Below are 55,882 nucleotides of genomic sequence, written 5' to 3'. Positions count from 1 at the left end.
GTCGGGCCCCAGTCCGAGGGGCGGACGGGACGTGAGGGATCGGCGCGGCCACGCACCGGGAGTAGGGCGGATGGGACTTGAACCCATGACCGACGGATTATGAGTCCGCTGCTCTGACCAGCTGAGCTACCGCCCCGAGGCGGGAGCTAGGCGGCGCTCGAGCCGTCCGTGAGTCCGCGTGCCTCGTCCGTGACCGGGGAGGCCACGGACTCGCCACGATACAGGCTCTCGAACGTCGAGATCGTGCGCTCGATGTCGTGCGACGCGACCACCGTGAGGCTCTCCCGCTTCATGCGCTGGAGCTCCTCCTCCGGCAGCTCCAGCACGCGGCGGAGCTTCGCGGCGAGGTCGTCGACGTCGCCCGGACGGAACAGGTAGCCGTTCTCGCCGTCGTGCACGAGGTGCGGGAGCGCCATGGCGTCGGCGGCGACGACGGGCAGCGCGGAGGCCATCGCCTCCATGGTGACGATGGACTGGAGCTCCGCGATGCTCGGCATGGCGAGGACCGTGGCGCGCGTGTAGGCGCGCCGCAGCTCCTCGTCGGAGACGTAGCCGGTGAAGGTGGTGCGGTCGGCGATGCCCAGGTCGACCGCGAGCTTCTCGAGCGCGGTCTTCTGGTCGCCGCCGCCGACGATCTCGAGCTCGGCGTGCAGCGACTGCGGCAGGATCGCGAACGCGCGGAGGAGCACGTCGATCTGCTTCTCCCCCGTCACCCGTCCGACGAAGACGATGCGGTTGCGGGTGCGCGGGGAGAAGTCGGGCGTGTAGTTGCCGGCGTCGATGCCGCACGAGATGGCGATGACCCCGCTGAGGCCCGTGTAGCGCTCGAGGAACTGCGCGGCTCGGCGCGTCGGGGTCGTGACGGCCTCGGCGCGCCCGAAGGTGCGGCGCGCGGCCTTCCACGCCATCTGGATGGCCTTGTCCTGCCACGCCACCGGCAGCAGCGTGTGCTGGAGCATGTTCTCCGGCATGAAGTGGTTGGTGCCGATGATGCGGATGCCGCGCTTCTCGGCCTCGATGCTGAGCCCGCGGCCGGTGATGATGTGCGACTGGAAGTGCACGACGTCCGGCTGCACGGCGTCGAGGATCCGGGCGCTGTTCTGGTTGATGCTCCACGGGAGCGCGAACCGCAGCCAGTCGTGCGGGTACCAGCGCCAGCTGCGCAGGCGGTGGGCGGTGACCTCCTGGCCGTCGTGCACCTCGGTCCACGTGCCGTGCCGGCGGTCGGCGGCCGGGGCGACGATGTGCACCTCGTGGCCGCGTCGCACGAGGCCTCCCGCGAGCCGCTCGGCGAACCGGGCGGCCCCGTTCACGTCCGGGGGGAACGTGTCCGCCCCGATGAGGATGCGCAGCGGTCGTCCGGAGGTCGAGGGCTCGCGCGGTGTCGTGTCCGAGGTGTTCGGCAAGAGGTGTCTCTCCAGTGGGTCGGCGTCCGGTGCGCGCCACGGATGTCCGGGTGGCGCGGGCCGGGTGTCGCTCAGCAACGTATCGCACGGTCCCGCGGACGGCCCGGAGGCGCACCGGCGTCCGGCGGGCCGCTCCCGGGGACACGGACGATGCGCGGCGCGGGAAGGTCAGGAGGCGTGCGGGTGGTGCTTGGCGAGCTGGAACACCCCGGCGACGGCGACGCCGCCCGCGACGAGGAAGGCCACCCCGGCGTACAGGGGGGCGTCCGCGGCCTCCCCGAGCACGGTCACGCCGATGCACACGGCGACGAGCGGGTCGACGACCGTGAGGCCCGCGATGACGAGGTCCGGTGGCCCCGAGGAGTAGGCGGTCTGCACGAAGTACGCGCCGAGGAGGGTCGCCGCGACGAGGGCGACGATGCAGACGGCCGTGAGCCCGTCGAAGTCGCCCGTCGTGAGGCGGTTGATGACGACCTTGGCGAGGGTCGCGACGAAGCCGTAGAGCACGCCGGCGCTGATGATGTAGAAGATCGCGCGCACGTGGCGGCGGAAGTAGAGGAACAGCCCCCCGAGGACGACGAGGACGATGCCGAGGATCACGAGGATCGTGATGAGCTCGGGCGTGCGGATCGGGGTCTCCTTCGCGAAGACCGCCGCGAACACCACGAACAGCCCCACCCCGCCGATGCACAGCGCGACCGCGCGCTTGGCCTTCAGGTCGAGGCGCTTGCCGGTCGCGCGGGAGTTGAGGATCGCCGTCACCACGAGCGCCACGGCGCCGAGCGGCTGGACGACGATGAGCGGCGCGAGCCGGAGGCTGGCGAGCTGCAGGACGATGGCGAGCCCGAGCATGACCGTGCCCGCAACCCAGGAGGGCCGGCCGAGCAGGGCGCCGAGCTGGCGGAGGCTGAGGCCCGCCGTGCTCTTCGTGCCGCGCGCCTCCACCTTCGCCACGCCCTGCGACTGAAGCTGCGCGCCGAGGCTGAGGAACACGGCGCCGACCAGCGCGATCGGGATGCCGAGGGCCTGGTAGGGGGTCAACGAGGCGGCCTGGATCACGGGGCTGGCATCGAATGGCACGCCCCGACCCTACCCGGCGGCCCGCCTATCATCGGCAGCATGGCCGTCCTCCCGATCCGGATCACCGGAGACCCCGTCCTGCACGCTCCGGCGCTCCCCGTGGAGGTGTTCGACGACGACCTCCGCGGCCTCGTGGAGGACATGTACGACACGATGGACGAGGCCCCGGGCGTCGGCCTCGCCGCGCCGCAGGTGGGTGTCGCGCTCCGCGTCTTCGTCTACTCGTACGAGACGGACGAGGGCGAGCCGCTGCGCGGCGTGGCCGTGAACCCCGACCTGCTCATCACGCCGGTGCCGGTCCGCGAGGCGGACGAGGACACCGAGGAGGAGGGCTGCCTCTCCTTCCCCGGCGAGCGCTTCCCCCTGGTGCGGGCCGACCGCGCGATCCTCCGGGCGGTAGACCTCGACGGCCGGCCGTTCGAGATCGAGGCGGCCGGTTGGTTCGCCCGCATCCTGCAGCACGAGTTCGACCACCTGGACGGGCTGCTCTACACGGACCGCCTCGCCCACGAGCACCGGAAGCCCGTGGCGAAGGTCATCCGGAAGAGCGGCTGGGGTGTGCCCGGGAGCTCCTGGCTGCCGGGGCGCGACCACCTCGAGGACTGAGGCCGGCCGGGGAGCGTGCGCCGCAGGAAAAGGAAAAAGGCCCCGCGGGTGGAGCCGCGAGGCCTTCGCTCCCCGAGTTGGACTCGAACCAACAACCTGCCGGTTAACAGCCGGCTGCTCTGCCAATTGAGCTATCGAGGATCACGTGGAGCAACCTGGAAAGCGTAGCAAAGAATCCGGGCGCCTCCGATCACCTACCGCCGTCCGGGCGCGTCCGCGGGATCCGGCACGGGCAGGTCGGCCAGGAGCGGAGCACGTCGGAGGCCGGACGCGAGTGCCCCGACGAGCGACGCGAGCACCCCGAGGCCGGCGACCAGGATCGCGACGCGGATACCGCAGGCGGCCGCGAGCAGCCCGCCGAGGCCGGCGCCGACGGGCTGGCCGCCCCAGGCGACCATCCGCGCCGTCGTGTTGACGCGGCCCTGCAGGTGCGCGGGCGTGACGGTCTGGCGGACGACGATGCCGGACAGCGCCACCGTCGAGGCCGCCGCCTGCCAGGCCGCGAGGACGAGCACGGCCAGCGCGAGGGAGTCGACCAGGGCCCAGGCGGCCGTGAGCGCCGTCTGCGCGACCAGGGCGCCGATCACCACGACGCCGACGCCCAGCCGCCGCTGGACCGGACCGAGCGCACGCGAGGCCGCGAGGGTGCCCACGGCCGCGGCGGCGGCCAGCACGCCGAGGGCGGGGCCGTCCGCGGGCTCGTGCAGGCCGCGCGCGATCATCACGACCATCGTCCCGGTCACCGCTCCCCCGGTCAGGCTGCTGCCGAAGCCGAGGAGCGTGAGGTCGCGGACGAGCGGTGAGCGCCGGATGTGGCGCAGCCCCTCGAGCACCTCGGCACCGAGGCGGCGCCCGGTCGGCAGCGCGGGTCGCGGGACCGGCGTCCACCGCAGCCGCGCGAGCAGCAGTGCCGAGACGGCGTAGCTGAGGGCGTCGAGCGCGAGGACCGCGGGCGCGCCGAGCCCGGAGACGGCGCCGGCGCCCGTGAGCGGCCCGGCGATGCCGATCACCGTGTAGACGGTCGTCATGGTGGTGGTCGCGGCCCCGACGCGGTCGCGGCCCGCCAGCGCGGGGACGGCCGAGAAGCTGGCCGCGTCGAAGAAGACGAAGAGCGACGACACGACCGCCGCGACGCCGACGAGGAGCGCCGGGTGCGGGGTCCCGCCGAGGGCGGCGAGCGGGACCGCGGCGGTCGCCGCGGCGCTCAGCCAGGTGGTGGCGAGCATCGTCCGGCGCGCGTCCCAGCCGTCGACGAGCGCGCCGACCGGCAGGGCGAGCACGAGGTACGGGAGCGCCTCCATCATCGCGACGAGGCCGAGCAGGGCCGCGTCCCCCGTGGTCGTGTAGGCGAGCACGGGGAGGGCCACGGCCGTGAGCGCGTTGCCCGCCCAGGAGACGCCGCGCGAGAGCACGAAGGTGCGCATGGCGCCGGCTGCGCGTCCGGCGGCCGCACCGCCCGGGGCCGCCGCGTCAGCCATGCAGCAGCGACTCCAGGGCGACGACCCCGTCGACCGCGCGGGATCCGATGAAGTCGGTGGAGGGCAGCGCCAGCATGCGCCCGTCGCGCACCGCCGCCACGCCCGGGAGCCGGGCCTCGAGGTCGGCGCGCACGGTGTCCCGCTCGGCGTCGGTGGAGTACAGGTAGACGATCGTCCCCGGGTCCCGGCGGGCGACGTCCTCCACGCTCACCTCCGCGTAGTACTGGTCGGCCGGGAGCGCGTCCTCGTAGACGTCGCGGCCCCCCGCGCGGGCGACGACGTCGCTGTAGAGGCCGCGGGCGTCGGCGTAGACCGCGCCGTCGAAGACCTGCAGGACCGCGAGGTCGACGGGGTCCACGCCGCGCACCCGCTCGTCGACCGCGGCGAGACGGGCGCGCTGGTCGGCGACGGCGTCCGCGGCGGCGCGCTCCGCGCCGAGGAGCGTGCCCAGGGCCGTGAGGTCGTCGGCGGCGTCGTCCACGTGCCCGGTGGTGACCTGGCCGTGGCAGAACGAGCTGATGACGTAGACGCGGATCCCGAGGGCCGCCAGGTCGTCGATGGTGGGCAGCTCCGTGCCGTCGAAGTGGTACTCGCCGTCCGCGACGATGAGGTCGGGGTGGGCGGCGAGCAGGGTCTCGCGGTCGACGGCGCCCGTGGCGAGGACGGGCACGCGGTCGAAGGCGTCGCGGTACGCGTCGAGCGGCGGCGACTGGTCCGTGAAGGCCTGCCCGACGAGGCGGTCGTCCGCGCCGAGCTGCAGCAGCATCTCGGTCACGGCCGGCCAGAGCGACACGATGCGCTCGGGCCCCTTCGGGAAGGAGAGGGTCCGGTCGCAGCTCTCCACGGAGACGGGGCCGGAGGAGGCGGCCGCGGTGAGCGCGCCCGCGTCGGCGCCGTCGGCCGCGCAGCCCGCGAGGAGCAGGGCGGCGGCGGTGGCGAGGGCGGTGGCGGTCGCCCGGCGCGGGGACCGGCGGCGGCGCCCGGCGGGTGCGGGTGCGGGCCGCGGGGGCGAGGCGGGGGCGAGGGGGCTCATGGGCGTCCGTCCGGGTTCGAGGTGGGCTGGGGCGAGCTGAAGAACAGGTGGCGGCGACCGGAGACGGGGTGCTCCCCGAGGTGCGCGTCGACGCCGAACACGTCGCGGATGAGGCGCGGCTGCAGCACCTCGTCGGGCGTGCCGCCGGCGACGATGCGGCCGCCCTGCACGACGTGGATCCGGTCGCAGTACGCGGCCGCGAGGTTGAGGTCGTGCAGGGCGACGACCACCGTGACGCCGAGGCCCGCGACGAGGTCGAGGAGCTCGAGCTGGGTCGCCACGTCGAGGTGGTTGGTGGGCTCGTCGAGCACGAGGATGCGGGGGCGCTGCGCGAGCGCCGCCGCGAGCATCACCCGCTGGCGCTCACCGCCGGAGAGGGAGCGGACGGACCGCTCCGCGAGGGCCGTCGCGCCCGTCCGCGCGAGGCAGGCGTCGACCAGGTCGCGATCCTCGGCCGTGTCGCGATCGAGCGCCCCCTTGTGCGGGGTGAGCCCGGTGGCGACGACCTCGCGGACGTCGAGCGCGCCGTCGTCGCCGTGGTCCTGCGTGAGCGCGGCGACGATGCGCGCGGAGTCCCGGGGCCGCATGCCGCGGAGGTCCCGCTCGCCGAGCAGCACCCGGCCGTGCGTGACGGGCAACGCGCGGTACAGGGCCTTGAGGAGCGTCGACTTCCCGCTGCCGTTGGGTCCGACGAGCCCCACGAGCTCGCCGTCGCGTGCCTCGAGCGTCGCCTGGGCGACCGGGGTGGCACGGCCGATGCGGACGGAGACGTCCTCGATCGCGAGCCTCATCGCGCGCGCCCGCCGTCGGCCCGGAGGAGCACCGCGAGGAACACGGGCACGCCCACGAGCGCGGTGACGATGGACAGCGGCAGCTCGCGGGGCGCCGTCAGGGTACGGCCCGCGAGGTCGGCGAGCACGAGGAACAGACCGCCGACGAGCGCGGCGAGCGGGAGGAGCCGCCGGTGCGCGGGCCCGACGACGAGCCGCACCAGGTGCGGGGCGATGAGGCCGACGAACCCGACGCCGCCCGCGACGGAGACCGCGGCGGCGGTGAGGAGCGCCGAGACGACGAACAGGATCGTCCGGGCCCGCGAGAGGTCGACCCCGAGGGAGGCGGCGCGGTCGTCGCCGAGCAGCAGCGCGTCCAGGGTCCGGCCCGCGGCGAGGAGGCCCACGAGACCCGCGGCCAGGGCGGCCGCGGGCAGGGCGAGCGAGGACCAGGAGGCGCCGGAGACGCTGCCGAGGAGCCAGAACAGCACGCCCGCGATCTGGTCGGGCGAGGCCTGCAGCTGCAGCCAGCTGGTGAGCGCCTGGAGCAGCGAGGAGATCGAGACGCCCACGAGGACGAGGCGCGCCGGATCCACCCGGCCGCCGCGCCGCCCGAGCGCCAGCACGAGGGCGAGGGTCCCGATCGCGCCGGCGAAGGCTGCTCCCGTCACCCCGAGGGTCGCGAGGAGGCCCGCGGCGGACGCGCCCACGACGAGCGCGGCGACGGCCCCGAGCGAGGCGCCCGAGGCGATCCCGAGCACGAAGGGATCCGCGAGCGGGTTCCGGATGAGCGTCTGCAGGACGGTGCCGGCGAGCGCGAGCGCCGCTCCCGTCACGAGCGCCAGCAGCACGCGCGGCGCCCGGTACTCCCAGACGATCTGGTCGTCGATCGGATCGACGCCGGTGTCAGCGAGCGGCGTGCCGAGCACGTGGTGGAGCACGACCTGGAGCACGTGCGGCGGCGACACGGAGACGGCGCCGACGCCCATCGCGACGGCGAGCACGAGCGGCGCCGAGAGTACGAGGGCGGGCACGAGGATGCGCCGCACCCGGCGGGCGCGGCGCACCGGGCCGCTGGTCCGGACGGCGGACGGCTCCGGGGCGGCAGGCGGCGCGGCGGCGAAGGCCCGGTCGGCGGCGGACGGGTCCGGAATCGGGGTCGGGCTCGGGCTCGGGGGCGGGGCGGAGGTGGCGGGCATGGCTGCTCTCTGTCGGGTGCGGGAGGTGGTGGCGGGCGGTGGTTGCGGTGGTGGGCGGTGGGCGCCGGCGGGTGCCGGACGCGCCGGGTCAGTGGGGCAGCGGGACGGGTCGCGGCGGGCGGAGCGGGGCGGGCGCCGGCCCGCCGAGGAACGGCAGCGCGTGGGGCGCGTTCGAGCGGAGCCCCGGGACCACGACGCGCGTGACGTGCAGCCCCGCGCGCCGGACCTCCGGCAGGGTCACGTCGACCGCGAGCACCTCGCGCCCCGCGGCGCGCAGGGTCGCGACGAGCTCGGGCAGGCGCGCGGGCCCGTCCCAGCGGTCGGTCACGTCCGCGAGCTCCCGGCGGCCCGTGATGGACCGGTCGAGCTCGTCGAGGAACGCCGCCTGGAGCACGGGGTCGAGGTGCAGCTGCAGGTGGCAGCCGTAGTCGACGACGTCCGCCAGGTCCGGCCGGTAGGAGAGCCGGTAGGCGCGGTCGGCGCGCCAGGGCTTCAGCGGGCTCCCCGGGAGCCGGGCCGCGGCCATGTACGGACCCGCGGGATCGTCGAGGTCGGCCTGGAAGAGCTGCAGCTGGAGCGCCTCCCCCAGCGCCTTGCGGGCGGCGCGCACCGGCCGGCCGCCGCCGGCCATGCCCAGGGTGAGGTACCCGGTGCGGGCGTCGCGGAGGAGCGCGCCGATCACGGGTGGTCCCGCCTCGGACGGGAGCAGGAGCCACCGGCAGGACAGGGCGTCGGCGGGCCCGCGGGCGAGGTCGTGCAGCGTCCGGGGGACGACGAGCTCCTCGAAGCCCGCGCCGTCCGTCCACGCGCGGGTCATGGCCTCCCGCTCGAGCACCTCGCAGAGGCCGCCCCAGCGCGCCTCCGCGACCGAGCGGCCGGTCGCGAGGCCGGCCTGCATGATCGGGTGGACGGCGGGCGGCACGAGGAGCGCGTGCGCGACCCACACGAGCGACGCCGGCACGAGCACGGGATCCCCGCTCCCCGCCCGACCGGGCTGCGTGCCGAGGCGCTCCCCCTCGGCCCAGTCGACGACGGTGCTCGCGTCGAGCGGCACGACCGGCAGTCGGCCGCCCGCGTGCTGCGCGGCGGAGTAGAGCGCGAGCGCGGCGGGATCCAGCACCGGACGGCCCTCCGCGCGGAGGTCGTCCGCTGAGGCCCGGGCGAGGCCCGCCGGCACGAGGTTGCCGCAGTACCGCTCGACGGCCTCGCCGACGGCCGCGCCGAGGACCGCGTCCGGGTCGGCGAACGCGTGCCCCGCGCCCGAGGCGTCGGACGCCCAGCCGCAGGAGGCGGCGGAGTCGGCGAGCACGGCGTGGGCGAGCGCGAAGGCGGGCGGGAAGTGCGCGGGCGTCGCGCGCGGCTCGATGCGGCGGACGATCCCGGTGCGGGCGTCGACGAGGGCGGCGTGCGTCACCGGGGCGGCGGGGTGGGGGTGCATCGGGCCTCTCATGCCAGGGGGATCGGGTCGGGGACGAGGTCGTCGGCGGAGGCGGGGACGCGGTCGAACCCGAGCCGTCGCGGCACGTCGAGGTAGCGGTCGGACCCGCGCAGCGGGTACGCGGGCGGCCCGTTCCCCACGAGCCCCGGCACCACGACGCGCACGACCTCGAGCCCGGTGAGCCGGACGTCGGGCGTCGTGAGGTCGACCGAGACGGCGCGCAGGCCGAGCCGGGCGAGCGCCTCGAGGTGCACGGGCATCGCCCCGTCGGCGTCGATGCGCGGCAGGCGGTCGAGCGATGCGGTGGCCGTCGCGCGGAGCCGGTCGAGGTGCCCGCCGTTCATCCGCGGATCGAGGTGCAGCTGCGCGACCGGCGGCAGGTCGGTGAGGCGCGAGTACCCGGGACCGACGTCGTCGAGGTAGCGCCGATCCGCCCGGTACGGCAGGAAGACGTGCTCCTCGATGCCGCCCGCGCGGACCGCCCGCCATACCTCGCTCGCGGGGTCGACGAGCTGGCGCGTGAGCTGGAGCAGCCCGAGCGCCTCCACGAGCGCCTTCGTCGCGGCGTGCTCGGGGGTGCTCCGGCAGGCGCTCCCGAAGGCCACCAGCCGGGACCCGTCGGGATGCTCCTCCTCGAGGAACGCGGCGACCACGGGTGCGGGCGACTCGGACGGCACCTCGAGGAGCCGGATCCGCACGGGCGGCGTCGCGGGGTCCTCCGCCCAGCCGAGCGCTCCCGTGATCCGGCCGCCGTCGTCGAGCGCGCGCGTGGATGCGCCGCTCGCCCACCAGACGGCGCACGCGTCGCGCTCCCACAGCTCCTCGAGCGCGTTCCGCTCGGCCATGTGCCGGTCCGTGCCGGCCGCGATGCCCGAGTAGGCCAGCGAGTGGCGCGGGACCTCGTGGGCGCGGGGGCCGTGCACGAAGTCGAGCCAGGCGAGCGACGCGGGCACGAGGACGGGGCCGCCGTCGTGCAGGTCGGTGCCGTCCGCCCAGAGCACATCGTCGTGGCGCGTGAAGGGGCGGAACGGGAAGCCGGGAGCCGCGTGCTGTCCGGGCGAGTACAGCGCGAGGTCGTCGGGGTCCACGGCGCGCAGGCCGCGGGCGGTGAGCGAGGCGTGGGATCCGCGCGTCAGCCGCTCGGGCACCGCGTTGCCGCAGTACCGCTCGACGGCCTCGCCGCACGCCGCCAGCCGTGCCGGGACCGGGTCCCCCGCCGACGCCCCGAAGCCGAAGCCGTCGGCCCGCCACGGCGCGAACCTGTCGGCGCGGGACACGGTGGCGCCGTGCCCCACCCAGGCGAACGGCAGCCGGGGGTCGGCCGGCTGGCGCGCGAGGGAGGTGACGAGGCCCGTGCGGGCGTCGACGAGGTCGTGGACGCTCACGACGCCGCTCCCTCGGCGGGCGGCGCGTCCTCGTGCTCCGTCGCCGGGTGGGTCCCGCCGGTGCTGACGTCGTCGGCGTGGGGCGCGGCCCCCGCTCCGATCGGCAGCACGAGCACGAGCGGCGTCGCCGCCTCGACGCGCACGGCCTGCCGCACCGGCGCCTGCCGTGGGGAGGCGTACCGGTCGTGGGGAGGTCCGCCGAGGTTGCGCGCGAGCCGCGGGGCGTCGGCGCCCGCGAGCTCCACGACGAGCCGGGTGCCGGGCGCGAGGAGCGCGGCCACGGAACCCAGGGGGATGGTGAGCCGGAGACCGGCGTGCGGGCCGGTCGCGGTCGTCTCCCCCACCGCGAGCTCCTGCTCGGCGCCGTCGGGCTCCTGGGCGATCAGGCGCGCGACCCAGTCCACGCCGGGTGCGTCCGACGCGGACGTCAGCTCCACCGACGCGTCCCCGGTGAGCCGCAGCGGCGCGGCGAGCGGGAGCGTGCGGGCCCGGACGGCGTCGGGCCGCAGGGCGAGGGCGCGCCGATCGACGCCCGGGTGGCGGGAGGGGCGCGGGTCGCGCGGGTCGTGGACGAAGTCGAGCACCCCGCCCGCGCTCCACGCCACGCGCGTCGCCGCGTGCGGGGGCGGCCAGTCGACGTGCCGCTCCCAGCCGGCGTGGCGCACGTGCACGTCGGCGCGACGGGGCGGGAGGGAGTCGGCCAGGGCGTCGCCGATCCACTCGACGAGCATCCGGCCCCAGGTGACGACGGCATCGTCGCCGTGGTCGAGGTCGCCGACGCGGCCGGAGGAGCTCGCGACGAGGTCGTGCTCCCACGGCCCCACGAGGAGGTGCGACGGCGTGCCGGGCACGGCGGATCCCGCGACGCGGTGGTGCTCGAGGGTCTCGGCCAGCAGCAGGTCGTGCCAGCCGCCCACGTGCAGCGTCGCGGCGGGGAGGCCGGCCAGCTCGGCGGGCGTGATCTCCTCCCCCGTGCGGGCGGCCGCCCCGTCCTCCACGATCCCGGCCCAGGACGGCAGGTGCGCGCCCATCTCGCGCGGCAGGTCGAGGACGGGGAGGTGGCGGAGGAGGCCGGGCCGCTCGCGGAAGACGCGCGCGGCGAGTCCGTCGCGGCTCGTGCGGGCGTCGCCGCGTTCGAGCCACCAGGACGCGTGCTCGGCCAGGCGGAGGATCCCGCCGCCGCCGAACTTCGTGCGCGCGAGCGACATCGACGGCCCGAGCGACACGACCGCGCACACGGCATCGGGGCGCTCCACCGCCATCGCCCAGGCGGTGGACCCGGCGTAGGAACCGCCGTACGCGATGACGCGGCCGTCGCTCCAGGGCTGGGCGGTGATCCAGTCGACGAGGGCGGCGCCGTCCTCGCGCTCCCCGCGATACGGGGCCCAGCTGCCGTCGGAGTCGTGGCGTCCGCGGACGTCCTGCACCACGTAGGCGAGGCCGCGCTCGCGCCAGCCGCGTCCCTCGGCCAGGTGCGCGGACCGCCCGTAGGGGGTGCGCGTCACCACGCACGGCACGCGGCCGATCCCGTCGGGATCGCCCGCGCCCTCGGGCACGTGCGCGTCGAGCACGAGCGCGCAGCCGTCGGACGCGATCAGCGGCAGCCCGGCGACGGTGCCGCGGCTCACCGCGCGCCCTCGACGGGCGCGGGCGCGGCGGAGCCGGGTGCCGGAGCGGGCGGCTCGGCCAGGTCCACCGGCAGGGGGAGGACGGGGTGGCGCTCGACGAGCCCGGTGGCCAGCTCGATGGTGTGCTCGTGGCGGATGCCCGGATGCGCGCCGCCCGCGAGGTGCGCCGCCAGCTCGTCGAGGACGATCCCCGCGGCGATGGCGGCCGCTCCCGTCCCGACGCCGTGCCACGCGTGGGCGGGTGCACGGCCCGTGGCCGCGCGAGCGTCCGCCTCGGCCCACAGCCGGTCGAGCTCCTCCACCACCCGGTGCGCGGCGCGACGGCGCCCGCGGTAGTCGGCGTAGGTCACGGCGCCGTCCCCGCCCGCCGCCTGCAGCGGGCCGACGACGAGGAGGGAGCCCTCCTGGTGCACCCGGTGCCAGGGCAGCGCGGTGCGGGCGAGCGCCCGGCCGGCGGCGCTCCACGCTGCGTCGGGCTGCTCGGGGGCGATGGACACGAGGCCGCAGGCGCCGACGCGGGCGCACGCCTCCGCGAGGTGGGGTGCGGCGGGGACGCCGTCGCGGCCGACCGCGACGGCGCGACCGCCGAGCAGGGCGTGCAGGGCGTCCGCCACGGGACCGTCCCCGTGGACCGCGACGGGTGCCGTGCCGGGCAGGGGCCGCGCCGCCTCGACCACCGCGGGGACGACCGCGCCCCGCTCCCGCAGCAGGCGCACGAGCGGCTCGGCGGGGTCCGGGGCGGAGCCCGGATCGGCGGCCTCGCGCACCCCATCCCCGTCGAGACGGGCGACGACCGCCGCGATGAGGTCGTCGGGTCCGCTCACGCGGTGGAACTCGCGGTCGGGGGTGACGTGCCGCCAGTCGTCGGCGGCGACGCGGTACAGCAGGTGGTGCGGGGCGAGGCGGAGCATCGGGTCTCACGTTCGGGTGGGCGGCCGTCGGGCCGGGCGGCGGATGCGGGAGGTCGTCCCGGCCGGCGCGCGGTGCGCGCCGGCCGGCTTCCCTCTCCTAGTGCTGGAGAGCGAAGGGGTTGTGGACGAGGGCGTTCGTGCCCGGTCCCTGCGGCGCGCTCAGCACGTCGTCGCCCGCGATGGCCTCGACGGCGAACGGGTTGTGGACGAGGGCGTTCGTGCCCGGTCCCTGCGGCGCGCTCAGCACGTCGTCGCCGGCAATCCTGGTGATGGAGACGTCGATCATGTCGGCATCCTTCCTCTCATTGTCGAGAACGGTTCTCAACACGGAGGACTCTAGGCGGCGAGCAGCGGAGACGGATCGCCTGTCCACAGGTACCGTCGGCGCATGGGGATGTTCGAGGTCGTGCAGGCGCGGCCCCACGACGTGGACCGGCTATGGGCGCTGCTCGACGAGGACCACCGCGAGCGCGCCTCGACGCCCCGGCCGCCCGCCGCGTCGCGCCCTGGGCCCGGCCGCGCGACGGATCCCGATCCCGTCGACGCCGTCGTCGTCGGACCGCCGCCCGGCCTTCCCTCGCCCGGCGACGCCCTGCCGCTGCTCGAGGCCCGGCGCGACCGCATCGTGGCGCTGGTGACCGACCCCGGGCGGCCCGTGCTGCTCGCCTACTCCGGGATCCGCGCGGTCGGCTTCGCGCTCATGGACCGCAACGGCGTCCGCGGTCGCGTGTTCACCGCGGCGGGCTGGCGCGGGCTGGGAGTCGAGGAGGAGATCCGGGAGGCCGCGGCGATGCTGCTGCGGTGAGCCGCTGCCCCGTCGCCTGGCCAGCCGGTCGCCGCGCTGAGCGCTGAGCGACGACCTCCCTGATCCGCGACGTGGGACGCGGCGCCGTGCGGGGCCTAGGCGACCGGCAGCAGGTAGGTCGGGCTCGGCACGGCGATGACGTCCGGCGCTCCGGTCGGCAGACCGGACGCGGGATCGAGCCGGAACGAGGCGACCGTGCCGGACCCCTGGTTCGCCACGTGCAGGCGGTCGTCGACGAGCACGTGGTGCCGGGGCACGGCGCCGCCGCAGTCGAAGTCGGCGAGGGGGGCCAGCGCACCGTCCGGCGAGATGGCGACCACGGCGATCCGCTCGGACCCGCGGAGGCCGACGTAGGCGCGGAGCCCGTCGGCGGACACCTGCACCTCGGCCGCGGAGTCGCGCGCGTCCGGCACCGCGGCGCACGGGGTGGAGGCGGCGATGCGCCAGCTGCGGCCCGCGCCCTCCAGCGCGTGCAGCGTGCCGTCGAGCTCGCCCACGACGAGCACGCGGCCGGAGGCGAGCAGCGCCAGGTGGCGCGGGCCCGTGCCGGGCGGCATGACGACGGCGGCGACCCGGTCGAGGCGGCCGTCGCGCAGGGCGTGCACGTGCACGGTGTCGGTGCCGAGGTCGGCGCTGAGGACGGTGCCGTCGCCCACGTGGAGGGTGCTGTGGGCATGCGCGCCGTCCTGCTGCGGACGGGGCCCCGACCCCTCCGCGGTGAGGAGCTGGACCGCGTCGCCGATGGCGCCGTCCGGCTGGATCGGGTGGACGGCGACCGTGCCGTCGCCGTAGTGCGAGGTGAGGAGCAGGCCGTCGACGAGGTGGAGGTGGCAGGGCCCCGAGCCGCCGCTCGGCTGCCCGCCCGCCCACTGCAGCGAACCGCCAGGCGCGCGCCGGAAGGCCTCCACGCGGCCCGCGGCCTCGCCCACCGCGTAGACCATGTCGTCGTGCGCGAGGAGGAAGGAGGGCGACGGCGTCTCGACCGCGGTGCCCACGACCGCGAGCGCTCCGGTGATGGCGTCGAGCGCGAGGCCGGTGATGCCGATGCCCGATCCCCCGCTGTCGGCGGTGTAGCCGCCCGCCCAGATCGAGACCTCGGGTACGGCGGCTTCCTCGGGCGTCATCACGTCGCTCACCCTACGGGGCGCGTGCGACATGCCGGGCGGCGGCGGGCGAGGGTCAGTACCCCGAGGACGGCTCCACGATGCCGACGAAGTCGCCGGTGCGCACGAACGCCTCCGTGTTGAGGCGGATCCGCTCGGCCAGCAGCGGACGCACCATGTCGGGGGTGTCCGCGGTGTGCGGCGTCACGATGCACCGCGGCTCGGAGAACAGCGGGTGGCCGTCGGGGAGCGGCTCGGGCGAGGTGACGTCGAGGCCGGCGCCGTGGATGCCGCCCGTCCGGAGCGCCTCCAGCAGCGCGTCGGAGTCGACGAGCGCTCCGCGGGCGATGTTCACGAGCACGGCCGTGTCCTTCATCCGCTCCAGCTGGGCGGCGCCGATGAGGCGCGCGGTGTCGTCGGTGCTGGCCGCGGCGAGCATGACCACGTCGGCGTCCGCGAGCACCTCGTCGAGCCGGTCGGCGGTGACCGTGCGGTCGGCGCCCTCGACCGGGTCGCCGCTGCGCCGGACGACCGTGACCGTGCAGTCGAACGGCGCCAGCAGCCGGATGTACTCCAGCGCGATGCCGCCCGCCCCGACCACCACGACCTCGGAGCCGTACAGCGACAGGCCGCTCGAGGAGCCCCAGGAGGTGGCTCGGGCGCGCTCCGGGAGCTGCCGCAGGGTCGCGAGCGTCAGCGCGAGCGCGTGCTCGGCGACGGGCTCGGAGTACGCGCCCTTCGCGCTCGTCCACACGAGGTCGGGTCGGTCGCACTCGCGGAGCGTGTCCGCGAACGCGTCGACGCCGGCGAAGGGCAGCTGCACCCACTGCACCTGCGGATTCGCGGCGAGCGTGTCGGTGAGCTCGGCGGCGCGCCGGATGGAGAGCCAGACGATGCCGCGCGTGTCGGGCGAGAGCTCGGCCACCTCCCCGCCGCCCGCGCGCACGGCCTCGACGTACGCCTCCTCCGTGCGGGGCAGCATCGCCACGGGGCCGGGCGTCGGCCGCGCGTCGCCCTCCAGGCGGTGCGGGGTGGCGCCGTCGACCGCGCGGTGGACGCGGCGGGGGGCGGGAGCGGATGCGGCGGTGTCGGTCATGTGCGGGGCCTCCGGGGGTGCGGGATGCGGGCGGGCGGTTCGGGGAGCCGGACGGCGGGGACGCGCTCTTCCGTGGCGAGCACGGCGGCGCGGATCCACGCGGCGGCGGATGAGGTGGAGCCCGCTTCGTCGGCGTCGGCGTCGGCGCCGGCGTCGCGGGCGGGGTCGGACGTCGCGGGCGCCAGGGAGCCCGGCGCCACGCGCAGGTGCGGCTGCGCTCCGGACCAGGGGCGGACGGTCTCGACGTCCATGCCCGCGGGCGGCGGCGGGATCATGGCCCCGGACGGGGCGAGGAGCAGCGCGCCGTCGAGCACCCGTGCCACGACCCGGTCCCCGATCCGCACCGCCGGCACGCCGAGCAGGGTCTCGGCGCGCGCTCCGGTGCCGGCGAGGGCCGTCGCCGCGATGAGGGACGCGAGCGCGAGGTCGGACGAGACCGCGAGGTCGGGATCGTCGGGCGCGGGGCCCGTCGCCGTCATCGGGCGTCCGTCCCCGGGTCGCCCGGGCCCGCGCCCACGGGACCGCCGCGGTCGGCGGCAGTGCGGGACTCCGCGAGGTCGCGGACGTACGGGTGCGTCGGATCCCGGAGCACGTCGTCGACGGCGCCGTACCCCACGAGCGTGCCGCGGTGCATGACGGCGAGGCGGTCGGTGAGCCGCTCCACGACGGCGAGGTCGTGGCTGACCACGAGGGCGGAGAAGCCGCCGCGGGACTGCAGGTCGCGCAGGAGGTCGAGGACCGCGACCCGGCTCATGACGTCGACGCCCGAGGTGGGCTCGTCGGCGATCAGCAGCCGCGGCCCCAGCACGAGGGCGCGCGCGAGCGCCACGCGCTGCCGCTGCCCGCTCGACAGCTCGTGCGGATAGCGGTCCTGCGTGCCCGGAGGGAGGTCGAGCGCCGTCAGCAGCGTCACGACCCGGCGTGCCGCGACCTGGCTGTCGAAGCGGCGGTCGCGGGAGAAGATCGGCTCGGCGATGGCCTCGCTCGCCGTCAGCTGCGGGTGCAGCGTCGTGCCCGCGTCCTGCGGCACGTAGCCGATGCCGTACGTCGTGCGGGTCCGGGCGCGGCGGCCCATGCGACGGAGGCCCTGGCCCAGCACCGCGGCGTCGCCGCCCGTGATGCGCGGGACCGCGGCGCCCTCGTCGCCGGACGGGACGAGGCCCGCGAGCACGCGGGCGAGGGACGACTTGCCGGATCCGCTCGCCCCGACCACGCCGAGCACCTCGCCGGGCTCGAGGCGCAGCGTGACGCCGTCGACCGCCGGGGGCGCCTCCGCGCCCCGCCGGGCGGGGTAGGCGAGCCGCAGGTCGCGCACGTCCAGGACCGGCTCCGTCGGCGCACCCGCGGCGTCGTCTCGGGGGGTGTGCGTCATGCGCTGCTCCGTCCTCGGCGTCGTCGTCCGGCCGGCGGGGTTCGGCCGGACGACGGATGCGGGTTCCGTCCCATCATGCCCGGCGTCGGCCGGACGGCGCTCCCCGCGCCTAGCCGGCGGGCCGCTCGGCGGCGCGGAGGGCGTGCAGGCGCGCGCGCCGCTCGGCCTGCTCGGCGGGATCCGGCACGGGCAGCGAGGCGAGCAGCCGCTGCGTGTACGGGTGCTGCGGGTCGCCGAGCACCTGGGCGCCCGTGCCCTCCTCGACCAGCTCGCCGCGGTAGAGCACGGCGATCCGGTCGGCGAGGAGGTCGACGACCGCGAGGTCGTGGCTGATGAACAGCGCCGCGAACCCGAGCTCGCGCTGCAGCTCCGCGAAGAGCTCCAGGACGCGCGCCTGCACCGACACGTCGAGCGCGCTCGTCGGCTCGTCGGCCACGAGCAGGGACGGCTCGAGCGCGAGGCCGCGGGCGAGGCTGGCGCGCTGGCGCTGGCCGCCCGAGAGCTCGTGCGGGTAGCGGTCGCCGAACGCCCTCGGCAGCTGCACGGCCTCGAGCAGTTCGTCGACGCGACCGCGCGCGGCCTGCGGCGACCGCGCGCGTCCGTGGACGATGAGCGGCTCGGCGACGCACTCCGCGATGGTGAGCCGCGGGTTGAAGCTCGTGGCGGGGTCCTGGAACACGAACCCGATGTCGCTGCGCAGCTTCCGGAAGTCGCGCTCCCGCACGCCCAGCATCTCCGTGCCGAGGACCTCCAGGGATCCGCCGGTCACGTTCGTGAGGCCGGCGATGGCGCGGCCGATGGTGGTCTTGCCGGATCCCGACTCCCCCACGAGCCCGAGGACCTCGCCCGCCTCTATGTGCAGGTCGACGCCCTTGACGGCGCGGAACGCGGGCGCCCCGAGCCGCCCCGGGTACTCGATCTGCAGACCCCGGGCGACGACGACGGGCGCCGTCTCCGTGCCCGACGCCTCCCGGGCCCGCGTGCGCACCACGGCGCGCTCCACGGTCGCCGCCACGCCCTCGCCGAGCTTCGGGACGGAGGCGAGGAGGTTCCGCGTGTACTCCTCGCGCGGCGCCGAGAACAGCGTCGCCACGTCGGCCTGCTCGACGAGCCGGGAGCGGTACATGACCGCGACGCGGTCCGCGAGGTCCGCCACGACGCCCATGTTGTGCGTGATGAGGATCACGGCCGCGCCGAACTCGTCCCGGCAGCGGCGCAGCAGGTCGAGGATCTCGGCCTGGACGGTCACGTCGAGGGCCGTCGTCGGCTCGTCCGCCACGATGAGGCCCGGGTCCAGCACGAGCGCCATCGCGATGACGACGCGCTGCTTCTGCCCGCCGGAGAACTGGTGCGGGTAGTGGTCGACGCGGGTCTCGGGGTCGGGGATGCCGACGCGGCGGAGGATGTCGATCGCCTTCGCGCGCGCCTCCTTCCGGGAGACGCGCCCGTGGGCGCGGAGGCCCTCGATGATCTGCCAGCCCACCGTGTGCACCGGGTTCAGGGCCGTGGACGGCTCCTGGAACACCATCGCGACGTCCCGGCCGCGCACCTGGCGCAGCTTGTCGGCCGAGAGGGACAGCACGTCGACCGCGCCCTGGCCCTTCCGGTCGCTGAGGAGGACCGCGCCGTCGGTGACCGCGGTGTCGGGCAGGAGGCCGAGCACGGTGCGGGCGGTGACGGACTTGCCCGACCCCGACTCCCCCACGATGGCCAGGATCTCGCCGGGCGACACCCGGAGGGAGACGCCGTCGACCGCGCGGACGTCGCCGCCGTCGGTCGCGAACGTCACCCCGAGGTCGCGGATCTCGACGACGTCGCTCATGCGGTCACCTTCTTCTTCTCCGCGCGCTTGCGGGCGCGCAGCTTGGGGTCGGAGATGTCGTTGACGCTCTCGCCGACGAGGGTCAGGCCGAGCACGAGCAGGACGATCGCGACGCCGGGGAACACGCCCGTCCACCAGACGCCGCTCGCGGTGTCGGCGAGGGCCCGGTTGAGGTCGTAGCCCCACTCCGCGGCGGACGTGGGCGAGATGCCGAAGCCGAGGAACCCGAGGCCCGCGAGGGTGAGGATCGCCTCGGACGCGTTGAGCGTGAGGATCAACGGCAGCGTGCGGGTGGAGTTCCGCAGGACGTGCACGAACATGATCCGCGGCGTCGAGGTGCCGATGACCTTCGCCGACTCGACGAACGCCTCGGCCTTCAACCGCACCACCTCGGCGCGGATGACGCGGAAGTACTGCGGGATGTAGACGACCGTGATGCTCACGGCCGCCGACAGGATGCCGCCCCAGAGGCTCGACTGCCCGCCGTTCAGCACGATGCTCACCACGATCGCGAGCAGGAGCGTCGGGAACGGGTAGATGGCGTCGGCGATGACGACGAGGATCCGGTCGAGCCAGCCGCCCAGGTAGCCCGACACGACGCCGAGCAGCACGCCGACGAACAGCGACAGGACGACGGCGATCACGACGACCGAGAGCGCGGTCTGCGTGCCCCAGACGACCCGGGAGAACACGTCGTAGCCGCCGACCGTGGTGCCCCAGAGGTGCGTCGCGTCGGGCGCCGACTGACGCGGGAACGAGCCGCCGTCGTCGCGTCCCTGCGCGAAGCCGAACGGGGCGATGAGCGGGGCGAACGCGGCCAGCAGGATGAAGACGCCCGTGATGACCATTCCGGCGACGAGCATGCCGCGCTGGAGCCCGACGCTCTGCCGCACGTGCGAGACGAGCGGCAGGCGCTGGAACAGGGTGCGGCGCGCGGGGACGGGCGCGGGTGCGGTGGTGGTGTCGGTCATGTCAGTACCTCACTCGCGGGTCGATGAGCGCCGCGACGACGTCGACGATGAAGTTCGTCACGGCCACGATCACGGCCAGCAGCGCGACGATGCCCTGCACGGCCACGAAGTCGCGGGCCGCGAGGTACTGCGCGAGCTGGAAGCCGAGGCCCCGCCACTCGAACGTGGTCTCGGTGAGCACCGCGCCGCCGAGCATGACGGCGATCTGCAGGCCCACCACGGTGATGATGGGGATGAGCGCGGGCTTCAGCGCGTGCCGCGTGGTGAGCCGGAACTCGCCGACCCCGCGGGAGCGGGCGGCGTCCACGTACTCGGTGCCGAGCGTCGAGATGACGTTGGTGCGCACGAGGCGGAGGAAGATGCCGGCGGTGAGGAGGCCGAGCGCCAGCGCCGGGAGCACCGCGTGCTCGAGCACGTCGCTCACGGCGGTGGGGCTCCCGAGGCGGAGGGCGTCGATGAGGTAGATGCCGGTCGGGTTCTCCAGCCGGCCGAGCGCCACCTCGACGCGGGTGTCCGCGCGCCCGGACAGCGGCAGGATCCCGAGCCAGACCGAGAAGACGAGCTTGAGGAGGAGGCCGGCGAAGAACACGGGCGTGGCGTAGGCGAGGATCGCGAGGATGCGCAGCACGGCGTCGGGCGTGCGGTCCTTGAAGTAGGCGGCGACGAGGCCGAGCGGGATCCCGATGAGGAACGCGACGATGAGCGAGTAGACGACGAGCTCGAGCGTGGCCGAGCCGTACTGCAGCAGCACCTCGCTGATGAGCCGGTTGTCGGTGAGCGAGCGGCCGAAGTTGCCCGTGGCGATCTGGCCGAGGTACTCGAGGTACTGCACGATGATCGGCCGGTCGAAGCCGGCGGTCGCGAGGCGCTCCTGGAGCTGCTCCGGGGTGAGGCGGTCGCCGACGGCGGCGGAGATGGGGTCGCCCACGATCCGCATGAGGAAGAACACCAGCGTCACGAGGATGAACACGGTCGGGATGATCAGCACGGCGCGGATGAGGATGTACTGGCCGAGCCCGATCCCCTGCTTCCGGGCCTTGGGCTGCTGCGCCCCGGGGGGCGCGGACGCGGGGATGGCGTCCGGGATGACGGTCACGGCGGGTGGGCCTTTCGGGTCGGGGGGATCGCCGCGGGCAGGTCGTGCCGCGGACGATGACACAGGAGTGGGGCGTCCCGCCGAAGCGGGACGCCCCATCCGAGGCGGGGAGGGACGTCAGCGCGACGTCCCTCCCCCGTCGGCTCAGCCCTTGGTGATGGGCGCGTAGCGGAACTTGAACGACGCGTCGAGGGTGACGCCGTCCACGCCCTCGCCGGCGACGGCGACCTGCGAGCCCTGGAGCAGCGGGATGGTCGGCAGGTCGGCCGCGACCGCGTCCTGGATCTGGCCGATGAGGTCGGCGCGCTTCGTGGCGTCGGCCTCCGACAGCTGCTGCGTGATGAGGTCGGCCACGGCGGCGTCGTCGTAGTGGTTCTTGACGAACGACTGCGGGGAGAAGAACGGCGTCAGGTAGTTGTCCGCATCCGAGTAGTCGGGGAACCAGCCGAGCTGGTACGCCGGGTACTCGTCGTTGACGCGGGCCTTGCTGTACTGGTCCCAGATGGTGGACTGCAGGTTGACCTGAAACAGGCCGGTCGCCTCGAGCTGCTGCTTGATGAGCGCGTACTCGTCGTCCGAGCCCGCACCGTAGTGGTCCGGGTTGAACTGCAGCTGCAGCGCGACGGGCGTCGCGACGCCCGCGTCGGAGAGGGCCTTGGCGGCCTTGTCCGCGTCGGGTCCGCCGTCGCCGTCGCCGTACAGGCCCTTGAGCGCCTCGTTCGCGCCCGACAGGCCGTCGGCCACGTAGGAGTAGAGCGGCGTGTAGGTGCCGTTGTAGACCTCGGTCGACAGCTCGTCGCGGTCGATGAGGTCGGCGGCCGCCTGGCGCACCGCGAGGGCCTTGGCCTCGTCGGCCTCGCCCGTGGTCTTGCCGAACGGCTGCGTGTTCAGGTTGAACGTGATGTAGCGGATCTCGCCGCCGGGGCCGTCGATGACCTGGACCGAGTCGTCCTCCTTGAGGTCGGCGATGTCGGTGGCGCCGAGCGAGCGGCCGGCGACGTCGATCTCGCCGTTCTGCACGGCGAGCTTCATCGTGGTCTCGTCCGCGTAGTAGCGCGCGGTCACGCCGCTGTTCGCGGCCTTCGGGAGGACGCCCTGGTAGTCCGGGTTCGGCGCGTACGCGACGAGCTGGTTCAGGTCGAAGTCGGTGATGACGTACTGGCCCGCGAAGGCGTTCGCCGAGACGATGTCGGCGGGGTCCGCGAGCGCGTCGGCGGGGAACACGTCCTCGTCCACGATGGGGCCGGCGGGGCTCGACAGCACCTGCTCGAAGGTCTGGTCGTTGGCGGTCTTCAGCGTGAAGACGACCGTGGTGTCGTCGGGAGCGGCCACGCTCTCGACGTTCGCGAGGAGCGACGACGGTCCGTTGCCGTTGTCGGCGCCGTTGGCGGCGATGGTCGCGACGCGGTCGAACGTGAACTTCACGTCGCTCGCGGTGAGGGCGTTGCCGTTGGCGAACTTCAGGTCCGGCTTCAGCGTCACGGTGAACTCGTTGGGCGAGGTGTACTCGCCGGACTCGGCGAGGTCGGGCTCGACGTCGGGGCTGCCGTAGGGGCTGTTGAACAGGAACGGGTAGACCTGGTTCTGCACCGCGAAGGAGCCGTTGTCGTAGGAGCCCGCGGGGTCGAGCGACAGGACCTTGTCGGTCGTGCCGACGACGACGGAGCCGCCGCCGGCCGCGTCGTCCTCGGCGAGCGGGTCGCCGGAGCCGCCGGAGCAGCCGGCGAGGACGAGGGCCGCGGCGGAGAACCCGGCCGTGGCGAGCAGGACGCGGGAGCGCCGGGAGAATGCGGACGTCATGTTCCGAATGCCTCTTTCGTGGAGGGGATCGCGCCCGTGCATCGAGGAGACACGGACGCTGTGCTGTGAATGATTTCTAACACACGGGAAACAGCAGCCCGGACCCCGGGGACGCGTCGGCGCGCTTCTTCACATGATCGCAACATGGCCGTCCGCGGGCGCCCGCTCGGCCGACGACGTCACTCGCGGAGGGCGCGGCGCTCGGCCTCGACCTGCATCAGCTCGCGCTGGATCCCCTGGTAGCGCTCGCGCTCGTGCGTGGCGTCCGTGCGCTGCAGCCGCCCGATGAGGTCGGCCTTCCGGCGCAGGAGGTCGCGGCCGACGAGCTCCGCCGTGACGCCCTTCACGTAGATCGCGAGCTTGTCGGCGTCGCCCCGGTTCGGCAGCGGCGCGACGCCCAGCTGCTTGACGAGCGTGGCGAAGGACTCCGGGACCTCGAGCGCGACGCGCGAGAGCCAGTCGGCGCCGCCGAGGGCCTCCATGCTCGCGATGACCCCGTCGCGCACGACCGCCAGGCTCTCGTTGACGAACGCCACCTGGGCCGCGCGCATCACGAGGTCGTTCCCCACCAGCTCGGGGTGCTGCAGCATCGCCATCAGCGCGTCCCGCTCGAGGCGGGTGGCGAGGTCCGTGGGCAGGTCCATGAGCGACATCGACCGGGCGCTCTCGACCGTCGCGCCCTCGTCGTACCCGCCGCCGCGACCGTGTCCGCCGCCATCCGGGCCACCCGATCCGCCGCGACCGGCGGAGGTGCCGCCCGAGCGGTCGGCCCCGTCGGCGGGCGTGCTGCGGCCCGCGGTCTGGACGGCGCGGCCGACCTCGCTGAGGTCCATGCCGAGCCAGCCGGCGAGCTCCCGCGCGTACCCGGGCCGGAGGGAGGGGTCGCGGATGTCCGCCACCACGGGCGCGGCGGCGCGCAGCGCGGCCACCCGGCCCTCGACGGTCTCGAGGTCGTGGTCCGCGAGGATCTGCTTGATGGCGAACTCGAACATGGGCTTCTTGCCCTGGATCATGCGGCGCACGGCGTCGTCGCCGCGCGTGAGGCGGAGGTCGCAGGGGTCGAGGCCCTCCGGACCCACGGCGACGTAGGTCTGGGCGGCGAAGCGCCGCTCCTCGGAGAAGGCGCGCATGGCGGCCTTCTGCCCGGCCGCGTCCGGGTCGAACGTGAAGACGACCTCGCCGAGCCCGCTGTCGTCGCCGAGCACGCGACGGAGGACCTTGATGTGGTCGACCCCGAACGACGTGCCGCAGGTGGCGACCGCGGTGGTGACGCCGGCGAGGTGGCAGGCCATGACGTCGGTGTAGCCCTCCACGACGACGACCTGGCGCCCGCGGCTCACGTCGCGCTTCGCGAGGTCGAGCCCGTAGAGCACGGAGCTCTTGTGGTAGACGGGCGTCTCCGGGGTGTTGAGGTACTTCGGGCCCTTGTCGTCCTCCCGCAGGCGCCGCGCCCCGAAGCCGACGGTCGCGCCCGTGAGGTCGCGGATGGGCCACACGAGCCGGCCGCGGAAGCGGTCGTAGGCGCCGCGGTCGCCCTGGCTGAGGAGCCCGGCGGTGACGAGCTCGGCCTCCGTGTAGCCCTTGCCCTTCAGGTGCGAGGACAGCGCGTCCCAGCTCTGCGGGGCGAAGCCGACGCCGAAGCGCTGGGCCGCGCCCTGGTCGAACCCGCGCTCCCCGAGGAACGTGCGGCCGATCTCCGCCTCCTCGGATCCGAGCTGCTCGACGAAGAACGCCGCGGCCGCCTCGTTCGCGCCGAGGAGGCGCGAGCGGTTCCCCTGGTCGGTGGCGGCCTGGCCGTCCTCGTAGTGCAGCTGGTAGCCGATGCGCTGCGCCATGCGCTCGACGGCGTCCGCGAAGGTCACGTGGTCCATGCGCTGCAGGAACGTGTAGACGTCGCCGCCCTCGCCGCAGCCGAAGCAGTGGTAGAAGCCGACCTGGGGGCGCACGTGGAAGCTCGGCGTGCGCTCGTCGTGGAAGGGGCAGAGCCCCTTGAGCGACCCGACGCCGGCCGACTTCAGGGTGACGTACTCCCCCACCACGTCGCCGAGGTTCACCCGGGAGCGCACCTCGTCGATGTCGCTCTTCCGGATCAGGGCCATTGGCTCATCCTACGTCCGGGCCGAGGGGCGTCCGAGGGCGTCGCGGGCGTCAGAAGACGGGCCGCGCGCACAGGCGCTCGTACCAGGCGATGGCCGACTGGTCGGTGAGGCTGGCGACCTGGTCGACGATGACGCGCTTGCGCGCGCCGTCGTCCGCGGCCTCCCGCCAGTCGCCCGCGAAGCCGGGGTCGAGCTCGTCGGCGCCGCGCGCGTGCAGGGCGTCGGCGAGGCCCGCGAGGACCTCGCGCTGACGCGCGTAGATGGGCTGGCGGGTGTTCTTCGACATGACGAACGCGGCGACGATGCCCTTGAGCACCGCGATCTCGGCCTGGATGGCCCGCGGCACCACCACGTGCGCGCCGAACCGGATGAGGCTGCGGTCGGTGTGGGTCGCGCGCGTCAGCTGCGTCGCCGCGCCGGCGAACCGGCCGATGAGCTGGCTGGTCAGGTCCTTCAGCGCCGCCTGGGCTCCGCGGCCGCCGTCGTACTCGTCCACCCAGACGTCGAGGGAGTCGAGCCGGTCGAACGCCTGGATGAGCTCCTCGTGGGAGTGCGCCCCGCCGATCCACGCCACCATCGAGTCCACGAGCTCCTCGTGGTCGACGCGGGCGCCGAGCGCGCGCACGTCGACGTAGCCGCCGACGATGGCGTCCTCGAAGTCGTGGACCGAGTACGCAATGTCGTCGCTGAGGTCCATGACCTCGGCCTCGATGCAGCGACGGCCCGCGGGAGCGCCCTCGCGCAGCCATGCGAACGCCGCGACGTCGTCGTCGTAGAAGCCGAACTTGCCGCGACCCGAGGGGTCGGGCACCGACTGGGAGCTCGGCCACGGGTACTTGCAGCTGGCGTCGAGGCTCGCGCGGGTGAGGTTCAGGCCGTAGGGCCGGCCCTCCGGCCCGATGACCTTGGGCTCCAGCCGGGTGAGGAGGCGCAGGGTCTGCGCGTTGCCCTCGAAGCCGCCGATGTCGGCCGCCCAGTCGTTGAGCGCCCGCTCGCCGTTGTGGCCGAAGGGCGGGTGCCCGATGTCGTGCGCCAGGCACGCCGTGTCGACGACGTCCGGGTCGAGGTCGAGACTCGAGGCGAGCTCGCGGCCGACCTGTGCGACCTCCAGGGAGTGGGTGAGGCGGTTCCTCGCGAAGTCGAGGCCCGCCATGGGGCTCAGCACCTGCGTCTTCGCGGCGAGGCGCCGGAGCGCGCTCGAGTGCAGCAGCCGGGCGCGGTCGCGCGCGAAGTCGCTGCGCCGGGAGGAGTGCTGCTCCGGGTACCAGCGCTCGGCGTCGGTCTCGCTGTACGTGGACCGCTCCGTCATGCCCTCACCCGCCACTGTTGTGGATCTCCCCGTCCGCGATGTCCATCGCTCCCTGCGCATCGATGTCGCGGCTCTCGAGCCACCGGTCCGGCAGCGCCGTGCGCTTCATGCTGCCCTGGCGGCCGCGCGCGCCCTCGGCGCCCGCGCCCGGGTAGGGCTGGTCGCGGTCGAGGGTCGCCAGCAGCCCGTCGAGCTCCGCGAGCGAGGAGACGGACGCGAGCGCGGCCCGCAGGTCGCCGCCGACGGGGTAGCCCTTGAAGTACCACGCGACGTGCTTGCGCGCGTCCCGGCAGCCGCGCTCCTCGCTCTCGAAGAACTCGGCGAGGAGCTCGACGTGGCGGCGGAAGGTGTCGGCGACGGCGCCCTGCGAGGGGTGCGCCCGCGGCGTGTCCGCCGGGTCGAGGCCCGCGGCGCGCGCGTGGAAGGCGGCCGCGAGGTCGCCGAAGAGCCAGGGTCGCCCGAGGCAGCCGCGGCCGACGACCACGCCGTCGGCGCCGGTCTCGTCTATCATGCGGATGGCGTCCTCGGCGGCCCAGATGTCGCCGTTGCCGAGGACGGGCACGTTCGTGACGGCCTGCTTCAGCTTCGCGATGGCCGACCAGTCGGCGTGGCCGCTGTAGTAGTCGCTCGCGGTGCGCGCGTGCAGGGCGATGGACGCGACGCCGGCGGCCTCGGCGGCGCGTCCGGCCTCGAGGTAGGTGAGGTGGTCGGCGTCGATGCCCTTGCGCATCTTGACGGTGAGGGGCACGTGCCCCGCCGCCTTCACGGCGCCCTCGACGATGTCGGTGAACAGCCCGAGCTTCCACGGCAGCGCGGCGCCGCCGCCCTTCCGCGTGACCTTGGGCACCGGGCAGCCGAAGTTCAGGTCGATGTGGTCGGCGCGGTCCTCCGCGACGAGCATGGTGACGGCCTCGCGCACCGTCTTCGGGTCGACCCCGTAGAGCTGGATGGAGCGCACCTTCTCCGACGGGTGGTGCGTGATGAGCCGCATGGACTCGGGCGTGCGCTCGACGAGGGCGCGGCTCGTGATCATCTCGCTGACGTAGAGGCCGGCGCCGAACTCGCGGCAGAGCCGTCGGAACGCCGTGTTGGTGATGCCCGCCATGGGCGCGAGGACGACGGGCACGTCGAGCGGGATGCCGCCGATGCGGAGCGCGGGCTCGGAGGCGGGTGCGGGAGCGGCGGGGGCGAGGGTCGGAGAGGACATGGCGGTTCGATTCTCCCATCCGGGACGGCGGGCGGCGGACGCGGGGCGGATCCCCGCGCGGATGCCAGGCGGAGGCCGCCTGGGAGGGGTGGGTCAGATGGCCCGGCCGGCGTCGATCGCGTCGCGGACGCGGGCGAGGTCGGCGGCGGGAGACCCGTCGTCGGGCGCCGCGGTGCCGGGCGCCACGGCGTCGGATGCGGCGACGGCCGAGGCGGTGCCGCTCGCGGACGGCGGGGCCGTGGGCACGAGGCAGGCGTCCCCCTCGCACGCGGCGGCGTCGGCGGATCCGAGCATGGCGAGGCCGGGCACCGCGGTCGGCGGGGTCCCGGTGGTCGGGACGGCGCTCATCGGCCGGCCCCGTCGGCTGCGACGACCCGCACGGTGTCGCCGTCCCGGGCCGCCAGCGCCTCGCCCAGGGCGGAGGCGAACACCGACGGGTCCTGCGCGCCGGAGATGCCGAAGCGCTCGTCGATCACGAAGAAGGGCACGCCGCTGATCCCGTACGCCACCGCCTGCGCCTGGTCGGCGCGCACGTCGGCCAGGTGACGGTGGGACTCCAGGGACTCGCGCGCCTCGTCGGCGTCGAGGCCGGCCTCGACCGCGAGCGCGACGAGGTCGGGGACGCGGCCCACGTGCCGGCCCTCCGTGAAGTAGGCCGCGAGGAGCCGCTCCACCATCTCGAGCTGCCGGCCGCGGGTGCGGGCGTGGTGCAGCAGCTCGTGGGCGAGCACGGTGTTCGTGTGCTGGAGCGCGCCGTAGTCGTAGGCGAGGCCCTCGGCGGCCGCGAGCTGCGTCATGTCGGCCAGCATCGTGCGGACCCGCTCGGCCGGGATGCCCTTGTGGCCCGCGAGGAAGTCGACCTCGGTGCCCTGGAAGTCCACCGGGGTGTCGGGGGCCAGCTCGAACGAGCGGTACGTCACCTCGACGTCGGGGGCGCCGGGGGTCCGGGCCTGGAAGTCGCGCAAGCCGCTCTCGAAGCGCCGCTTGCCGACGTAGCACCACGGGCACGCGATGTCCGACCAGACGTCGACGCGGAGGGCGGGCAGGGCGGGGGCGGCGGAGTCGGTCACGGCGGTGGAACGCATCGGGAAGCCCGGGCATTCCCGCGGTGTTGCCCGAGCATGGCCGACACCTCCCCCTCCTCCGTCCCCTCCGCGTCCGACGCCGCCCCGGGCGGGCGCGACCGCGTCCTCGCGCACGCCGCGCGCCTCGGCCTCGACGTCGAGGTGGTGGATCGCCCGGACGCCGGCTCCCTCGTCGAGGCCGCGGCCGGGCTCGGGATCGACCCGTCGCACCTCGTGAAGTCGCTCGTGGTGAAGCGCCACGACGGCGACCTGCTCATCGCCCTCGTGCCCGGCGACCGACAGATCAGCTGGCCGAAGCTCCGCGCGCTCGTCGGCGTCAACAAGCTGTCCATGCCGGCGCCCGAGATCGCGCTCGCGGCGACGGGCTACGCGCGCGGGACCATCACGCCGCTCGGCGCCGACGGCGACCTGCCCGTCTACGCCGACGAGCGGATGGCCGGCCGGCGCATCGGCATGGGCGGCGGCGAGCACGGCGTCTCGGCGCTGGTGGACGCGGACGCGCTCGTCGCCGCGCTCGGCGCGACCGTCGGCGACCTCACCGACCCGCTCACGATCAGGTGACCGGTCCGCCGCTCCGGACCCCCTCGCGCGGGTCGGGACGGCGGACCGGTCGTGCCGTGCGGTCAGGCCCCGACGAGCTGCCCCGCGAGGTAGCCGACGAGGTCGTCGAGCGGGATGCGCTCCTGGCCCATCGTGTCGCGCTCGCGCACGGTGACGGCGCGGTCGTCGAGGGTGTCGAAGTCCACGGTCACGCAGAACGGCGTGCCGATCTCGTCCTGCCGGCGGTAGCGGCGGCCGATGGCGCCGGCGTCGTCGAACTCGATGTTCCAGTTCCGGCGCAGCTCCGCGGCGAGCTCGCGAGCCACGGGCGACAGCCTCTCGTTCCGCGACAGCGGCAGCACGGCGACCTTCACGGGCGCGAGCCGGCGGTCGAGGCGGAGCACGGTGCGCTTGTCGACGCCGCCCTTCGCGTTGGGCGCCTCGTCCTCGTGGTACGCGTCGACGAGGAACGCCATCATCGAGCGCGTGAGTCCCGCCGCGGGCTCGATGACGTACGGGATCCACCGCTCGTTCTTCGTCTGGTCGAAGTAGGAGAGGTCGGTGCCCGAGGCCTCGGAGTGGGTGCGGAGGTCGTAGTCGGTGCGGTTCGCGATGCCCTCGAGCTCGCCCCACGCGCCGCCCGCGAATCCGAAGCGGTACTCGATGTCGACGGTGCGGGTGGAGTAGTGCGAGAGCTTCTCGGCGGGGTGCTCGAAGAGGCGCAGGTTCTCCGGGTCGATGCCGAGGTCGGTGTACCAGGCGAACCGCTGGTCGATCCAGTACTGGTGCCACTCGGCGTCCGTGCCGGGCTCGACGAAGAACTCCATCTCCATCTGCTCGAACTCGCGGGTGCGGAAGATCCAGTTCTGCGGCGTGATCTCGTTGCGGAAGCTCTTGCCGATCTGGCCGATGCCGAACGGCGGCTTCTGGCGCGCCGCGCTCAGCACGTTGGCGAAGTTGACGAAGATGCCCTGCGCCGTCTCCGGGCGGAGGTAGTGCATGCCCTCCTGGTTGTCGACGGGCCCGAGGTACGTCTTGAGGAGCCCCGAGAAGTTCTGCGGCTCGGTCCAGGAGCCGGGCTGGCCGGTGTCCGGGTCGTTGACGTCGGCGAGGCCGTTGACGGGCGGGTGGCCGTGCTTCGCCTCGTACGCCTCGAGGAGGTGGTCGGCGCGGAAGCGCTTGTGCGTGTGCAGCGACTCGACCAGCGGGTCGCTGAAGACCTCGACGTGGCCGGACGCCTCCCACACCCGTCGGGGCAGGATGACCGAGGAGTCCAGCCCGACGACGTCGTCGCGGCCGTTGACCATGGTCTGCCACCACTGGCGCTTGATGTTCTCCTTGAGCGCCACGCCGAGCGGCCCGTAGTCCCACGCGGAGCGCGAGCCGCCGTAGATCTCACCCGCCTGGAAGACGAACCCGCGCCGCTTGGCGAGGTTGATGACCGGGTCGAGACGCGAGGGGGTTGCCACGATGACTCCAAGGTGTGGGCCGGACTGGGTGCCCGGTCGGCGGACGGCGGGACCCGGCGGATGCCGCGGTCGCCGGGGAAAGGCGGGCCCCAGTCTACGGCGGGGCCGCTCAGTCCTCGTCGTCGCCCGCGGTGCGGCGGTGCGCGAGCTCCACGATGCGCACCGTCTCGAGCGAGTCGCGCGGCTCCACCGGGACCGGCCCGCGGCCGCGGACGGCGTCGGCCATCATGCGGTAGAAGTCGGCGTAGCGGCCGCGCTCGGTGGGGATCCGCTCCCCCGCCGGATCGCCGGCCGCCTCCACGAGCGTGCCCCACTCGGACTCGGGCGCCTCGCCGAAGCCGGGGTCGGCGGGCGACGCGCCCTGCTTCAGCAGCGGCTCCTGCGGGTCCAGCCCGTGCACGGCGTACGCGCCCGCGGTGCCGAGGACGCGGAAGCGGGGGCCCGCCAGCGCGGCCACCCGGCTGACCGTGATGTGCGACTGCACGCCGGACTCGTGCAGCAGCGAGTAGAAGGCGTCGTCGTCGCTGGCGGAGCCGTCGCGGACGGTCGCGAGCTCGGCCGCGAAGTCGACGACGGGGCCGAACAGCTCCAGCGCCTGGTCGATGAGGTGGCTGCCGAGGTCGTAGGAGATGCCGGCGGCGTCGGCCGGGGTCTCGCGGTCCTGCCAGCGGTCGCGCACGGGCCCGCCCCAGCGCTCGAAGGTCGACTCGAACCGGTGCACCTCGCCGAGGCGGCCGGACTCGATGAGGGCGCGCACCGTGAGGAAGTCGCCGTCGAGGCGCCGGTTCTGGAAGACGGAGAACGGGAGCCCCAGCGCCTCCGCGCGCTCGATGAGCATGAGCGCCTCGTCGACGGTGGCGACGAACGGCTTGTCCATCACCACGGCCAGGTGCGCGTCGAGCGCCTGCAGGCCCTGGCGGAGGTGCGCCGAGGCGGGCGACGCGATGACGACCATGTCGAGCTCGGCGGATCGGGCGAACAGCTCGTCGGCGGACGCCACCACGTCGGCGCCGGGGTGGCGCTCGCGCACCTGGGCGGCCCGGTCGGGATCCGAGGTGCTGACGAGGGCGATGCGGTAGTCGGGGCTCGCCGCGAGGAAGGGCGCGTGGAACACGCGGCCGGCCAGGCCGTAGCCCACGATCCCCACGCGGATGGGGGCGTCGGCGCCCTCGGGCGCGACGGCGGCGGACGGGGACGCGGTGTCGGGAGTGGTCACGCCCCCGATGCTACTGAGCGGCCGTGCTCCGCTCGTCCCCCGGCAGCGCGTCCGGGTCCTCCGCGGAGCCCTCGTCGGCGTCGCCCGCGTGGGCGTCGACCGCGCCCCCGAACCGTCGGTCGCGGTGCACGTAGCTCTCCACGGCGTCCCACAGGTCCTTGCGGCGGAAGTCCGGCCACAGGCGGTCGAGGAAGACCATCTCCGCGTACGCCGACTGCCAGAGCAGGAAGTTGCTGGTGCGCTGCTCCCCGGAGCTGCGGATGAAGAGGTCGACGTCGGGCACGTCGGGCAGGTAGAGGTAGCGCTGGATGGTGCGCTCGTCGACGCGCGCGGCCTTGAGGCGTCCCGCGTCCACGTCCTCGGCGATGCGGCGGACGGCGTCGCCGATCTCGGTGCGGCCGCCGTAGTTGATGCACATCGTCAGCGTCATCCCCGTGTTGTCCTTCGTCATCTCCTCGGCGACCCGCAGGTCGTCGATGACGCTGCGCCAGAGGCGGGGGCGGCGGCCGGCCCAGCGGATCCGCACGTTCCACGCGTTCAGCTGGTCGCGACGGCGGTGGATCACGTCGCGGTTGAACCCCATGAGGAAGCGCACCTCGGCGGGGGACCGCTTCCAGTTCTCCGTCGAGAACGCGTACACGGACAGGTGGGTGGCGCCGAGCTGCACCGCTCCCGCGACCGTGTCGAACCAGGCCTCCTCGCCCGCCTGGTGCCCGGCCGTGCGGGGCAGGCCGCGCTGGTTCGCCCAGCGCCCGTTGCCGTCCATCACGACCGCGATGTGCTTCGGCACGAGGTCGGCGGGGATGCGCGGGGGCTGCTCCCCCGTCCAGTCGAGCGGCAGGTCGGTGCGGCCGGGGACCTCGGGGCGTCGGCTCATGGGGTGGTCTCCTGTGCTCGGGGGCGGTCGGCGGGGGTGGTCGGCGCGTCATCGTGCCCGGGGTCCGCGTCGCGGGGGGTCGCGCGCACCACGGAGGCGGTCGCGGCGGCGAGGGCCGCGGCGGGATCCGGCTCGCGCGCGTCGAGGTCCGGCTCCTCGAGCGGCACGGGCTGCTCCGTCGGCGGCAGGAGCTGGCGGGCGTCGCTCCGGTCGACGAGCCCGAGCGAGCGGATGCCCCGGTCGAGGTGCCACTGCGCGTACGCCGCGACGACGCCGCTCGCCCGGGCCTGGGATCGGAGCGTCGCGGCCTCCGCGTGCCGCCAGTCGCCCGTCAGCAGGGCGGACAGCAGGGCGAGGGTGTCGGGGTCGAGCCGCGGCGACCCCGGCGGGGCGGCGGCGTCCGCCACCACGCCGCCGAGCTGCACGACGAACGCGCTGTGGGGCCCCGGGGCGCCCGTCACGGCGCAGTCCTGGAAGCTCGGCGCCCAGCCGGCCATGGACAGGCTCCGCAGCAGGTACGAGTCGAGCGTGAGGCTCGCGCCGTGCTCGCGGCGGCTGAGCGAGCGGAGCGCGCCGACGAGGAGCAGGTACTGCTGCAGCGAGCCCTCGTCCTCGGTGACCCTGTCGGCCGTCTCCACCATGGCGCTGGCGGCCGTGTAGCTGCCGTAGTCGCTCGCGATGAGGGCGCCGTAGGAGGCTATGGACTCGGCCTGCGTGATGATGTCGAGGGTCCGGCCCTCGAAGAACTGGGCGTCGGCGACCATGAACGGCTCGAGCCGGGCGCCGAACTTCGACTGCGTGCGGCGCACGCCCTTCGCGACGGCGCGGATCTTCCCGTGCTGGCGCGAGAGCATCGTGACGATCCGGTCCGCCTCGCCCAGCTTGTGGGTGCGCAGGACGACGATCTCGTCACGGTAGAGGGGCACCCCTCGATTATCCGCCCCGCGTCCGACCTCCCCCTGCGCCGCCGCGCGGGGCGGGGCTGCCCGGACGCGGCACGGGGGGCCCGGGCGGCGGTCGCCGCTGTGCTATCAAGGGGAGGCCATGGATCCCGTCCCGCTCACCATCCCGCTCTGGGCGGACCTCCTGGCCGTCAGCATCGGCAGCCTGCAGGGCGCCATGTTCGCGGCGGGCTTCCGCGACCGGCGGCTCGACCTGCTGGGCGTGGCCATCATCGGCACGGCGACCGGCCTCGGCGGCGGCCTCCTCCGCGACGTGTTCCTCAACGTCACCCCCGCGGCCCTCGCCAGCAACTGGCTCATGCTCGTCGCCGTGGCGGCGGCCCTCGGCGGCATGCTCCTCGAGCGGATCTTCACGCGCCTCGACATCGTCATCACGGTGCTCGACGCCCTCACCATCGGCCTGTTCTGCGCCATCGGCACGTCGAAGGCCCTGGCGGCCGGCGTGCCCGAGGTGCCGGCCGTGTTCATCGGCGTCGTGTCCGCGGTCGGCGGGTCCTTCGTGCGCGACCTGCTCCTGAACCTGCCGATCGCGATGATGCACGTGGGCTCGCTGTACGCGGTCGCGGCGCTCGTCGGCGCCGTCATCGTCGTCGCGCTGGCGGCCTTCGGGGTGCCGATGTGGGTCGCCGCCATCGTGTGCGTCGCCGTCACGGCCACCACGCGCCTGCTCGCCGTGCGCTTCGGCTGGAGCCTCCCGGAGCAGCGGGCGCTCAGCCGGCTGCGCTTCACGGCGCTCCGCCGCCCGCGCCCGCGCCGCTGACGGCGCCGCTGACCGCGGCCGGCCGGGGCCGGACGCCGTCCCCGCCCTGGGCGGCGGCATCGCCCCGGACGCGACGACGGCCGGGCGTCGCCGCCCGGCCGTCGTCCACGTGGTGCCGCGGGATCAGACCCCGGCGAGCTCCGGCGCGCGCACGCCGCGGCGGATCGCCCGGTTGACGCCGGAGACGATCGCCTCGAGCGACGCCGTGGAGCTGTCCTCGTCGATGCCGACGCCCCACAGCCGCACGCCCTCGACCTCGAGCTCGACGTAGGAGGCCGCCCGGGCGTCGCCGCTCGCGCTCAGCGCGTGCTCCACGTAGTCGAGGAGCCGGACGTCGACGCCCTGGTCGGCGAGCACCTGCAGGAACGCGGCGATGGGCCCGTTGCCGGACGCCTCCGCGCCGCGCACCTCGTCGCCGTCGCGGAGCTCCACCTGTAGGGACACCGAGCCGCCCATGTCGCTGGACGTGCGGGTGGACGTGAGCTCGAACCGGCCCCACTTCTCCTCGGAGCGCTCGACCGGCGCGGGGAGGTACTCGTCCTGGAAGATCGACCAGATCTGCGCGCTCGTGACCTCGCCGCCCTCGGCGTCGGTCTTCGCCTGGACCACGCCCGAGAACTCGATCTGGAGGCGGCGGGGCAGGTCGAGCGAGTGGTCGGCCTTCAGCAGGTACGCCACGCCGCCCTTGCCGGACTGCGAGTTGACGCGGATCACGGCCTCGTAGGAGCGGCCGAGGTCCTGCGGGTCGACGGGCAGGTACGGGACCGCCCAGGGGATGTCGTCGACCGTCACGCCCTGGGCCGCCGCGGTGGCCGCCATGGCCTCGAACCCCTTCTTGATGGCGTCCTGGTGGGATCCGCTGAACGCCGTGTACACGAGGTCGCCCGCCCACGGGCTCCGCTCCGGCACCGCCAGCTGGTTGCAGTGCTCGGCGGTGCGCTTGATGGCGTCGAGGTCGCTGAAGTCGATCTGCGGGTCGATGCCCTGCGTGAAGAGGTTGATGCCGAGCGCGACGAGGTCGACGTTGCCGGTCCGCTCGCCGTTGCCGAACAGGCACCCCTCGATGCGGTCGGCGCCGGCCAGGTAGCCGAGCTCGGCCGCCGCGACGGCCGTGCCGCGGTCGTTGTGCGGGTGCAGCGACACGATGATCTCGTCGCGGCGGTCCAGGTGCCGGCACATCCACTCGATCGAGTCGGCGTAGACGTTCGGGGTCGCCATCTCGACGGTGGCGGGCAGGTTCAGGATGACCTTCCGCTCGGGCGTCGGGTCGAGGACCTCGACGACGCGATTGCAGATCTCGGCCGCGAACTCGAGCTCCGTGCCGGTGTAGCTCTCCGGCGAGTACTCGTAGAAGACGTCGACGTCCGGGATCGTCCTCTCGTACTCGCGGCAGAGGCGCGCGCCCTCGAGCGCGATGTCGATGATGCCCTGGCGGTCGGTGCGGAACACGACCTCGCGCTGCAGGACGCTCGTGGAGTTGTACAGGTGGACGATGGCCTGACGGGCCCCGCGGATGGACTCGTAGGTGCGGGCGATGAGGTGCTCGCGCGCCTGCGTGAGGACCTGGATGGTCACGTCCTCGGGGATCGCGTCCTCCTCGATGAGGCTGCGGACGAAGTCGAAGTCGGTCTGGCTGGCCGACGGGAACCCGACCTCGATCTCCTTGTAGCCCATGCGCACCAGCAGGTCGAACATGATGCGCTTGCGCTCGGGGCTCATCGGGTCGATGAGCGCCTGGTTGCCGTCGCGGAGGTCGACCGCGCACCAGCGCGGGGCCTCGGTGATGCGTCGGGTGGGCCACGTGCGGTCGGGCAGGTCCACCCGGATCTGCTCGTGGAACGGGCGATACTTGTGGATCGGCATCCCGCTGGGGGTCTGCGTGTTCTTCATGGTCGTCTCCTCGTGCGTGTCGGGGTCAGCCGTGACGGGACTCCGCGACGAGGAGGGCCGGTTCAGGCCTCGCCGCGGCGACTAAGGAGGAGGCGGCCGGACTGCATGCGACCACGGTACACCGCGTCCGCGCGGCTCCGCACCCGGGGGCGCGCCCCGAGCACCCGACTGCGCCGGACGGCCGCACCGGGACCGCGGCCGGCCCCGCGCCCGGGCGGCCGGCCGCATCGGCCCGGCTCAGCGCGCCGAGCGGAGCACGCGCGTGAGGTCGCGGACGGACGTGGACGGCAGGTACGCGCGGGTCAGCGCGAGGCCCACCGCGGGCAGGAGCGTCGCGTCCGGGTAGGCCATGATCAGCGGCACGAGCTCCGGCTGGAACTTGCGCTTGAACTCCAGCAGCGAGCGGAAGCCGTACACGGGCTCGAGCGAGTCGGCGAGGAACTCCAGGATCCGCTCGACCGCGCCCTCCTGCCGCTCCCCGCCCTCCTCGGCGGCCGTGCCGCCCCGCGGCGCGGTCGCGCGGGTCTGCGCGAGCGGCGCCGCGGAGAGGCTCATGAACTCGATGCCGTCCTCCTTCATCCGGACGGCCGAGCGCGCGATGAGGAACTCCATCACGCCGTTGATCCCGTCCGGCCGGCGGCGCATGAAGTCCAGGGTCCAGCCGACCACGACGTCGTCGCGCCAGGTGGGCAGCCAGCTCGTGGCGGCCTGCACGCGGTCGTCGGCGTCGACGGCGAGCATGAGCCGGACGGCGGGATCCCGCAGCTCCTCCACGCCGCCCAGGGTGAAGCCCATCTCGGGCAGCTCCTTCTCGGCCACCCACTCCTCGGACATCTGCTCGATCTGGCTCGCCCAGGCGATCGGCAGCTCCGCCCACGTGGTCCACTCGGCCCGGATCCCCGCCCGGTCGGCGCGGTTGATGGACGTGCGCACGTCCTGCCACCTCTTGCCCGTGGTCTGCCACGTGCCCGGGCGCACCACCGTCTCCTCCGCCACGACGAGGGTCTCCCAGCCCATGTCGCGGAACAGCGGCGACATCGACGCGGGCACGCTGTAGAACACGGGCGTCCAGCCGTTGTCGTCGGCGAAGCGCGCGAACTGGCCGAGCACGTCGCGGAGCGCGGCGTCGTCGTCGGGCGGCCCGAGCGGCGCGGCCGTGGTGATCGCCACGCTGCCGACCACGCGGTACGCGACCACCGTCCGGCCGTCCGCGGCGATCCAGTACGAGTTGCCCGGCCAGGTCGCCATGTGGGACAGCGACCCGACGGCTCCCCGGCGGAGCGCCGGGCGCACGAGCGCCTGCGCCCGCGGGACCGACGCGATCCGCACGTCCGCGATGGCGCGGAGGCCGGCGACGACGAGGATGACCCAGAACGCCGGCCCGACGCCGCGGTAGACGAGGTCGGTGAGGGGGTCGGTCGGCAGGAAGTCGAGCGACTCGCCCCGGAGGAACGACGCCGGGATGAAGCGGTCGGGGGCCTCGGCCAGGAGGTCCCGGAGGTCGACCGTGCGCGTGAAGCCGTCCGAGAGCGCCAGCCCGACGGCCACGAAGAGCGCCATGAGCCCGGCGAGGGCCGCCCCCGTCGTCACGAGGAAGCGGCGGATGGCGGGGGCCGTGGACAGGATCGTGAAGTGCCGCCGGAGGAGCACCAGCACGATCGCGCTCCCCAGCGGCAGCAGGACGGACGCGACGAGCGCGGCCACCGCCTCGGGGTGCGCGGAGGGCGAGGCCGACAGCCGCGGCGACACCATGTCGCGGTGCACGAGCATCCCGAACGCGTAGGCCGCGAGGACCGCGAGGAGCAGGTTGACGCTCACGGCGAGCCACACCGCGAAGCGGCGGCCCCGCGCGAGCCCGTAGGCCGCCACGAGGAGGGCGAGCAGCGGCGCCACCGACAGCAGGACGGGGCCGATGCCCCCGCCGATGCGCGCCAGCATGATCTCCTGCAGGCAGTCGTGCGTGAAGTCGCTCGAGAGGCACCGGGTGGAGATCGCGTCGCCGGGATCGCGGTCGTCGACGAACAGCAGCGCGATGGGCGCGAGCGGGCCGTAGCGGCTGCGCGACAGGAGCGCGATGACCGGGCCGGTGCCGAGGATCGCCACGACGGCGGCGAGCATGACGCGCACCTCATGGTGCGAGCTGCGCTGCCAGAGCGCGCCGCCCGCCGGACGGTGCACGACCGCCCCGAGGACCCCGCCGACGAGGATGGCGAGGAGGCGGTAGAGGTCCGACGGCTGCCCCGAGTAGAGCAGGAAGACGAGCACGACGACGACGAGCACCACGCGGATCCGCCGACGCCAGAGGACGCCGGCCCACGCGCTCGAGAGGGCGAGGACGCCCGCGACCGCGGTGAGGGGATCCGCCGTGGCGATGCCGCGGACGCCGTGGGACCAGAGCTCGCCGTCGACGAGGCCCAGAGCCTGCACGGCGATGCCGAGGAGCGAGCCCACGGTGCCCGTGAGGACGAAGCCGAGGAGGGTCCGCCACGCGCCCATGAGCCGCTCGGCGACGCCCACGAGCACGAGGATCGCGACGAGCGAGACGACCAGCTCGACGGGGCCGTCGGTGAGGAAGGCGGCGGTCGCCGTGGTCCACCAGTGGCCCCGCTCGACGACGGGGACGTAGCCGGTGGCGAGCTGGTGGTGCACCGTCCGCCGCCAGTCGTCGGACACCGCGGGCAGCACCGCGAGGGCCAGCACGACGCCGGCCAGCGCGAGCGCGACGGGCTGCGCGAGCAGCCGCGAGCCGAGCGCCCGGGCGGCGCCGGTCACCGTGGGTCCGCCGCGACGCGCGCTCATCGGGCGATCCCGAGCCGCTGGCCGAGCTCGGGCAGCGCGTCCTGGGCGCACCACTGCACGGTGCCCCAGTCGTGCGCGGTCCCCGGCGACGTGGTGAGGCGCGTGGTCATGCCCGCCGCGCGCGCCGCGGCCTCGACCTGCTCCACCTGGGGGCGGTACTGCTCGTCGTCCTCGCCGACGCAGAAGTAGCCGGCCATGTCGGAGTACGGGGCCCGGGACGCCATGATCGCCGCGGGCGCCGCCGCCGCGTACTGCGCCTCCGACCCCCCGAACGCGACCGCGACGGTGTCGTCGCCGATGGTCGGGGCCGTCTCCCCCGACACGTCCACGATCGAGCCGAACAGCTCGGGATGCGCGGAGCCGAGCTGGGTCGAGCACGTGCCGCCCTGCGAGAAGCCCATGATCGACCACGCGCTCCGGTCGGGCAGCACGCGCAGGTGCGTCCGGATCCACTCCGGCACGTCCACCGTGAGGTAGGTGGCGGAGTCCCCGAGCGGCGAGTCGACGCACATGGGGTTCTGGTCGGGGGCGCCGAGCTGGTCCGGCACCACCACGATGGGCGCGAGGCCGTGGTGCACCGCGGCGTAGGCGTCCATGATCCGGTCGAGCCGGCCGGAGGCGAAGAGGTCGATCGGGGATCCCGGCTGGCCGGACATGGCGATCACGACGGGCAGGGCGGGAGCGTCGTCCACGAGTGCGGCGGGCGGCAGGTACACGAGCGCGTCGCGCGCGGCGAAGCCCGACCGCGTGGCGGGGATCGTCGTCAACCCCAGGCGACCGCGCGCCGGCAGCGTGCCCGCCGCCGTCCAGGCGTCCTCGATCGGTCCGTCCGCAGCCGGGGCGGCGCCGCCCGGGCTGGGCAGGGCCGCGAGGTCGAGCGGCAGCACGCGCGTCAGGCCGAACGCGGCGGCCACGTTGGGGTACTGCTCGATGTCGGCGTTGATGCCCACGGCCGCGGCGAGGACCACCAGCGGGACGAGCAGGACGCCGAGCGCCGTGTGCAGCGCGCGCAGGGAGCGGGACGCCGGTCGCGTGCCCCCGACCCCCGTGACGCTGCGTCGGCCGCGGGCGAGGGCGATCACGGCGAGCCCCAGCCCCATGCCGCCGAGCGCGGTCCACCCCCGGGTGCCCGTGGAGAGCACCACGTCGAAGAGGTCGAGGACGTCCCCGAGGACGAAGGCGAGCGCGAGGCCGGCGAGCGCCCCGAGTCCCGCGGCGAGGGCGGTCTCGGCGAGGGCGCGCCGCGGATCGGCCGGCCGTGCCCCGCGCAGCCGGCGGGCCCGCATCGCGACGAGGGCGAGGAGCACGAGGAGGAGGACCGGCGCGAGCGCCGCCACGGTGACGGTGGCCGGGGAGATGAGCGGCAGGTCGGCGAGATCGTGGAGCACGGGGGTCCTCTGGTGCGGGAGCGAAGGCGTTCGAACTTAGCCCACGACCCCCCGGGGAACGCCGCGCGTCCGCCGTGCGGCTAGCCCTGCGGCTGCGTGCCCGTGAGCCGGTGCTCGAAGGCGAAGACCACGAGCTGCACGCGGTCCCGCAGGCTGAGCTTGGCGAGGATGCGGCTGACGTGCGTCTTGACCGTCGCCTCGCTGAGGAACTCGGCCTGGGCGATCTCGGCGTTGCTCAGCCCGCGCGCGGCGAGGACGAAGATCTCCCGCTCCCGGGAGGTGAGCGCGGCGAACGCGGGCGGCGCGACGCGGGGCGCGGAGCCCGGGTCGAAGTGCTCGAGCAGCTGGCGGGTCGCCGAGGCGGCGATGACCGAGTTGCCGGCGTGCACGGTGCGGATCGCTGCCAGCAGGAACTCGGGGTCGGCGTCCTTGAGCACGAACCCGCTGGCCCCGGCGCGGATGGCCCGCGCGGCGCTCTCGTCGAGGTCGAAGGTGGTCAGCACGAGCACGCGGGGCGGGCGGTCGCCGCGCGCGTCGGCGGCACGGAGCACCTCCGCCGTCGCCTGGATGCCGTCCATCACGGGCATGCGGATGTCCATGAGGATCACATCCGGCCGCTCGGCGCGCGCGAGCTCCACCGCCTCCTGGCCGTTGGCCGCCTCGCCGGCGAACTCGAGGTCGGGCTGCGAGGAGATGAGCATGCGGACGCCCGTGCGGAACAGGGCCTGGTCGTCGACCAGGGCGACGCGGATGGGGGGCATGGGCGGGAAGGGTCCTTCGATCGGCGGTGCGGGTGGGAGGGTCAGGATCCGGCGGGCCGGTCGTCACGCGCTCGGCGTGCCGCGGAGGCGGCCCCGCGGGCGGCGGCGGTGCGATGCGGGCTGACGGGCACCCCGGGCGTGGCGGTGCCTGCGGCGGCCGCCTCCGGCGGGAAGAGCTCGTCGAGCGTGAGGGGCCGGCCGGGGGCGTCGGCGCCCGTGCCGACGGACGCGCCGGGGACGGGCACGCGGGGCACGGGGCGGGTGGCGGGCGCGAACGGGATCCACGCGGAGACGGTCCACACGCCCTCGCGCACGCCCGCCGAGAAGCGGCCGCCGGAGAGCGTCGCGCGCTCGCGCATGCCGGCGAGGCCGTGCCCCACGGGCGGCGCGGGCGTGACCGGCGCGGGCGGCAGGACGGGCAGGGCGATGATGCCGGTGGTCGTGCGCGCGGGGCGCACGGGGTCCGGGAGCGTACGGCTGCGGACCGCGACCGAGACGCCGTCGGGTGCCCACGCGAGCTCGACCTCCACGGGGTGGCCGACGTCGCCGTGGCGCAGCACGTTGGTCAGCGCCTCCTGCACGATCCGGTACACGGCCAGCTGCTGGCCCGTGCCGAACTCGCCCGGGCGGCCGGTCTCGACGAACCCGATCGTGAGGCCGGTGGAGCGCATCTGGTCGATGAGGTCGCTGAGCTCCTTGAGCTCGGGCTGCGGGGTGTCGTCCTCGCTGTGGCGCAGCTGCGCCAGGAGGATCCGCACGTCGCCGAGCGCCTGGCGGGCGGTGGTGGAGATGGTGCGGAGCGCCTGGTCGGCGGCCTCCGGATCCACCTGCCGCGCGTACCGGGCGCCGTCCGCCTGCGCGATCACGACGGCGAGCGAGTGGGCGACGACGTCGTGCATGTCGCGGGCGATGCGGTTGCGCTCCTGCTCCACCACGACGTCGTGGAGCGCGCGGGCCTGGTCGCGCTCGGCGGCGGCCTGCGCGTCCCGGCTCGCGTGCGAGGCCCGGGACGCGACGACGAGACGGCCGGCCGTCCAGGAGGCGAGGAGGACGCTCCACGCGCACAGCAGCAGGAACAGCCACAGCGTGGCGAACGCCGTCCACTCCCCCGTCCCGAGGGCGGCGCTGCCGACGGGCACGCGACCCGCGGCGTACGAGAGGTAGGACGCCGCGACGACGCCGCCGACGATGGCCGAGGTGAGGCCCAGCGCACGCACGACCCGGCCGCCGTACGCCGCCGTGCAGTAGACGACGCCCGCGATGGCGAGGTCGCCGGGCTCCACGCCGGCGCCCGCGCCCATCTGGATGACGGCGCCCGCCCAGGCGACCGCGAGCGACGCCCCGGGCGAGACGCGGCGGAGCGCCAGCGCCGCCCCCATGACGAGCACGAGGACGAGCGAGACCTCGGAGGTCGCGAACGCGAAGACGCCGAGGGCGCTGGCGGCGGTGACGCCGACGGAACCGGGTGCGAGCAGGGCCACGAACGCCGCCGCGAGCGCGACGTCCAGGACGAGCTGGTACCTGGGGATCCGTCGGAGCATGCGACCACCGTACGTGCCGGGCGGGCGCGCCAGGCCTCCGCGGGCCGAGGATCCCCGCGGAGGCGCTCCCATCTCATCCGCGGGATGTACGCCCGCCGCGTCGCCCGGGCCGACCGTGCCCGCCCGGCGGCTCAGAAGCCGAGTCGGCCGAGCAGCTTCGCGTCGCGCTGCCAGTCCTTCGCGATCTTGACCCGCAGCGAGAGGAACACGCGCTTCCCGACGAGCGGCTCGATCTGCGCACGCGCCACCTGGCCGACGTGCTTCAGCCGCGAGCCCTGGGCGCCGATGACGATGCCCTTCTGGCTGTCGCGCTCGACGAAGAGGTTCGCGTAGATCTCGAGGAGCTCCTTGTCCTCCCGCTCGATCATGTCGTCGATCGTGACGGCGAGCGAGTGCGGCAGCTCGTCCTGCACGCCCTCGAGCGCGGCCTCGCGGATGAGCTCGGAGATGCGGGCCTCGAGCCCCTCCTCGGTGACCGCGTCGGACGGGTAGAGCTGCTCGGAGACGGGGAGCGCCTTCAGGAGCTCGCCCACGAGCGCGTCCAGCTGGATCGCCTCGACGGCCGACACGGGGACGATCGCGTCCCACTCGCGCAGCTCCTGCACGGCGAGCAGCTGCTCCGCGACGGCGTGGCGCGACGCGGAGTCGGTCTTGGTGACGATGGCGACCTTGCGCGCCCGGGGGTACTCGTCGAGCTGCTCGTTGATGAAGCGGTCGCCCGGGCCGATCCGCTCGTCGGCGGGGATGCACAGCCCGATGACGTCGACGTCGCCCAGCGTCGTCTGCACGAGCGCGTTCAGCCGCTCGCCGAGCAGCGTGCGCGGGCGGTGGATGCCGGGCGTGTCCACGAGGATGAGCTGCCCGTCGGGCCGGTGCACGATCCCGCGGATGGCCTTCCGCGTGGTCTGCGGCTTGGAGCTCGTGATGGCCACCTTCTCGCCCACGAGCGCGTTGGTGAGCGTCGACTTGCCGACGTTCGGGCGGCCGACGAACGAGACGAACCCGGCGCGGTAGGCGGGGGCGCCGCCGCGGGGCTTCCGCCTCGTTCGGGCGGGCTCGGCGTCGCGGTCGATCCCCCACGCCTCGTCGGACAGGGGCGCCGGCTCGGCGGGCACCGTGTCCTCGGCGGGCACGGAGCCGGCCGGGTCGTCGTCGCGGGGATCAGTCATGGTCGTGTCCTCTGCTGGCGGCGGCGCCCGCGGGGGCCGCCTCGTGGTCGTCGGATGCGTCGGCCGCGCGGTCGCGCTCGACGAGGATCGTGCTGATGCGCGTGCGGCGTCCCTCGACCCGGTCGGCCGTGAGGACCAGCCCGCCGACGTGCACCACGGACCCGCGCTCCGGCAGGCGCCCGAGCGTCTTCGCGAGGAGCCCCCCGGCGCTGTCCACGTCGTCGTCGTCGAGCTCCAGCCCGAACAGGTCGCCCAGCTCGTCGATGGGGAGCCGGGCGCTCACACGGTACACGCCGTCCCCCAGGTCCTCGTACTCGGGCACGTCGCGGTCGTACTCGTCGCTGATGTCGCCCACCAGCTCCTCGATGAGGTCCTCGAGCGTCACGAGCCCGGCGATGCCGCCGTACTCGTCCACCACCATCGCGAGGTGGTTGGACTCCAGCTGCATCTGGCGGAGCAGCGCGTCCGCCTTCTGCGACTCGGGGACGAACACCGCGGGCCGCGCCAGCTGGTCGACGGTGGTGCGCTCCGCCTCCTGGGGCCTCTCGTGGACCATCCGCGCGAGGTCGCGGAGGTACAGCACGCCCTCGATCTCGTCCGAGTCGCGGCCCGTCACAGGCGCCCGCGAGATGCCGCGGGACAGGAAGAGGCCGAGCGCGCTGCCCACGTGGACGGTCTGCTCGACGACGACCATGTCGGTGCGCGGGATCATGACCTCGCGCACCACCGTGTCGTTGAACTCGAAGATCGAGTGGATGAGCTCGCGGTCGTCCTCCTCGAGCACCTCGAGCTCCGTGGCCTCGTCGACCATGCTGAGCAGCTGCTCCTCGCTCGTGAAGGTCGCGACCGTCTTCGGGCGGCCCGGCGTGACCCGGTTGCCGAGCGCCACGAGGGCGTCCGCGACCGGGCCGATGGAGACCCGGATCCCGCGCACGAGGAGCGCGGTCGCGGCGAGCAGCGGACGCGCGTGCACCCGGCCGACCGAGCGCGGGCTCGCGCCCACGAGCACGAAGGAGACGGCCGTCATGATGGCGGCGGCCACGAGCAGCGTGATCCACCACTCGGAGATCGTGTACGCGAGCGCCAGCGTGACGAGGACCGCGGCGCTCGTCTCGGCGACGATGCGGACGAAGCTGAGCGAGTTGACGTAGGCGCCCGTGTCCGTCGAGATGGCCAGCATCGACCGCCGGGCCCGGGAGGTGAGCGCGAGCTCCTGGATGTCGGCGCGGGACAGCGAGGAGATGGCGGACTCGGCGGCGGCGAACAGCCCGCCGAGGACGACGAGGAGGAAGGCGGGGAGGAGGAGGGCGAGCATCGGCGGTCGGGTCAGCGACCGCGCTCGCTCATGGCGAACCCGATCAGGATGTCGCGCTGGAGCCCGAACATCTCGCGCTCCTCGTCGGGCTCGGCGTGGTCGAAGCCGAGCAGGTGGAGGATGCCGTGCGCGGTGAGCAGCAGGATCTCCTCGAGCGTCGAGTGACCGGCGGTCACGGCCTGCTCGGCGGCGACCTGCGGGCACACGACGATGTCGCCGAGGAGCCCGGCGGGCGTCGGTCGGTCCTCGGTGCCCGGACGCAGCTCGTCCATGGGGAAGCTCAGCACGTCGGTGGGGCCCGGCTCGTCCATCCACTGGACGTGCAGCTGCTCCATCGCGCCCTCGTCCACCATCACGATGGCGAGCTCCGCGTCGGGGTGCACGTGCAGGGTGTCGAGCGCGTACGTGGCGAGGCGCTGGATGGTCCGCTCGTCCACCTCGATCGCCGACTCGTTGTTGATCTCGATGCTCATCGGGTGCTCCCAGGGGCGGTGCGGCGCTCGGCGCGCAGGTGGTCGGCGGCCTGGCGCTCCGCGTCGTAGCGCGTGTACGCGTCCACGATGCGGCCGACCAGGGTGTGCCGCACGACGTCGTCGCTCGTGAGGCGGGAGAAGTGGATGTCGTCCATCCCGTCGAGCACGCGCGTCACGAGCTGCAGGCCGCTGGAGCCCGTCGGCAGGTCGACCTGCGTGATGTCGCCCGTGACCACCATCTTCGAGCCGAAGCCGAGGCGGGTGAGGAACATCTTCATCTGCTCGGGCGTGGTGTTCTGCGCCTCGTCGAGCACGACGAACGCGTTGTTGAGGGTGCGCCCGCGCATGTACGCGAGCGGCGCGACCTCGATGGTGTTGGACGCCATGAGCTTCGGCACGAGCTCGGGGTCCATCATCTCGTTGAGCGCGTCGAACAGGGGCCGGAGGTACGGGTCGATCTTGTCGGTGAGGGAACCCGGCAGGTAGCCCAGGCGCTCGCCGGCCTCCACGGCGGGACGCGTGAGGATGATCCGCTCGACCTCCTTGCGCTGCAGCGCCTGGACGGCCTTGGCCATCGCGAGGTAGGTCTTGCCGGTGCCGGCGGGGCCGATGCCGAACACGATCGTGTTCTCGTCGATCGCCTGCACGTACTGCTTCTGTCCCTGCGTCTTGGGCCGGACGGTGCGGCCGCGCGACTGCACGATGGCCTCGCTCAGCACGTCGGACAGGGTCCGCGCGTCGTCCTCGCCGAGCCGTCGGGCGCTCGTCTCGATCTCCTGGGGTTCCACGTGCTGTCCGTCCTCCACCATCGCCACGACCTCGTCGATGAGCCGGCGGGCGGACGCCACGCCCGCCCGGGTGCCGACGAGCGTGATCTCGTTCCCGCGGACCCGGACGTCGACGTCCGGGTGCTCGCGCTCGATCTGCCGGAGCAGCCGGTCCTGCGGCCCGAGGAGGCGCACCATGAGCACGCCGTCCATCGTCGCCGTCTGCTCGACGCGGTCCTCCGCGTCCGCGGACGCGCCGCCCCGCGGGTCAGAGCCCGACATGGTCCTCCGAGCCGCCGAAGCCGCCCATCACGTGCGCGTGCACGTGGAAGACGGTCTGCCCCGCGTCGGCGCCCGTGTTGAACACGAGCCGGAACTGCCCGCCGACGCGCTCGGCCGCGACGCGCGACGCGACCTCGACGACCTCCGCGAGGAGCCCCGGGTCGCCCGCGGCGAGCTCCACGACGTCGCGGTAGGCGCCCGACTTGGGCACGACGAGGACGTGCACGGGGGCCTTCGGCGCGATGTCCTCGAAGGCGATCACGCGGTCGGTCTCCGCGACGATCTCGGCCGGGATCTCGCGCGCGGCGATGCGCTCGAAGACGGTGGGCTCGGGGGCTGTGGTCATGCGCCCAGCCTACGCGCGACCCGCGGCGTCACCAGCGACCGAGGGCGGCGTTGACGAGCGCGAGCGCCGCCGGACCGGCCGTGGAGGTGCGCAGGATGCCGGAGCCGAGTGCGACGGGCATCGCCCCGGCGGCCCGGAGCGCCTCGACCTCGGCCGGGCTGATGCCGCCCTCGGGCCCCACCACGAGGAGCACGTCGGTCGGGGCGCCGCCGTCGGCCGTCGTCAGGTCGAGCCCGGACAGCCGGGCTCCCGCCGTCGGGTCGAGCACGAGCACGCGGGCGGTCGCGGCCCTCCGCACGAGGTCCCCCGTCGTCGCGAGCGGCTCCACCTCGGGCACGCGCGGTCGGATGGACTGCTTGACCGCCTCGCGGACGATGGCGCGCCATCGGTCCCGGCCCTTGGCGACCTTCGCGCCCTCCCACCGGGAGACGGAGCGCTGCGCCTGCCATGGGATGACCGCGTCCACGCCGAGCTCGGTCGCCGCCTGGACGGCGAGCTCGTCACGGTCGCCCTTGGCGAGCGCCTGCACGAGCACGACGCGCGGGGTCGGCTCCGGGTGCACCTCGACCGAGTCCACCCGGAGCTCGAGGCGCTGCGGCTCCACCGCCGCGACGGTGCCGGCGGCGATGGTGCCGCGGCCGTCCCCGACGAGGATGCCCTCGCCGGCGCGGACGCGGCTCACGGTCACGGCGTGCCGGGCCTCCTGGCCGGCGAGCACGATGAGGCGGCCGACCGCGAGGTCCGACGCGCCGATGTCGTCGGCCAGGTAGAAGTGCGCCACGGTCAGACGTTGAGGAAGCGGTCGCGGAGCTTCTGGAAGAGGCCCTGCTGGAAGTGCGCGAGGTGCGGCGCGGGCGCCTTGTTGCGCTTCGCGAACTGCTGGATGAGGTCGCGCTCCTTGTGGTCGAGCTTCTGGGGCGTGACCACCTGGATGCCGATCTTCAGGTCGCCGCGCCCGGAGCCGCGGAGCTTCGTGACCCCGCGGCCGCGGACCGTGATGATCTCCGCGCTCTGGATGCCGGGTCGCAGCTCGAGGTCCACGGCGCCGTCGAGCGCCTCGATGTGCGCGTCGCTGCCGAGGATGGCGTCGACCATGCTCACCTCGACCGTGGCGAGGAGGTCGTCGCCGTTGCGGCTGAACACCTCGTGGTGCTTGACCTTGATCTCGAGGTAGAGGTCGCCGTTCGGGCCGCCCGCCGGGCCGACCTCGCCGGAGCCCGGCATCTGCAGGCGGAGGCCGGTGTCGACGCCGGCCGGGATGTCCACCGGCACGGTGCGGCGCGCGCGGACGCGGCCCTGTCCCTGGCAGGTGGGGCACGGGTGCGAGATGACGGTGCCGTAGCCCCGGCAGGTGCCGCAGGGGCTCGACGTCATGACGTTGCCGAGGAGGGACCGCACCTGGCGCTGGATGCTGCCCGACCCGCGGCAGATGTCGCACGTGACGGCGCTCGTGCCGGGCTGCGCGCACGAGCCCTGGCAGGTGTCGCAGACCACGGCCGTGTCGACCTCGAGGTCGCGGTGCACGCCGAAGATGACCTCGTCGAGCTCGACCTCCACGCGCAGCAGCGCGTCCTGGCCCCGCTCCTGCCGGGAGCGCGGACCCCGTCCGCCGCCGCCCTGCTGGCCGCCGAAGAAGGTCTCGAAGATGTCCCCGAAGCCGCCGAAGCCCTGGCCGCCGCCGCCGAAGCCGGCCTGCGGGCCGAGGTCGTACTGCTGGCGCTGCTGCGGATCCGACAGCACGTCGTAGGCGTGCGTGACGAGCTTGAAGCGCTCGGCCGCGTCGGGGGCGTCGTTGACGTCCGGGTGGAGCTGGCGCGCCTGCTTGCGGTACGCCTTCTTGATCTCCTCTGGCGTCGCCTCGCGGCTCACGCCGAGTACTTCGTAGTGGTCAGCCACGTGGGGCCCTTCGGTGGTGATGGTCGTGGGGAACAGGGGCGGTGCGCCGGCGTGCGGACGTCACCGCTCCTCGAGCAGGCGCGAGAGGTAGCGCGCGACCGCGCGCACCGACGCCATGTTGGTGGAGTAGTCCATGCGGGTCGGCCCCAGCACGCCGAGGCGCGCGAGAACGCCGCCGGAGGAGCTGTAGCCGCTGGTGAGCACGCTGGTCTCGCCGAGGCCGAACGGCGCGTTCTCGCGGCCGATGCTCACGGAGACGCCGTGCTGGTCGGCCTCCATCTCGCCGAGCAGGCGCAGCAGCACCACCTGCTCCTCGATGGCCTCGAGGACGGGCGAGATGCTGCCGGGGAAGTCCCGCTCGGTGCGGGCCAGGTTCGCGGACCCGGCGAGCAGCAGCCGCTCCTGCCGGTTGGCGAGCACCTGCTCCACGAGGGTGCCGGCGAGGACCGACGCGGCCGCGCGCTGGTCGGGCTCCACCTCGTCGGAGAGCGTCTCCAGCCGCGTCGCCGCCTCCGCGAGCCCGAGGCCGCCCACGGCCTGGTTGATGCGCGTGCGCATCACCGCGAGGAAGGCGTCGTCCGGGTCGCCCGCGAGCTCGACGACGCGCTGCTCGACGCGGCCGGTGTCCGTGATGAGCACCGTGAGCACGCGGGTCGCGGAGAGCGCCACGAGCTCGACGTGCTTGACGTGGCTGGTGGCGAGCGACGGGTACTGCACGAGCGCGACCTGGTTGGTGAGCTGCGCGAGGAGGCGCACGGTGCGCGCGAGCACGTCGTCGAGGTCGACGGACTGGCCGAGGAAGACGTGGATCGCCTGCCGCTGCGCCGGCGTGAGCGGACGCACGTCCGCGAGCTGGTCGACGAAGAGGCGGTAGCCCTTGTCGGTGGGGACACGGCCCGACGACGTGTGCGGCGCCGCGATCAGCTCCTCCTCCTCGAGGAGTGCCATGTCGTTGCGGATGGTGGCGGCCGAGACGCCGAAGGCATGGCGCTCCACGATGGACTTGGAGCCCACGGGCTCGCGCGAGGACACGTAGTCCTGCACGATCACCCGGAGGACGTCGAGCCCGCGTTCCGAGACCATGGCGGCTCCCTCCTGGCACTCGTCGGTTCTGACTGCCAATCGTACCGCCTGGATCCGCGTGCCCGGCATTGCCGGTCGCGCGTCGACGGCGGTACCGTGAGGAGGCCAGGTCCTGCCCGGCCCATCCACGATCCACCGCGATCCGCCGGCCGTCCGGCGGACGCGCGCACCGAGAGGCACCCGGCGATGACCGCACCCGACCCGCACCCCTACGGCGCTCCCGCCCCGCTCACCCCGAGCGAGGACCGGCTGTGGGCGTCGCTCACGCACTTCCTCGCGATCCTCGTCGTGCCGTCCTTCATCGTGTGGCTCGTGTTCCGCGAGCGCGGCCGCTTCACCGACCAGGAGGGCAAGGAGGCGACCAACTGGACCATCAACGTGGTCGGCGCGCTCGTCATCCTCAACGTCCTCCAGGCGATCTTCGTGGTCATCCCGATCCTCGGCATCCTCATCAGCGTGCTGCTGGGCCTCGTGATCTTCGCGGTGGTCGTCGTCAACATCGTCTTCGCGATCATCGGCGGCGTCCGCGTCCAGAGCGGCCGTCCGTACCGCTACCCGCTCAACATCCGGTGGATCAAGTAGGCGGTCGCCGATGAGCGCGAGGATCCGGCACGTCGCCATCGACTGCCGCGACCCGCACGCGCTCTCCCTGTTCTGGGCCGGCGTGACCGGCTTCGCGGAGGACCCCGACGAGCCCAACCGACCCGGCGAGGACGCGGCCTGGCTCGGCGACGCCGTCTCGGGCCTCGGCATCATCCTGCAGCGCTCCGACGCGCCGAAGACCGCCAAGAACCGCGTGCACCTGGACCTCGCGCCCGACGACCGGACGCGCGACGAGGAGGTCGAGCGCGTGATCGCGCTCGGCGCCGCGCTCGTCGCCGACCGCCGGAACGCCGACGGCAGCGGCTGGGTGGTGCTCGCCGACCCCGAGGGCAACGAGTTCTGCGTGGAGCGGAGCGACCTGGAGCGCGAGTCCGGCGACGAGGTCGGCGCGGTCGTCCTCTGAGCCGAGCCGACGGACGGCGGACCGGCCGTGGGACCGGCGCGCCGCCCGCTCAGTCCTCGAGGAGCCGCCGCACGACGGCGTCGGCCAGCAGGCGCCCCGGCAGGGTCAGGACCAGCGTGCCCGCGAGCGCGGCACGGGGGTCCACGAGCCCGTCGGCGATGAGTCCCGCGACCTGACGACGGCCCTCGGCGGTGAGCGTGGGGATCGCGAGCCCGTCCCGGATGCGGGCGCCGAGGAGGACGCGCTCCACCTCGCGCGTCGCGTCGTCGAGCGACTCGCGGCCGGCGCCCGGCGAGGCGCCCGCGAGCACGCGGTCCGCGTACGCGGCCGGGTGCTTCACGTTCCACCAGCGCACGCCGCCGACGTGGCTGTGCGCGCCCGGGCCGACGCCCCACCAGTCGTGCCCCTGCCAGTAGGCCAGGTTGTGCCGGCTGCGGCGGCCATCGCGGGCCCAGTTGCTGACCTCGTACCACTCGTACCCGGCCTCGCCGAGCATCCGGTCGGCGAGCTCGTACATGTCCGCCTGCAGGTCCTCGTCGGGCTCCGGCACCTCGCCGCGCCGGATCTGGCGGGCGAGCTTCGTGCCCGGCTCGACGATGAGCGCGTAGGCGGAGAGGTGGTCGGGCTCCTGGGCGATCGCCTGCTCGAGCGAGGCGCGCCAGTCGTCGAGGGTCTCCCCCGGCGTCCCGTAGATGAGGTCGAGGCTCACCTCGAGGCCGGCGGCTCGGGCACCGCGCACCACCGGCGCGATGCGGGCGGGGTCGTGGGTGCGCTCGAGCGTCGCCAGCACGCGCGGCACGGCCGACTGCATGCCGAAGGACACGCGCGTGAACCCGCCCGCCGCGAGGGCGGCGAGGTAGGCGTCGTCGACGCTGTCGGGGTTCGCCTCGGTGGTGACCTCGGCGCCGTCGGCGAGGCCCCAGGTCTCCCGCACCGCGTCGAGCATGCGGACGAGGTCGTCGACGGGCAGGAGCGTCGGCGTGCCGCCGCCGAGGAACACGGTGGAGGCGCGACGCGCGGGGACGCCGGACTCCCGGAGCGCGGATCCGGCGAAGCGCACCTCCTGCACGGCCTGCGACGCGTAGTCGGACTGCTTCACGCCGCGGAGCTCGGGTGCGGTGTACGTGTTGAAGTCGCAGTAGCCGCAGCGCACGCGGCAGAAGGGGACGTGCAGGTACACGCCGAAGGCGCGCGCGTCCGCGCTGTCGGCCGCGGAGGCGGGCAGGAGCCCGTCGGCGGGGGCGGGATCGGCGAGGGGCAGGGCGGACGGCATCCGTCCATCATCCCCCGGCCCGGGCCCGCCCCGGTCCGCGGCCGTCCGGTCGGGCGCCGCCGCTCCGGCAGGATGGGGGCATGACCGACGCCCCCGCTCCCCGGCCGCTGCACGTCCTCTGGGACGTCGACGGCACCCTGCTCCTCAACAGCCCGCGCTCCGGGAGCATGTACCACCGCGCCATCGAGCGGGCGGCCGGCGAGACCCTCGAGGACCGCACCGTGCACGCGCACGGCAAGACGGACGGGCAGATCATCTGGGAGACCCTCGCGGTCTACGGGCTGCCCGAGACCCTGCACCCGGCGGTGCGCGGGCACCTCGAGGAGATGTCGCGCGTCGAGCACTACGGCCCGGGCCGACGCGAGGTGCCGGTCGGCGTGCCGCGCCTCGTCGCCGACGTCGCTGCGCGCGGCTGGACCAACGCGCTCCTGACCGGCAACTCGCCGCTGCGGGCGCGGTACAAGCTCGACGGGGCGGGCCTGGACGTCGACCTCTTCGACTGGGATGCGTCGTTCTTCGGCCACGAGGCGCGGATCCGCAGCGACCTCACCCGCCGCGCGGCGGAGGCGCTCGCGGGCGGGCGCGTCGTGATCATCGGCGACACCCCCGCCGACGGCGTGGCCGCCGAGGTCGCGGGCTTCCCCTTCGTCGCCGTCGCCACCGGCGCGTACGGCGTGGAGGCGCTCCGCCTGCCGGACGCCCACGCCGCGCTCGTGGTCCCGGACCTCGCGGTCGGCCACGACGACGTCATGGCGTACCTGGACGGGCTCGCGGCGAGCTGACGCGCGCGAGCCGCCGTGGGTCAGGCGGAGGCGACCGCCGGGTGCAGCGCGCGCAGGTAGCGGCGCATGAAGACGCCCTGCAGGACGCGCAGGACGGGACTCACGAGCCGCAGCGGCCACGTGGCCGGCCGGGAGAAGACGCGGAGGGTGAGCCAGACGCTGCCGTCGGGCTCGCGGGAGACGAGGAACGCCTCCTCCCCGCTGAAGGGATGGCCGTGCACGGTGCCGTACGCGAAGCCGACGCGGTCGGTCTCCTGCACGGTGTAGACGACGCGGACGGGCGCCTCGGGGTGGAACGGCCCGAAGGGCATGCGCAGGACCGCGGACGTGCCCGACGTGATCCAGGCGGTGCCGTCGTCGCCGTACAGCGTCTCCCGCGGGCGGTCGACGGGCACCTGGGGGGCGCCCTCGGCGTCGAACTCGAGCCCGGCGTAGCCCGGGTCGTCCGGGACCTCCTGCTCGATGCGCGTGACGTCGATCCCGGCTCCACGCTGCACGCCCCACGTCATGAGGAGGGCGACGGCCTGCTCGAAGCGCTCGTCGCCGCTGCCGAGCCGCGCGCTCGCCGCGGCGGGACGGTAGCCCTCGGGCGGGTAGGTCATCAGGTCGGCGGCCTGGGTGCCGCCGACGGAGCCGTACGTGACGGCGGTCGCGGTGTAGGTGCTGCGGCGCATGGCATCAGACTACGGCGTGGTCCTGCGAGCGGCCCGCGGTCTCCTAGCACGCGCGCTGCCGCTCTGTCATCCTCCGTCCGGATCCGGTTCCTCATCCCTCGGCGGCGCCCCGCGGATGACATTCCGGCGCGTGATGAATCCGTGATCAGGATCCCATTCGCGGGCCTTCCTGCACCGATACGGTGAGCCCAATCCGATGCACGGGACGGCCCCTCCGCCGTCCCCCGCTCCGTCGGTACTCCGCCTCCGACTCCGAGGAAGCCATGCGCCCGCCCGCCCGTCCCACCCGCCCCCTGCTGTCCGCCGCCGCCGTGGCGGCACTGTCCCTCGCCCTGGTCGCCGGCGGCATGCCCGCGCACGCCGCCGGCGCTCCCGATGCCACGACAGCCGACGTCCCGGCCCCGTTCCTCGAGGCAGCCGTCCCCGAGGCGACTCCCGTCGAGCCGGTCGTCGCCGAGGGGCCCGCCGCCGCCCCGACGCCGAGCGTCGCGGACATCGCCGTGCCCGCGCCCGTCGTGCTGACCCCGGCCGAGGGCGACGAGCAGGTCGAGGGCGCGACCACCTTCTCCGGCACGGGCCTCCCCGGGGCGACCGTCGACGTCTCGGTGTTCGCGGCGGGACTCCGCGACGTCGCAGGCGATGCCGCGGACTTCCTGCACTACTCGGCGCTGGTCGGCGCCGACGGACGCTGGAGCACGATCGAGACCCTCCCCGTCGGGTTCTGGGCGTACAAGGCGGACCAGTCACTCGGCGAGCAGGCGGCGTCCACGAGCGGGAACGCAGCCTTCACGATCTTCCCGGCCGCACCCCGCATCACCGCCCCCTCAGCCGACGCGCGTGTCGAGGGGCGGCTTCACGTGGCGGGGACCGGGGCCGCGGGAACGCGTACCGTGGTCTCGATCGCCGGGGACGACGAGCCGATCACGGCGACCGTCCCGGTCGGGGCCGACGGCTCATGGTCGACGGAGGTCGTCGTCGCGGCTGGCGCGTACGAGGTGACGGCCATCGCGTCGCACCCGCTGCCCTACGAGCGGGAGGAGCGGTACATCCACTCGGCACCGGCCCGGGCGATCCCCGTCACGGTCACCCGGGCCGCCCAGGCCGTCCGCCCGACCCTCCTCACCCCCGGGGACGGCGACAGCCAGCTCGAAGGCCCGACGACGTTCACCGGCAGGGGCGAGCCCTCGACCGGCATCACGGTGCTCCTCTACGCCGAGGGCGACCGCGACTACCCCAGTGACTCCGGCATCTTCCCCCTCGCCGAGACCGTGGTCGCCATGGACGGGACGTGGAGCGTCACGGCGGAGGCGCCCATCGGCATCTGGGTGGTCCTCGTGGAGCAGGGCCAGTCGGGGATCGGGCCGGTCAGCGCGGAGCAGCCCGTCCTCACGATCGTGCCGCCGGCTCCGGTGATCACGCGGCCGACGACCGACGCACGGGTCGAGGGGGAGGTCCAGCTCGCCGGGATCGGGACCGCCGGTTCGGCGGTCCTCCTCACGCTCACCCGTGGGACGGCCACCCGGGAGCTGACCGCCGACGTGCGCGCGGACGGCACCTGGTCCGTAGCTGCGGACATCCCCTCGGGGCGCTGGACCGTCTCCGCCGTGGGCTCGCACCTCCTGCCGTACGAGCGCAGCGAGCGGTACCTCCGCTCCGCCGCGTCCCCGACCGTCGCGTTCCAGGTGAGCGGCGGGACCGTCGTCACCGCGGCGCACCGCACCGCGCTGCCGACGACCGGCGCCGACCCGCTGCCGCTCCTCGCGCTCACGGGATCCCTCCTCGCGGCGGGGATCGCACTCCTCGTGCTCCCCGCGATCCGTCGCCGCGGTCGGGGTCCCGGCTCCGCATGGGTCAGGTGAGCGCCCCGCTCGGGTGACCGGACACGACGCGGCCCCCCCCCCCCCCGGCCAGGGG

General features: G+C 74.5%; 50 protein-coding genes, 2 tRNA genes and 1 pseudogene. 8 read left to right on the top strand and 45 right to left on the bottom strand.

The annotated features are described in order from the left end of the window. Nucleotides 1–62 precede the first annotated feature (62 nt). From AC07VC_RS08900 to AC07VC_RS08890, 3 genes are all read right to left on the bottom strand, one after another. Nucleotides 63–136: transfer RNA gene (locus AC07VC_RS08900), tRNA-Ile, on the bottom strand. A gap of 10 nt (nucleotides 137–146) precedes the next feature. Next, entirely contained in the window at nucleotides 147–1,406 is a 1,260-nt protein-coding gene (locus AC07VC_RS08895) for a glycosyltransferase (RefSeq protein ID WP_494675811.1), read from the bottom strand. Nucleotides 1,407–1,574: 168 nt separating this feature from the next. Beyond that, complete coding sequence (locus tag AC07VC_RS08890; RefSeq protein ID WP_317230109.1) at nucleotides 1,575–2,486, bottom strand: DMT family transporter; 912 nt, start codon at nucleotides 2,484–2,486, stop codon at nucleotides 1,575–1,577. Nucleotides 2,487–2,525: 39 nt separating this feature from the next. Here AC07VC_RS08890 and def point away from each other — a divergent pair, with 39 nt between their 5' ends. After that, nucleotides 2,526–3,092: a peptide deformylase gene (gene def, locus AC07VC_RS08885; RefSeq protein ID WP_494675810.1), complete on the top strand. Its 567-nt coding sequence runs from the start codon at nucleotides 2,526–2,528 to the stop codon at nucleotides 3,090–3,092. Between the two features lie 68 nt (nucleotides 3,093–3,160). On the opposite strand, the gene AC07VC_RS08880 is transcribed toward def, so the two are convergent. The 10 genes from AC07VC_RS08880 to AC07VC_RS08835 all read right to left on the bottom strand — a co-directional run bounded on the left by AC07VC_RS08880 (nucleotide 3,161) and on the right by AC07VC_RS08835 (nucleotide 13,220). After that, nucleotides 3,161–3,233, bottom strand: a tRNA-Asn gene (locus AC07VC_RS08880). A gap of 53 nt (nucleotides 3,234–3,286) precedes the next feature. Then, nucleotides 3,287–4,570: an MFS transporter gene (locus AC07VC_RS08875; RefSeq protein WP_494675809.1), complete on the bottom strand. Its 1,284-nt coding sequence runs from the start codon at nucleotides 4,568–4,570 to the stop codon at nucleotides 3,287–3,289. Continuing rightward, the gene (locus AC07VC_RS08870) at nucleotides 4,563–5,603 is read right to left on the bottom strand and encodes an ABC transporter substrate-binding protein (RefSeq protein WP_494675808.1); all 1,041 of its coding nucleotides are present in this window, start codon (nucleotides 5,601–5,603) and stop codon (nucleotides 4,563–4,565) included. The genes AC07VC_RS08875 and AC07VC_RS08870 overlap by 8 nt, the downstream gene beginning before the upstream one ends. Continuing rightward, nucleotides 5,600–6,394, bottom strand: coding sequence for an ABC transporter ATP-binding protein (locus AC07VC_RS08865; RefSeq protein ID WP_317230113.1), 795 nt, complete (start codon nucleotides 6,392–6,394; stop codon nucleotides 5,600–5,602). The genes AC07VC_RS08870 and AC07VC_RS08865 overlap by 4 nt, the downstream gene beginning before the upstream one ends. Beyond that, nucleotides 6,391–7,572 carry a FecCD family ABC transporter permease gene (locus AC07VC_RS08860; protein ID WP_494675807.1) on the bottom strand — a complete coding sequence of 394 codons (1,182 nt, stop codon included), beginning with the start codon at nucleotides 7,570–7,572 and terminating at the stop codon, nucleotides 6,391–6,393. Before AC07VC_RS08860 ends, AC07VC_RS08865 begins: the two co-directional genes overlap by 4 nt. 88 nt (nucleotides 7,573–7,660) lie before the next feature. Then, nucleotides 7,661–9,010 (bottom strand): YcaO-like family protein, encoded by a 1,350-nt coding sequence (locus tag AC07VC_RS08855; protein WP_494675806.1) that lies wholly within the window; start codon nucleotides 9,008–9,010, stop codon nucleotides 7,661–7,663. 8 nt (nucleotides 9,011–9,018) lie between these two features. Further along, on the bottom strand, nucleotides 9,019–10,395 hold the full coding sequence (locus tag AC07VC_RS08850) for a YcaO-like family protein (protein WP_494675805.1): 1,377 nt from the start codon (nucleotides 10,393–10,395) through the stop codon (nucleotides 9,019–9,021). Continuing rightward, nucleotides 10,392–12,023, bottom strand: a complete 1,632-nt coding sequence (locus tag AC07VC_RS08845; protein ID WP_494675804.1) for a CocE/NonD family hydrolase — start codon at nucleotides 12,021–12,023, stop codon at nucleotides 10,392–10,394. The genes AC07VC_RS08850 and AC07VC_RS08845 overlap by 4 nt, the downstream gene beginning before the upstream one ends. Continuing rightward, the gene (locus AC07VC_RS08840) at nucleotides 12,020–12,934 is read right to left on the bottom strand and encodes a hypothetical protein (RefSeq protein ID WP_494675803.1); all 915 of its coding nucleotides are present in this window, start codon (nucleotides 12,932–12,934) and stop codon (nucleotides 12,020–12,022) included. Before AC07VC_RS08840 ends, AC07VC_RS08845 begins: the two co-directional genes overlap by 4 nt. Before the next feature lie 97 nt (nucleotides 12,935–13,031). Further along, nucleotides 13,032–13,220 carry a streptamidine-related RiPP repeat protein gene (locus AC07VC_RS08835; RefSeq protein ID WP_094115796.1) on the bottom strand — a complete coding sequence of 63 codons (189 nt, stop codon included), beginning with the start codon at nucleotides 13,218–13,220 and terminating at the stop codon, nucleotides 13,032–13,034. 102 nt (nucleotides 13,221–13,322) lie between these two features. Here AC07VC_RS08835 and AC07VC_RS08830 point away from each other — a divergent pair, with 102 nt between their 5' ends. Continuing rightward, entirely contained in the window at nucleotides 13,323–13,739 is a 417-nt protein-coding gene (locus AC07VC_RS08830) for a hypothetical protein (protein ID WP_494675802.1), read from the top strand. A 95-nt stretch (nucleotides 13,740–13,834) separates the two neighbouring features. On the opposite strand, the gene AC07VC_RS08825 is transcribed toward AC07VC_RS08830, so the two are convergent. The 13 genes from AC07VC_RS08825 to AC07VC_RS08765 all read right to left on the bottom strand — a co-directional run bounded on the left by AC07VC_RS08825 (nucleotide 13,835) and on the right by AC07VC_RS08765 (nucleotide 28,684). Then, on the bottom strand, nucleotides 13,835–14,863 hold the full coding sequence (locus AC07VC_RS08825; protein ID WP_494676565.1) for a lactonase family protein: 1,029 nt from the start codon (nucleotides 14,861–14,863) through the stop codon (nucleotides 13,835–13,837). A gap of 55 nt (nucleotides 14,864–14,918) precedes the next feature. Continuing rightward, nucleotides 14,919–15,824 carry a D-isomer specific 2-hydroxyacid dehydrogenase family protein gene (locus tag AC07VC_RS08820; protein ID WP_494676564.1) on the bottom strand — a complete coding sequence of 302 codons (906 nt, stop codon included), beginning with the start codon at nucleotides 15,822–15,824 and terminating at the stop codon, nucleotides 14,919–14,921. A gap of 110 nt (nucleotides 15,825–15,934) precedes the next feature. Next, a complete protein-coding gene (locus tag AC07VC_RS08815) occupies nucleotides 15,935–16,417 on the bottom strand; it encodes a hypothetical protein (RefSeq protein ID WP_494675801.1) in 483 nt (160 codons plus the stop codon). Continuing rightward, nucleotides 16,414–17,310: an ABC transporter ATP-binding protein gene (locus tag AC07VC_RS08810; RefSeq protein WP_494675800.1), complete on the bottom strand. Its 897-nt coding sequence runs from the start codon at nucleotides 17,308–17,310 to the stop codon at nucleotides 16,414–16,416. The genes AC07VC_RS08815 and AC07VC_RS08810 overlap by 4 nt, the downstream gene beginning before the upstream one ends. A gap of 109 nt (nucleotides 17,311–17,419) precedes the next feature. Further along, entirely contained in the window at nucleotides 17,420–19,132 is a 1,713-nt protein-coding gene (locus AC07VC_RS08805) for a dipeptide ABC transporter ATP-binding protein (protein WP_494675799.1), read from the bottom strand. Continuing rightward, complete coding sequence (locus AC07VC_RS08800; RefSeq protein ID WP_317229458.1) at nucleotides 19,129–20,103, bottom strand: ABC transporter permease; 975 nt, start codon at nucleotides 20,101–20,103, stop codon at nucleotides 19,129–19,131. The genes AC07VC_RS08805 and AC07VC_RS08800 overlap by 4 nt, the downstream gene beginning before the upstream one ends. A gap of 1 nt (nucleotide 20,104) precedes the next feature. After that, complete coding sequence (locus tag AC07VC_RS08795; RefSeq protein ID WP_396335517.1) at nucleotides 20,105–21,199, bottom strand: ABC transporter permease; 1,095 nt, start codon at nucleotides 21,197–21,199, stop codon at nucleotides 20,105–20,107. 144 nt (nucleotides 21,200–21,343) lie between these two features. Then, nucleotides 21,344–22,999, bottom strand: coding sequence for an ABC transporter substrate-binding protein (locus AC07VC_RS08790; RefSeq protein WP_317229457.1), 1,656 nt, complete (start codon nucleotides 22,997–22,999; stop codon nucleotides 21,344–21,346). Nucleotides 23,000–23,178: 179 nt separating this feature from the next. After that, nucleotides 23,179–25,098 (bottom strand): DNA primase, encoded by a 1,920-nt coding sequence (dnaG, locus tag AC07VC_RS08785; protein ID WP_494675798.1) that lies wholly within the window; start codon nucleotides 25,096–25,098, stop codon nucleotides 23,179–23,181. 49 nt (nucleotides 25,099–25,147) lie between these two features. After that, the gene (locus AC07VC_RS08780) at nucleotides 25,148–26,407 is read right to left on the bottom strand and encodes a deoxyguanosinetriphosphate triphosphohydrolase (protein ID WP_494675797.1); all 1,260 of its coding nucleotides are present in this window, start codon (nucleotides 26,405–26,407) and stop codon (nucleotides 25,148–25,150) included. Between the two features lie 4 nt (nucleotides 26,408–26,411). Then, entirely contained in the window at nucleotides 26,412–27,614 is a 1,203-nt protein-coding gene (gene dusB / locus AC07VC_RS08775) for a tRNA dihydrouridine synthase DusB (RefSeq protein ID WP_494675796.1), read from the bottom strand. A gap of 93 nt (nucleotides 27,615–27,707) precedes the next feature. After that, entirely contained in the window at nucleotides 27,708–27,962 is a 255-nt protein-coding gene (locus AC07VC_RS08770; RefSeq protein ID WP_494675795.1) for a hypothetical protein, read from the bottom strand. Next, a complete protein-coding gene (locus tag AC07VC_RS08765) occupies nucleotides 27,959–28,684 on the bottom strand; it encodes a DsbA family oxidoreductase (RefSeq protein WP_494675794.1) in 726 nt (241 codons plus the stop codon). Before AC07VC_RS08765 ends, AC07VC_RS08770 begins: the two co-directional genes overlap by 4 nt. A gap of 51 nt (nucleotides 28,685–28,735) precedes the next feature. On the opposite strand from AC07VC_RS08765, the gene AC07VC_RS08760 reads away from it, so the two are divergent. Further along, on the top strand, nucleotides 28,736–29,260 hold the full coding sequence (locus tag AC07VC_RS08760) for an aminoacyl-tRNA deacylase (protein ID WP_494675793.1): 525 nt from the start codon (nucleotides 28,736–28,738) through the stop codon (nucleotides 29,258–29,260). Between the two features lie 62 nt (nucleotides 29,261–29,322). On the opposite strand, the gene AC07VC_RS08755 is transcribed toward AC07VC_RS08760, so the two are convergent. The 4 genes and pseudogenes from AC07VC_RS08755 to recO form a co-directional block, all read right to left on the bottom strand. Then, a complete protein-coding gene (locus AC07VC_RS08755) occupies nucleotides 29,323–30,708 on the bottom strand; it encodes a glycine--tRNA ligase (protein WP_494675792.1) in 1,386 nt (461 codons plus the stop codon). 109 nt (nucleotides 30,709–30,817) lie between these two features. Continuing rightward, a complete protein-coding gene (locus tag AC07VC_RS08750; protein ID WP_494675791.1) occupies nucleotides 30,818–31,924 on the bottom strand; it encodes a Gfo/Idh/MocA family protein in 1,107 nt (368 codons plus the stop codon). Between the two features lie 10 nt (nucleotides 31,925–31,934). Continuing rightward, entirely contained in the window at nucleotides 31,935–32,801 is an 867-nt protein-coding gene (locus AC07VC_RS08745; RefSeq protein ID WP_317229448.1) for an isoprenyl transferase, read from the bottom strand. Nucleotides 32,802–33,013: 212 nt separating this feature from the next. Then, a pseudogene (recO, locus tag AC07VC_RS08740) lies at nucleotides 33,014–33,727 on the bottom strand (DNA repair protein RecO); the annotation flags it as partial. Between the two features lie 118 nt (nucleotides 33,728–33,845). Between recO and AC07VC_RS08735 the strand changes: the two are divergent. Further along, a complete protein-coding gene (locus tag AC07VC_RS08735; protein WP_317229447.1) occupies nucleotides 33,846–34,523 on the top strand; it encodes a trimeric intracellular cation channel family protein in 678 nt (225 codons plus the stop codon). A 123-nt stretch (nucleotides 34,524–34,646) separates the two neighbouring features. Here the strand turns inward: AC07VC_RS08735 and leuA are convergent, their stop codons facing one another. From leuA to hrcA, 13 genes are all read right to left on the bottom strand, one after another. Beyond that, complete coding sequence (gene leuA, locus AC07VC_RS08730) at nucleotides 34,647–36,413, bottom strand: 2-isopropylmalate synthase (RefSeq protein WP_317230557.1); 1,767 nt, start codon at nucleotides 36,411–36,413, stop codon at nucleotides 34,647–34,649. Between the two features lie 237 nt (nucleotides 36,414–36,650). After that, nucleotides 36,651–39,212 carry a bifunctional lysylphosphatidylglycerol flippase/synthetase MprF gene (locus tag AC07VC_RS08725; protein WP_494675790.1) on the bottom strand — a complete coding sequence of 854 codons (2,562 nt, stop codon included), beginning with the start codon at nucleotides 39,210–39,212 and terminating at the stop codon, nucleotides 36,651–36,653. Continuing rightward, complete coding sequence (locus tag AC07VC_RS08720) at nucleotides 39,209–40,600, bottom strand: alpha/beta hydrolase (protein ID WP_494675789.1); 1,392 nt, start codon at nucleotides 40,598–40,600, stop codon at nucleotides 39,209–39,211. Before AC07VC_RS08720 ends, AC07VC_RS08725 begins: the two co-directional genes overlap by 4 nt. Nucleotides 40,601–40,680: 80 nt before the next feature. After that, nucleotides 40,681–41,361: a response regulator gene (locus AC07VC_RS08715; protein ID WP_317230554.1), complete on the bottom strand. Its 681-nt coding sequence runs from the start codon at nucleotides 41,359–41,361 to the stop codon at nucleotides 40,681–40,683. 41 nt (nucleotides 41,362–41,402) lie between these two features. Further along, complete coding sequence (locus tag AC07VC_RS08710; protein WP_494675788.1) at nucleotides 41,403–42,902, bottom strand: sensor histidine kinase; 1,500 nt, start codon at nucleotides 42,900–42,902, stop codon at nucleotides 41,403–41,405. Nucleotides 42,903–43,033: 131 nt separating this feature from the next. Beyond that, nucleotides 43,034–44,071, bottom strand: coding sequence for a GTPase Era (gene era, locus AC07VC_RS08705; protein WP_494675787.1), 1,038 nt, complete (start codon nucleotides 44,069–44,071; stop codon nucleotides 43,034–43,036). Beyond that, nucleotides 44,064–45,386: a hemolysin family protein gene (locus AC07VC_RS08700; protein WP_494675786.1), complete on the bottom strand. Its 1,323-nt coding sequence runs from the start codon at nucleotides 45,384–45,386 to the stop codon at nucleotides 44,064–44,066. Before AC07VC_RS08700 ends, era begins: the two co-directional genes overlap by 8 nt. An 11-nt stretch (nucleotides 45,387–45,397) precedes the next feature. Beyond that, complete coding sequence (gene ybeY / locus AC07VC_RS08695; protein ID WP_494675785.1) at nucleotides 45,398–45,859, bottom strand: rRNA maturation RNase YbeY; 462 nt, start codon at nucleotides 45,857–45,859, stop codon at nucleotides 45,398–45,400. Continuing rightward, the gene (locus AC07VC_RS08690) at nucleotides 45,856–46,908 is read right to left on the bottom strand and encodes a PhoH family protein (protein ID WP_317229873.1); all 1,053 of its coding nucleotides are present in this window, start codon (nucleotides 46,906–46,908) and stop codon (nucleotides 45,856–45,858) included. The genes ybeY and AC07VC_RS08690 overlap by 4 nt, the downstream gene beginning before the upstream one ends. Further along, nucleotides 46,895–47,254: a histidine triad nucleotide-binding protein gene (locus AC07VC_RS08685; protein WP_317229872.1), complete on the bottom strand. Its 360-nt coding sequence runs from the start codon at nucleotides 47,252–47,254 to the stop codon at nucleotides 46,895–46,897. Before AC07VC_RS08685 ends, AC07VC_RS08690 begins: the two co-directional genes overlap by 14 nt. Nucleotides 47,255–47,282: 28 nt before the next feature. Further along, entirely contained in the window at nucleotides 47,283–48,035 is a 753-nt protein-coding gene (locus AC07VC_RS08680; protein ID WP_317229871.1) for a 16S rRNA (uracil(1498)-N(3))-methyltransferase, read from the bottom strand. 2 nt (nucleotides 48,036–48,037) lie between these two features. Then, the gene (gene dnaJ / locus AC07VC_RS08675) at nucleotides 48,038–49,150 is read right to left on the bottom strand and encodes a molecular chaperone DnaJ (RefSeq protein ID WP_494675784.1); all 1,113 of its coding nucleotides are present in this window, start codon (nucleotides 49,148–49,150) and stop codon (nucleotides 48,038–48,040) included. Nucleotides 49,151–49,210: 60 nt separating this feature from the next. Further along, nucleotides 49,211–50,233, bottom strand: a complete 1,023-nt coding sequence (hrcA, locus tag AC07VC_RS08670) for a heat-inducible transcriptional repressor HrcA (protein ID WP_317229870.1) — start codon at nucleotides 50,231–50,233, stop codon at nucleotides 49,211–49,213. 186 nt (nucleotides 50,234–50,419) lie between these two features. Here hrcA and AC07VC_RS08665 point away from each other — a divergent pair, with 186 nt between their 5' ends. Together AC07VC_RS08665 and AC07VC_RS08660 are read left to right on the top strand one after the other, a co-directional pair. Further along, complete coding sequence (locus tag AC07VC_RS08665) at nucleotides 50,420–50,815, top strand: DUF4870 domain-containing protein (RefSeq protein ID WP_094115774.1); 396 nt, start codon at nucleotides 50,420–50,422, stop codon at nucleotides 50,813–50,815. Nucleotides 50,816–50,825: 10 nt separating this feature from the next. Beyond that, the gene (locus AC07VC_RS08660; RefSeq protein WP_494675783.1) at nucleotides 50,826–51,239 is read left to right on the top strand and encodes a VOC family protein; all 414 of its coding nucleotides are present in this window, start codon (nucleotides 50,826–50,828) and stop codon (nucleotides 51,237–51,239) included. 49 nt (nucleotides 51,240–51,288) lie between these two features. On the opposite strand, the gene hemW is transcribed toward AC07VC_RS08660, so the two are convergent. Further along, nucleotides 51,289–52,512, bottom strand: a complete 1,224-nt coding sequence (gene hemW / locus AC07VC_RS08655; RefSeq protein ID WP_494675782.1) for a radical SAM family heme chaperone HemW — start codon at nucleotides 52,510–52,512, stop codon at nucleotides 51,289–51,291. An 80-nt stretch (nucleotides 52,513–52,592) separates the two neighbouring features. On the opposite strand from hemW, the gene AC07VC_RS08650 reads away from it, so the two are divergent. Continuing rightward, nucleotides 52,593–53,294 carry an HAD family hydrolase gene (locus tag AC07VC_RS08650; RefSeq protein WP_494675781.1) on the top strand — a complete coding sequence of 234 codons (702 nt, stop codon included), beginning with the start codon at nucleotides 52,593–52,595 and terminating at the stop codon, nucleotides 53,292–53,294. Nucleotides 53,295–53,314: 20 nt separating this feature from the next. Here the strand turns inward: AC07VC_RS08650 and AC07VC_RS08645 are convergent, their stop codons facing one another. After that, nucleotides 53,315–53,968, bottom strand: a complete 654-nt coding sequence (locus tag AC07VC_RS08645; RefSeq protein ID WP_494675780.1) for a DUF1990 domain-containing protein — start codon at nucleotides 53,966–53,968, stop codon at nucleotides 53,315–53,317. 263 nt (nucleotides 53,969–54,231) lie between these two features. Between AC07VC_RS08645 and AC07VC_RS08640 the strand changes: the two genes are divergently transcribed. After that, nucleotides 54,232–55,827: a hypothetical protein gene (locus tag AC07VC_RS08640; RefSeq protein ID WP_494675779.1), complete on the top strand. Its 1,596-nt coding sequence runs from the start codon at nucleotides 54,232–54,234 to the stop codon at nucleotides 55,825–55,827. The last annotated feature ends 55 nt before the right edge of the window (nucleotides 55,828–55,882 follow it).

Source organism: Clavibacter sp. GW821-FHT01D01 (assembly GCF_059422605.1).
This window is presented reverse-complemented; position numbering and strand designations above follow the sequence as displayed.

Bases quoted from the DNA above. Each gene is read 5' to 3' on its own strand.
- leuA (WP_317230557.1), bottom strand. From the start codon at position 36,413: ATGAAGAACACGCAGACCCCCAGCGGGATGCCGATCCACAAGTATCGC.
- AC07VC_RS08650 (WP_494675781.1), top strand. From the start codon at position 52,593: ATGACCGACGCCCCCGCTCCCCGGCCGCTGCACGTCCTCTGGGACGTC.
- AC07VC_RS08835 (WP_094115796.1), bottom strand. From the start codon at position 13,220: ATGATCGACGTCTCCATCACCAGGATTGCCGGCGACGACGTGCTGAGC.
- AC07VC_RS08825 (WP_494676565.1), bottom strand. From the start codon at position 14,863: ATGACGCCCGAGGAAGCCGCCGTACCCGAGGTCTCGATCTGGGCGGGC.
- AC07VC_RS08855 (WP_494675806.1), bottom strand. From the start codon at position 9,010: ATGCACCCCCACCCCGCCGCCCCGGTGACGCACGCCGCCCTCGTCGAC.
- AC07VC_RS08700 (WP_494675786.1), bottom strand. From the start codon at position 45,386: ATGCTCGCCCTCCTCCTCCCCGCCTTCCTCCTCGTCGTCCTCGGCGGG.
- AC07VC_RS08865 (WP_317230113.1), bottom strand. From the start codon at position 6,394: ATGAGGCTCGCGATCGAGGACGTCTCCGTCCGCATCGGCCGTGCCACC.
- AC07VC_RS08820 (WP_494676564.1), bottom strand. From the start codon at position 15,824: ATGCTGCCCCGCACGGAGGAGGCGTACGTCGAGGCCGTGCGCGCGGGC.
- def (WP_494675810.1), top strand. From the start codon at position 2,526: ATGGCCGTCCTCCCGATCCGGATCACCGGAGACCCCGTCCTGCACGCT.
- AC07VC_RS08770 (WP_494675795.1), bottom strand. From the start codon at position 27,962: ATGAGCGCCGTCCCGACCACCGGGACCCCGCCGACCGCGGTGCCCGGC.
- AC07VC_RS08830 (WP_494675802.1), top strand. From the start codon at position 13,323: ATGGGGATGTTCGAGGTCGTGCAGGCGCGGCCCCACGACGTGGACCGG.
- AC07VC_RS08645 (WP_494675780.1), bottom strand. From the start codon at position 53,968: ATGCGCCGCAGCACCTACACCGCGACCGCCGTCACGTACGGCTCCGTC.
- AC07VC_RS08805 (WP_494675799.1), bottom strand. From the start codon at position 19,132: ATGAGCGACGTCGTCGAGATCCGCGACCTCGGGGTGACGTTCGCGACC.
- hemW (WP_494675782.1), bottom strand. From the start codon at position 52,512: ATGCCGTCCGCCCTGCCCCTCGCCGATCCCGCCCCCGCCGACGGGCTC.
- AC07VC_RS08870 (WP_494675808.1), bottom strand. From the start codon at position 5,603: ATGAGCCCCCTCGCCCCCGCCTCGCCCCCGCGGCCCGCACCCGCACCC.
- dnaG (WP_494675798.1), bottom strand. From the start codon at position 25,098: ATGGCCCTGATCCGGAAGAGCGACATCGACGAGGTGCGCTCCCGGGTG.
- AC07VC_RS08800 (WP_317229458.1), bottom strand. From the start codon at position 20,103: ATGACCGACACCACCACCGCACCCGCGCCCGTCCCCGCGCGCCGCACC.
- AC07VC_RS08875 (WP_494675809.1), bottom strand. From the start codon at position 4,570: ATGGCTGACGCGGCGGCCCCGGGCGGTGCGGCCGCCGGACGCGCAGCC.
- AC07VC_RS08660 (WP_494675783.1), top strand. From the start codon at position 50,826: ATGAGCGCGAGGATCCGGCACGTCGCCATCGACTGCCGCGACCCGCAC.
- AC07VC_RS08735 (WP_317229447.1), top strand. From the start codon at position 33,846: ATGGATCCCGTCCCGCTCACCATCCCGCTCTGGGCGGACCTCCTGGCC.
- AC07VC_RS08690 (WP_317229873.1), bottom strand. From the start codon at position 46,908: ATGTCGGGCTCTGACCCGCGGGGCGGCGCGTCCGCGGACGCGGAGGAC.
- hrcA (WP_317229870.1), bottom strand. From the start codon at position 50,233: ATGGTCTCGGAACGCGGGCTCGACGTCCTCCGGGTGATCGTGCAGGAC.
- AC07VC_RS08710 (WP_494675788.1), bottom strand. From the start codon at position 42,902: ATGCTCCGACGGATCCCCAGGTACCAGCTCGTCCTGGACGTCGCGCTC.
- AC07VC_RS08725 (WP_494675790.1), bottom strand. From the start codon at position 39,212: ATGAGCGCGCGTCGCGGCGGACCCACGGTGACCGGCGCCGCCCGGGCG.
- AC07VC_RS08665 (WP_094115774.1), top strand. From the start codon at position 50,420: ATGACCGCACCCGACCCGCACCCCTACGGCGCTCCCGCCCCGCTCACC.
- AC07VC_RS08640 (WP_494675779.1), top strand. From the start codon at position 54,232: ATGCGCCCGCCCGCCCGTCCCACCCGCCCCCTGCTGTCCGCCGCCGCC.
- AC07VC_RS08790 (WP_317229457.1), bottom strand. From the start codon at position 22,999: ATGACGTCCGCATTCTCCCGGCGCTCCCGCGTCCTGCTCGCCACGGCC.
- AC07VC_RS08760 (WP_494675793.1), top strand. From the start codon at position 28,736: ATGGCCGACACCTCCCCCTCCTCCGTCCCCTCCGCGTCCGACGCCGCC.
- AC07VC_RS08810 (WP_494675800.1), bottom strand. From the start codon at position 17,310: ATGACGCACACCCCCCGAGACGACGCCGCGGGTGCGCCGACGGAGCCG.
- dusB (WP_494675796.1), bottom strand. From the start codon at position 27,614: ATGTCCTCTCCGACCCTCGCCCCCGCCGCTCCCGCACCCGCCTCCGAG.
- AC07VC_RS08745 (WP_317229448.1), bottom strand. From the start codon at position 32,801: ATGAGCCGACGCCCCGAGGTCCCCGGCCGCACCGACCTGCCGCTCGAC.
- ybeY (WP_494675785.1), bottom strand. From the start codon at position 45,859: ATGAGCATCGAGATCAACAACGAGTCGGCGATCGAGGTGGACGAGCGG.
- AC07VC_RS08860 (WP_494675807.1), bottom strand. From the start codon at position 7,572: ATGCCCGCCACCTCCGCCCCGCCCCCGAGCCCGAGCCCGACCCCGATT.
- AC07VC_RS08780 (WP_494675797.1), bottom strand. From the start codon at position 26,407: ATGACGGAGCGGTCCACGTACAGCGAGACCGACGCCGAGCGCTGGTAC.
- AC07VC_RS08840 (WP_494675803.1), bottom strand. From the start codon at position 12,934: ATGCTCCGCCTCGCCCCGCACCACCTGCTGTACCGCGTCGCCGCCGAC.
- AC07VC_RS08715 (WP_317230554.1), bottom strand. From the start codon at position 41,361: ATGCCCCCCATCCGCGTCGCCCTGGTCGACGACCAGGCCCTGTTCCGC.
- AC07VC_RS08815 (WP_494675801.1), bottom strand. From the start codon at position 16,417: ATGACGGCGACGGGCCCCGCGCCCGACGATCCCGACCTCGCGGTCTCG.
- AC07VC_RS08685 (WP_317229872.1), bottom strand. From the start codon at position 47,254: ATGACCACAGCCCCCGAGCCCACCGTCTTCGAGCGCATCGCCGCGCGC.
- era (WP_494675787.1), bottom strand. From the start codon at position 44,071: ATGACTGATCCCCGCGACGACGACCCGGCCGGCTCCGTGCCCGCCGAG.